This is a genomic window from Kaistella jeonii (assembly GCF_000812865.1).
Classification (GTDB): Bacteria; Bacteroidota; Bacteroidia; order Flavobacteriales; family Weeksellaceae; genus Kaistella; species Kaistella jeonii.
The window spans coordinates 114,208-171,878 of record NZ_JSYL01000003.1; the positions used below are offsets into that span (position 1 = coordinate 114,208).

Sequence of the window (57,671 nt, forward strand, 5' to 3'; positions counted from 1 at the left end):
AATATCGGTTTGGTATATTTCCCAGCAGCTCCAAGTACTGAAGATGATAAATCCACTGAAACAGAAATCAACAAATTATTTTCTCAAGGAAGTGATGTAAGTGGCGGAAAAGAAAATTTCCAAAATACTACGAATGATTCTATGTTTGTTGCATTAAATTCTGATATGCCTTTTAATCCACAGTATTTTTCTCAGGCACAATTACCGGTAGCAATTAAAGATAAAGTAGCTGCGTCAAGTGTCGGAACTACTTTTGGACCTTACAAGGAGCAGAACTTCTATGTGGTAACTAAATTATTAGATAAAAAACCTTCAGATTCTACACTTTCTCGTCATATCTTAGTTTCGTACAAAGGAAATCAAGCTGGTGCAAATGAAACAAGATCTAAAGAACAAGCGAAAAAATTAGCAGATTCAATCGAAGTTATTTTGAAAGCCGATCCTGCTAAATTTACAGAATTTTTAAAATATTCATCTGATCCAGGTTCTGCTGCTCAAGGTGGAAGCGTAGGTTGGACAACTCCTGCAACACCTTTCGTACCAGAATATTTAAACTTCCTGGCCAAAAACGGAAAAGGAGCAACTGCAGTAGTTGAAACGCAATTCGGATATCATATTATCAATATTGAGGATAAAAAATCTGGAGCAATGACTTATAAAGTGGCGAATTTGGTTAAAGCCGTGAAGCCTTCTGATAAAACCGAAAACGAGATTTACACGAAAGCAACCAAATTTATTCAGCAAGTTCAGGGAAAAACTTTCAATGATTTTTCTAACGTTGCGAAGAAGAACAGTTATATTTTTTCTAATCCAAAAGAAGTTGGCCGTTTCCAGGGACAATTACCTGGTTTAGGAACAGATAAAGATGAGGAAATTATTGCTTGGGCTTTTAACAAAAAAAGAAACAAAGGCGATACTGATATTTTTACCGTAGATGGGACAGGTGACAGAATTGTTGCTTTCTTAAACGGTGTTCAAGATGCAGGCACTGCAGATCCTGAAGCTGTAAGAGAACAATTGGAGCCACTTGTTAAAAATAAAATTTTAGCGAAACAGATTTCAGATAAAATTACTGCTGCAAAAGCAACAAGTTTAGATCAGATCGCTAAATTATTTGGTTCTACAAAACAATCTGCACAGGCAAACATGTTGAGTCCGCAAATTGCTGGAGCAATGGAACCGAGAGTTGCAGGTGCCGCATTTGGCGTAGCAAAAGGAAAACTTTCTAACCCTGTAGAAGGAATGACGGGAGTTTATGTTTTGGTGAAAAAATCTGAAACTATCAATAAACAACCAGGAGACATCAAACAGATTACGCAAGCGATTGCTGGACAGAATTCACAACAGTTCGGTCAGTCATTGTTGAAAAGTCTTCAAGACAATGCCAACATCAAAGATTACAGAATTGAGGTTTACAATAGAGCTGCACAACAGCAATAATTGAAACTTTATTTATATTTAAAGCGACTTTTTTAAGTCGCTTTTTTTGGATGTTGACTTAACATAATTAGATGGTGTTTATTTAAAATGTATTATATTTGTTGATTAAAAATTAAAGAAAAGTGAAATTCACAAAAGAAATAAAGGCAGGTTTAATCGCACTTCTGGCGATTATAGGATTTGTAATTCTATTCCAATTCATGAAGGGCAAAAGTCTCTTTACCACCGATAATATTTTTTACGCTAAGTTTGATAATGTTGAAGGTCTTTCAGCTTCTAATCCTGTTTCTATCAATGGGTTAAAAGTCGGACAGGTTGATAAAATTATTCCGCAGACAGAAGCAGATGGTAAGATTCATTTTGTTGTTAAAGTGACGGTTGATGAAAATTTTGAGTTTTCAAAACAGTCGACTTTAGAAATTTTCGAACCTGGATTGATGTCGGGAAAGCAGATGAGAATTAATCTTTCTTACGGAAATCCCATGGCGAAAGACGGTGATACTTTGAAAGGAGCGTTTACGCTTTCGATGTTGAACAATATTTCTTCACAAGTTGGTCCGGTTAAAGACCAGCTTCAAATTGTTTTGAGAAGAGTAGATTCACTGACGACGAACGCCAATCAAATTTTGAATGATCAAAACAAAGCTGAAATCAAATCTTTGTTGATTAATCTTAACAAAACTGTTGCTTCTTTTGAGGGAACTTCTAAGCAAACAAATGCCTTATTAGCGAACAGTGACCCCAAAATTCAAAAGGTTCTCGATAATGCAAATCAAGTTACAATAAGTGCCCGAAATGCCATTGATAAATACGGAAAAGTTGCTGAGGAAGTTGACGTGAAGTCACTGAATAATACCATTGAAAAATTAAGTGTAACTACAGACAAATTAAATAATGTGATTTCTGGCGTTCAAAATGGAGAAGGAAGTCTGGGGAAATTGACCAAAGATGACCAATTGTATAATAATTTAAATACTGCTTCCGACAATCTCAATAAATTAATTGAAGACTTAAAAGCCAATCCGAAACGTTACTTGAATTTTTCTGTATTTGGAAAAAATACTAAAGACTAAAACCTTTTCAATATGCAGTATATTGACAATATCATTTTTTTTCTCGCCCTTGTTATAGGGTTTGGACTTTTTTTTAAAAGTTTTAAAGAAATCTATCGAAACATAAAACTCGGTAAAAAAATTGACCGTTCAGATCAACCCGCTGTTCGCTGGAAAACGATGGGGAAAGTCGCTTTGGGTCAAAGTAAAATGGTGAAAAAGCCGATTGCAGGGTCTTTGCATATTTTAGTTTACGTAGGTTTTATAATCATCAATTTTGAATTACTCGAAATTGTAATTGATGGGATTTTCGGAACCCACCGATTTTTAGCCGGAATATTGGGCGCTGGTTTCTATAGTTTCTTTACTGCGACTTTAGAAATTTTAGCTATTTTAGTAGTAATCGCAGTGGTAGCTTTTTTTATCCGAAGAAATTTTTACGGGATCAAAAGGTTTCAAATGAAAGAACTATTCGGTTGGCCAAAAAATGATGCAAACTGGATTCTAATTATTGAGTTTGCTTTAATGGTAGCCTTTCTGACTATGAATGCTTCAGACTACTACATCGATCTACACAAGTTGCAAATGATCGAAATGGTTCCTGGAGTTGAGAATAATTTTTTATCTGGAGCTAATTTCCCTGTTTCAATTCATCTGCTTCCTTTTCTAGATAATTTCAGTGATTCATCGCTTCATATCATAGAAAAATCCGCTTGGTGGTTTCACTTTTTAGGAATTCTTTTCTTCATGAATTACCTTTACTATTCGAAACATTTGCATATTATTTTAGCTTTTCCAAATACTTGGTTTTCAAATTTAAAACCGAAAGGACAGTTCAATAATTTGGATTCAGTAACTAGAGAAATTAAGTTGATGATGGATCCAAATGCAGATCCTTATGCGCCACAACCGGCAGCTGATGCCAATGAGGTTCCGGAAAAATTTGGAGCAAGCGATATTTTTGATTTAGATCAAGTTCAATTACTCAATGCCTATTCTTGCACTGAATGTGGAAGATGTACCGCAGTTTGTCCTGCAAATATTACCGGTAAAAAATTATCTCCTCGAAAAATTATGATGGATACACGGGACAGAATCGAAGAAGTCGGTAGAAACATCAATAAAAACGGAAAGTTTGTTGATGATGGCAAAAAATTATTAGATGATCATATTCAAAGGGAAGAACTTTGGGCATGTACCACTTGTAACGCTTGTGTTGAAGCTTGTCCTGTTTTGATAGATCCACTTTCTATTATTTTTGAAATGCGCAGATTTTTGGTCATGGAACAATCTTCTGCACCACAGGAACTCAATTTGATGATGAGTAATATTGAAAATAATGCTGCACCGTGGCAATATAACCAAGCCGATCGATTGAATTGGGCAAAAGAAAATTAATATAAAAATTAGATAATGTGTTAATTTTCAAATCATCACATTAGCACATTAACTTATTTAAATAAATGGATTTCACTATAAAAACAATGGCAGAATATGCTGCCGAAGGAAAAGTACCCGAAGTTTTATTTTTCGTAGGCTGTATGGGAAGTTTTGATGACCGCGCAAAAAAGGTTACCAAAGCGTTCTGCAAAATTTTAAATAAAATTGGAATCGAATTTGCCGTTCTTGGTCAGGAAGAATCATGCAACGGTGATCCCGCAAAACGTGCCGGAAACGAATTTATTTTTCAGATGATGGCACATACGAATATCGAAATCATGAATGGTTACGGAGTAAAAAAAATCGTAACAACTTGTCCGCATTGTTTCAATATCATCAAAAATGAATATCCAGGTTTAGGTGGAAAATATGAAGTTCTTCACCATACCCAATTCCTCAGAAAATTGATGGAGGAAGGTCGTCTGAAAATTGAAGGCGGAAGTTTCAAAGGAAAGAAAATCATTTTCCATGACCCATGTTATCTCGGAAGAGGCAACGGAGAATATGAAGCACCACGACAACTTTTGCAAAAATTAGATGGTGAATTGGTGGAAATGAAACGCTGCAAATCAAACGGTTTATGTTGCGGTGCTGGTGGAGCACAAATGTTTAAAGAACCTGAAAAAGGGGATAAAGACATCAATGTAGAAAGAACTGAGGAAGCTTTGAGCGAGAATCCTAATATCATCGCAACAGGTTGTCCGTTCTGCAATACCATGATTACTGATGGCGTAAAACATTTTAACAATACCGAAGTTGCTGTGAAAGATATCGCAGAACTTTTAGCAGAAGCAGACGATTTGTAATGAGAAAGAATATGCTTTACTTTTTAATGATTGCGGGCGTTTTATTATTCGTTCTCAATCTTTGGTCTGCAGATTTCGATACCTCAAAAATAAATTTTTGGAGCGCAGGAGCAAGTTTGCTCATGGTCGTTCTCGGATTAATTGAACTGAAAAAATTACAGAAAAATGAAAATTGAAGAATCAACGATAGTAGAAACCAATGATTATCGGGTAATTATTTATCCCGCGTCAAGAAGTTTTACACCGAAAGAAAGCAAAGTAATTACTGAAAAATTATACGATTTCCTCGCGACTTGGGCCACACACGGAAAACCACTTTCTTCCTCCTTTAAAATAGAAAAAAATCAGTTTATAGTTGTTTGTGTAGATGAAGAAAAAGAAGCAGCTTCTGGCTGTTCTATCGATTCTTTAGGACAAGTTCTGCGGGAAATTGATCAGGAATTTCAACTCGGTTTATTTGATCGAATGAAAGCAACTTTTGTCGAAAATGGTGAAATTAAAACTTTAAAATTAAAAGATTTCAGAGATGGTTTAAAATCTGGCGAAATTGCAAAAGATATCGAAGTTTTCGATTTTTCTAAAAATTCTTATGTTGCTTTTTTAAGCGATTTCTTACTTCCATTAAGAAGAAGTTGGGCTGGAATTTATATAGACTAAATATAATTTAAAAACAGAAAACCCTTTAAACTTATTTGTTGAAGGGTTTTTTTTAATTTTTGCTTTTTGTTATATCGCACTTGATGGCCGTAAATAAACAGTTAAAGAAATAATTGCATTAGAAAGCTCCGTAGGAGCAGTTCACTTTGTATTTAAGAATTATTTATTACATAAAAGTTCCGTAGGAGCAACCTTTTGCAGATGTTTTGTGTTATTTTTTTTAAAATTCATTCTGTCTGATCGTCAGTTCAAAGATTTTCTTTGGGAATTCCATCTCATCAAAAACAGTTGTAGGCAATTGATCTTTGATAAAAACTGCACACATCGTATTTTTTGGATGATATAAATATTGATGGTTTTCTTCTCCAACCGAATCTAAAATTGCTGTAAAAACTTCATACCGAATTTTTTGAGCGCTGTATGCGTAATCATGCCAAACGACGATAGAATTTTCATGTAAAAGATCTTTGAAAACTTTCTTGGTATCATTGAGAACCATTTCGTAGCTATGATCACCATCGATAAAGATCAAATCATATTTTTTCTCAAGACCAGCAAAATCAAAAGTTTTGGTGTTTCCGGTAATGTGTAAAATTTTCGGATTTTTATTGGAAAGAACTCCGTGCTGTAAAGCATATTTCTCTGCCCAACCTAACTCATTCATTTCTTCCGCTGATAAATTAAGCGTCGTACAATCGTCAACGAATTTCGCAACATTATGTACACTTTCACCCCGCCAGGTTCCAATTTCAAAATAAGAATTTACCGGTTTTCTATTTGCTAAAGTAGAGAGAAGCTGTAAATCTGTGATCAAAGAACTGCCGTCTAACAGGAAACTTTCAACAGTGTCAATCACCTTTTGATCATTCAAATCTTTGATTTCAATCTGTGGTAAAGTGGTAAAATTAGAGTATTTTTGTTTGAATCTTTCCTCAAAAACAATATTGCTGTCATTAATAAGATTAATTAAGCTGGGTTTCCTGAGAATAATTTGAATAACTGAAAGTAATTTTTGAATTTTAGCGGTCATTTTCGAATAAAGATTTATTGGCAAATAGTCATCAAACAAAGATAATATTTAAATAGAGTTTTGGAGAAAAAAAATATCCTTTTTATTTCCTCGTGGTTTCCAAATAAACTGGAACCGACCAATGGTAATTTTGTTCAGCGTCATGCAGAAGCAGTTTCGTTAATTCACTCTGTAGAAATTTTGCATGCGATAAATGTTACCGATCAGAAAAAAAAATACCTATTTGATGATCAGTTAATCAACGGAATCAGAACATTAATTGTTTACTATAAAAATTCTCCTAATCCTCTCATTAACTTTGTCCGTAGGATGAAAGCATATTCTCTCGGATTCAAAATATTGCAAAAACCCGATTTGGTTCATGCAAATGTCCTTCACAACAATATGCTATTTGCAGTTTATCTAAAAAGGAGATTCTCGATTCCGTTCGTTGTAACAGAACATTGGACTGCTCTTCGAAAAATTAATGCAGAAACAACTTCCTCAAACATAAAAAGAATTGCAAAATTCATAGGAAATCAAGCTGAAGTAATTCTTCCCGTTTCTCATGATCTTTTGTCAGGATTGAAATATTTAGGAATAAAAACGCCCATGAAAGTTATTCCAAATGTGGTAAACACGAAGCTTTTTGAGCCGAAATCAAAAGCGAATGAAAGATTTACGTTTATTCATGTTTCAAATTTAATCGCTCGTAAAAATCCAGAGAAAATCTTGAAAAGCGCTTTGAAACTCAGGGAAAAAGGTTATGATTTGTTCTTGAAAATTGGTGGAGATGGAGATATTTCTGAACTTGAAAAAATCCGTGATACTTCTAATTTTAAAGATAGAATCGAAATTTTTGGAACGCAAACATTAGAAGAAATTGCACAAAAAATGAAATCCTCCGATTGTTTTATTTTGCTCAGCAATGATGAAAATCAACCTTGTGTTATCGCAGAATCATTTGCAAGTGGAATTAATGTGATCTCAACAAATGTTGGTGGGATCGCAGAATTTTTCCCTGAAAATGTCGGAATTTTATTAGATAAAGTCGATGAAGATTTACTCGAAAAAGCTATGATTCAAGTCATGTCATCAGATTTTAAAAAAGACCATCTATCTTTGGTAAAATATGCAAATGAAACCTTTTCTGTTGACGCAATTGGACGACAATTTTCAGAGGTTTATAATGAAATTTTAAAATGAAAAAAGGATTTTCACTGATCATTTCACCAAATAATATTGAGGTAAATTCTTTTATAGCAAAGGAATATGACAGTTTTTATTTACAGAATTCGCAATTTGAATTTCTCTTTGAAGGAGTATTATTGAATAAACACAAACTGTTGAAAGAGTTTGCCTTAAAAGATTTTGAAACCTTGATTCAGGAATTATATTTGGTCAAAAAAGAACAAATCATCAAATTATTTGAAGGAGAATATCGAGGTTTTATTTTAGATAAAATTCAAAATAAATTATTCGTTTTTACCAATATCACTTCTACGCAAAGAGTTTTCTACACCAATTTTGAAGAAAGAATTTTTATTGATACAAGTTTAATTCGGCTCAACGAAACTCTTAGAAATTTAGGAATTACAACGCAACCTGATTTTGAATCTATTTATCAGTTGTTGTGTTTCACCAATTTACCTGAGGATAAGACACCAATTCAGAACATCAAAAAACTACTCGATGGGAATTATCTCGAAATTGATTGTAAAACTCTTGAAAATAAAGAGATTGAATATTTTAATATTGCGGCAAAACCAATGTTTGAGGGAAGTAAAAATTCTGCAATCGACAATATTCACGATATTTTCACCGATTCGGTTTTGTCAGAATACGAAAAAGACAAAGAATTGGGTACAGATCATCTTGCGCTTTTGAGTGGTGGTTTAGACAGTCGTGTAGCCATGATGTACGCAATTAAAAATAATCAAAAACCAGGAAATGTTTTTTGCTTTTCACAATCTGGTTATTACGATCATACAATTTCAGAAAAAATTGCCGCAGACTTCAATATTCATTACGAGTTTATTCCGTTGAATGGTGGAAAATTTTTAAAAAAAATCGATGAGTTAACGGAGATCTCAGAAGGTATGGTTTTTTACACAGGCGGGATTCACGTTCAGCATGCGCTGGAAAATTTACACTATGAGAATTTTGCACTTTTTCACAGCGGACAAATTGGGGATGGTGTTTTGGGCGGTTTTAACAGCGAACCGAAGAAAAAAAAACCGACTTATTATAAAATTGTTAATAATCAAAAATTCCTGCCAAAAGTTCAAAATTCCTTAGATGAAATTCTAAAAAAGTACGAAAGCGAAGAATTATTTATGTTGCGAAATGTTGCCTACAATCGTACTGGTTTAGGCGCTCATGTTTTTCAGCAAAAGCGATATCAAACTTCGCCTTTTATGACGAAAGATTTTCTGAGATTCGCTATTTCACTTCCAGAAGAATGGAAATTTAATCACCGATTTTATATCGAATGGATCAATAAACATTGTAAAGAGGCGACGAAATATCGGTGGGAAAGAACTTTGATGAAACCAGATGCCAAATGGAAAACCTCTTTTGGAGATAAAGTGATGAAGCGTGGTTTTAATATTTTAAACAACAAAATATTAAAGACTCCCCAAAATTCCAGTATGTATCCCTATCAATATTATTTTGATAACGATTTGGAAATTCAGCAGTATTACCAAAAATATTTTGATGACAATATTCATCGGCTTGAAAATTATCCAGAGCTTTCTCAAGATGTTTTTTCCCTTTTTGAATCCGAAAGTTTTTCTTTAAAATCAAAGGCGATTAATATTTTATCAATCTTTAAATTGTATTTTCAAAGATGAAAAGTTTGCGCATTTTCATTGACGATTTTTTAAAGAATAAGGGACAACATGTTTTCTTTTCGTTGTTGATCGCTAAAATTTGTGCTTTTCTAGGTTCTCTTTTTATCATCAAAATTTTACCCGAAAATGAATTTGGAATCTTAAGTATTGTCGCTTCGGTTTTTGCAATTTTCGCTCCGTTTAGTGGATTTGGAAGTCAGCAAAGTTTGCTTCGATTCGGCTCTGTAACTTTTGATCATACTGAAAAGAAAAGCCTGGCAAAATATCTGTTGATGAAAGGATTTTTTTATCAGATTTTATTGAGCGCGATTTTTCTCTTGGTAAGTTTTTTCTATATTAAAAGGTATGAAGATATTTTTTATATTTTTCTTTTATTCACAATTCGCTTGATTGGTTTTTACTTTCTCAATCATATCCAGTCCGAATTTAGAATTTTTGGGAACAACCGTGGTTTTGCTAGAATTACGAATGTTGTCAATATTTTTGGAGTGATTCTCTTACTGCTCTTATCCTATTTTTTTGGTTTGAAAGGTTATTTGTTAGCGATCGCTATTACGCCGTTTTTGGCTTTATTTTGGTTTAATAAAGAACATTACAGATCCGTCGCCGAATCATTTAGTTTTAATAAAAAAGAAATATGGAGTTACGGACTTCATGCTTCCGGAACGGCTTTGCTTTCAGATGCTCTCTTTTCTGCAGATGTTTTGACGCTTAGTTTTTTGATGAATGAAACATCGGTTGCGAATTATAAAGTTACCATTTTGATTCCGGCGAATATCACCTTCTTGGCTTTAACTTTTATGCAAAGTGACTTTCCTGTTTTGGCGAAGAATTTTAAAAATAAAGTTTTTTTAACCGATTATATTGCTAATTATTATAAAATCTTTATCCCGATTTCTGTACTTATTTTTGCGGTGGGATTTGCCTTCAAAACGGAAATCCTTCATCTGTTCTTTAGCAATAAATATGCAGATAATTCCTGGATTTTTATCGTTCTCTTAGGAGGTTTTTGTATGAATATGTTGTTGCGAAACCTTTACGGAAACCTCCTTTCTGCGGTTGGTAAAATGAAGATCAATACCATCGTTTCTTTCCTGACCCTTTTTCTATTGTTGCTTTTTTCAGCTTTTCTGGTTTCAAGATTTGGAGTGATCGGCATGGCAATAAGTTTAAGTTTGAGCATGATCATTGGTGGGTTTTTACTGATGTATTCCTTTTTACTTTATCTGAAAGATTTAAAATAATTTATCTTTGTACCCATGAAAAATCTGTTTTTTATAGCGACGGTTGCTTTTTTCGCATTTCTTTCCTGCAGAAATGATGATCGAGCGGTACAACAAATTGATCAGATCCTGAATATTTATATTGATTCTGCAGGTCAGGATATGTTGAACAGCAAAATTAAAGGTTCGTACATAACTATTCGATGGAATGATATCAATGGATTAACTGATACTGCTCCGGTGAGTTTTAATAATAATAAAGATGCAGATACGCTTAATTATATGGAATATCTCGCAGGAGCAAAGCGGATTGCCATTGATTCTTCGGGTAGTTCCAAGACGTATGAATCAAAAATAAATCTCTTTTTAACAAAAAGAATTAATGACAGCACGACTTCTACCGGAAAAGATTTAATGGTCATCCATTACACTTCTACACCGGAATTGTTTCAGGTTTCAAGTATTTGGTATAATAATATTTTGAAATTTACTAAAGTTCAGGGGCAGCCCAACATCGTGAAAATCACGAAATAATCATTAAATTTACACATTCAAATCATAATTTAAAGTTTCAATTCGAGGAACTTTAACTATTAAATAGAACACTTTATATGTTACAGGTTAATTTTTTGCGCGAAAATAAAGAACGCGTTTTAGAAGGTTTAGGAAAAAGAGGTTTCAAACAAATAGATTTGGTTGATAAAGCCATCTCTTTTGATGATGATAGAAAAAAGTACCAGTTTGAACTGGATCAAAATTTATCGGAAATGAATAAAATTTCCAAAGAAATAGGTCTTTTGATGAGAGAAGGTAAGAATGAGGAAGCCGAATCTGCAAAATCGAAAACGGCCGAGTTTAAAGAAAATTCTCAGGATCTTCAGCAAAAATTAAAAGATGCAGAAGCAAAACTTTTAGACGTTTTGTATCAGATTCCAAATGTCCCCTACGAAAAGGTAAAAGCCGGAACAACTGCCGAAGAGAATGAAATTATTTATCAATCCCATGATGTTGAAGGTTTAGGCGAAGGTGCAATTCCACATTGGGAACTGGCTAAAAAATATAATTTAATTGATTTTGAACTTGGAGTAAAGATCGCAGGAGCAGGATTTCCTGTTTATTTTGGTAAAGGAGCCAAACTTCAGCGAGCTTTGGTTCAATATTTTTTAGATAAAAATGTCGATGCTGGTTATCTGGAAGTAAATCCGCCACATGTTGTGAATGAAGCTTCAGGTTATGGAACCGGTCAACTTCCCGATAAAGAGGGACAAATGTATTACATCAACGAAGATAAGCTGTTCCTGATCCCCACTGCGGAAGTCCCGGTAACCAATCTTTATCGCGATGTTTTACTAGATGAAAAAGATTTGCCAATAAAAAACACAGCTTTCTCCCAATGTTACCGTAGAGAAGCTGGAAGTTATGGCGCTCACGTAAGAGGTTTGAACAGATTACATCAATTTGAAAAAGTAGAGATCGTACGTTTGGAAAGACCGGAAAATTCTTACGCCGCTCTGGAAGGAATGGTAGAACATGTAAAATCTATTTTGGTAGATTTAGAATTGCCTTTCCGTATCTTAAGATTATGTGGCGGTGACACAGGTTTCGCCGCAGCAATGACCTACGATTTTGAAGTTTGGAGTGCTGCTCAGGAAAAATGGCTGGAAGTTTCTTCAGTTTCAAATTTCGAAACGTTTCAGGCAACGCGTCTGAAATGCAGATTCAAAAGTGAAGGGAAAACACAGTTGGTTCATACTTTAAACGGTTCTGCGATGGCGTTACCAAGAATTATGGCGGCTTTGTTAGAGAATAACCAAACCGCAGAAGGAATTAGAATTCCAGCAAAAATCGCAGAATATTCAAAGTTTGATTTGATCAATTAAAAAGCGACTTTTATAAATAGAAAAACCACCAAATTTTGGTGGTTTTTTGATTAATTATATTTCCATTTATTTTCCTCTTTCTGCTCTTTAATAGACTTCTCTACATCATCAAGAATTTTTGCCATGAAATCCATTTTGTTCTTTAGGAGAAGCTGATCATTTGTTTTCCAGTAATCGCCTTCATCTTCTACCCAGAAATTCTTGAAAAAACCTTCAATTGCATATAAAAACTCAATGACTTCAATATGAGCTTCAACGCCGCCAAATTGCGTTTTACAAAATGTTCCTAAAGTGAGAGAGTCATCAAAATAGATATTGATCGATTCGACGCCGGTGTTTGAATGCAAACTTATTCCTTTTTCCCAAGGTTCGAGTTTTGTCTGGTCGTCTTCTTTTGATTCAGAAAAAGGACAGTCATGTTCTTCAGCATAATAAGTAACCATGGATAATAATGCGTCCAGATCCTTCAGAGAGGCTAGTTGCCCGCCAAAATGAATAGTAATCGACATGTTTTTTGATTATTAGTTAATCAAAATTACTAAACTATTTTCAACTTATTAAACAAAGAGCTAAAAAATTTTTGATGGATTTTTTTATTCCGTGGTGATGATAATTTGTTTATCCTTATTCACCAGGTTTTTGCTGCCATCTAATAATTCGTTACTTCGAACATTGATCTGAATGGTTTTGTTGTCGATCTGTTTCACGAAATCATGTTTTCCAACGATGCTGACAATTGGTTTTTGAAATTTCATCGTGCTCGTGAAATTCATGTTGAACATTTTCATCATTCCGACCATTCCTTGCGCCATCTGTTTGCCGTAAACTTCCAGAGAATCACTTTTGGTACTTGGATTCGGGTTTTTTTCCTCACCAGAATTTTTCGCAATTTCTTTTAAAAATTCTGTACTGTTGAATTTATCGGTATCAATTGTCAGCGTTTTGCCATTCCAGCTTGCGACATTTTGCAGAGGCATATTTTTCAGCTGTTTACTCTGGGATAAAAGACTTGCGATTTCTGCGGGCATCAACTTATCATATTTCAAAGAAAGGCCATAAATTTCACCTTTATCTTTATTCAGCTTCATGAACATTTTTTTCAGCACTTTTGCGGAGTCTTGATTGAGGGTGACTTTTTCATCTTTCTGAAGATCAAATAAACTTTTATAATCCGTAGTAAGATTTCCAAATTCTTTTGATTTCGAGAGAACATCAGTTTTATCTCCCATCATGCTCATCATACCGAGCATACTTTTATCGAGAAGAATATTGGATTCCATACTCGTAGCAGAATCTTTGAAATAGGTAGTTTCTGTATTGACAGAACAGGATTGCAAAGCGAAAGAAGCCAATATAATCCAAAGTCCAAATTTTTTGATCATTACTTAATTTATTTAAGCGTTTCATTCAAATTGGAGACCAAAGTTAATGATGATGTTTTTAGGGGAAATAGACGGCTTTAAATAGTTTTATTACATCACCTTTTGAGGCTAATTTTCGGGTACGTAATCAACATCTATTTTCAAGGATGAACTAAGCAGCTCTTTATCTTTCTGCCATTTTTTATCGAAAAAATAAAGATTCGGCTTTTCAATTTGAATTCCGGAAATTGCGGGATTGTAAGGTTTTGCACCAGCATTTTGTGCTCCGTTAATGATGTTTTCTTTGGAAAGAATCCATTCAAAACCAATAAAATATGCATTCGTTGGAACTTTAATTTTTAATGAAGACAGATTTGCAATAACTGTGGTTTTCTTGGACGGAGTTTCGATAAGAATTTTTGCTTGATTGAGAATTTTTCCAGGTAAACCATTTTCGTCTTCATAAATACACAGAAAAATTGTGGATTTCTTTCCGTCGAAATTCATGCTTTCAAATTGAACTTTATTAAAAATTTCTGGAGAATGATCTTTTGAATTTTGATCGATAAAAATCGCAAATGCTTTTTTCGTTTGCATTCCCAAAACGCCGGTTCCTAAAGATGGTTCTGTAATTTTATGAAATTCGAAAGTTGCTTTTCCTTTTTCTAAATTTGAAGATTCAGCCTTTTGAGCAGAATAGGAAAGAGATAAAAGTAATAAGAGTAAAAATTGATATTTCATCATTTAAATTTACTCAAATATAGAAATTTAATGGCAAGTTGCGTGATCACCCATTTGATGCTCTTTTGAGTTATTGTGAATGACCTGAAGAGAATCATGTGGTGGAGAAATATAAGGTATCCCAAGTTCGAGTCCGCGCAGGATAAAAAGTCCGCCCAAAACGATCATCATGACCGGAACAAATTTTAAAATTTTAATTCTGAATGCCGTCGTCATTAAATTTCCTAAAAGAACAATTGCGAACATAAATGGTAAAGTTCCTAATCCGAAAAGTGCCATGAAAGTCGCACTTTGCCAAATTCCACCTGAAGCTAAACTTGCTGTTAAAGCCATGTAAACCATTCCACAGGGTAAAAAACCATTTAGAATTCCAGTTGTGAAACGTGAGCGATAATCTGCTTTTTGTAAAAGTTTCCCCAAATTCATTTTTACCTTTAGTAATGATTTAGATAAAAAAGGAATTTTGGAGGCGAAATCTTTTCCACCAAAAGAAAATACCGCCATGAAGATTAAAAGAATTCCAACGGCGATTGTTAAATATTGCTGAAAACCAGCCATTTGAAAACCTTTCCCTACAATTCCTAAAATGGCTCCTAAAAATGAATAAGTTGCAATTCTACCAAATTGATAGGTTAAGTTCTGAAGGTAATAGTTGGTTGCCTGTTTCTTAGTTAATCCCAATGAAAGCGCAATAGGACCACACATTCCTATACAGTGAAAACCGGAAGCAAATCCTAAAGCGAGTGCCGAGAAAATGAGTGCTATTTCCATTGAACGTCGTAGTCGAGTTGATAAGGTTTTTTATCGGATTTCCATTTAAGTTTTAAAGTATAACCTCCTTTAGAAATTACTTTCGCAGGAATGAAAAATGATTTTTGTGCATCAAGTGTAACTTCTTTTTTTACATCAAGATTAGCGTCATTAGTTCTGAAAAGTTCGAAGTTTAATTTGGACTGATCGAGAATGATGCTTGCAGGAAATGTAATTTTAATTCCTTCAGTATTTTGTAAATAAACAGGTTTTTCGGTAAGAAGATCTCCGTTTTTCTTGGCATTGATCACGTCCTGATACTGCAACTCTTCGCTGTAATAATGATCAGTAACTAATTCAGCTCCCTGTTGACCGTTTGGGAAAATTAAAATCATAAATAATATGAAAGCGATAAATGAGCCAAGAGCAAGGGCAATTCCATGTCCCCAATTAAATTTTTTGAACATTTTTTATTAAAATTGAAGTTTGAAAGGACCTTCGAAATAGGTTTTGAAAGTATCTAAAAGTTCACCTTGATCATCATAAACACCAATACTGATATTCTGTTTTGAAAGTTTGATTTCTTTTTCTGGGAAACTTATGTTTACGGTACCTTTTGTGATTTCACCTTTCTTAATTTTTATTTTATTTGTTTCGCTTAATGTAACTTCTGCATTTTGTGGTTCCAATACTTTAATCGTGATAATTTTGTCTTTATTGCTTTTGTTTAAAAAAGTATAGCTGTAAGTGTTGGTTATTTTTGCATCGCGAACAAAGAATGAAGAACCTGCAGGTTTAATAAATTTCGCTTCAACATCGGCTCTGTTGTACATTAAAAATCCTAGAAATGCAATCATTAAAGTTAAAACTAAAGAATACGCTTTCATTCTGTTTGTAAATCGGAACGGAATCTCTTTTTCAATTTCGTCTTCAGTTGCATATCTTATCAATCCTGGAGGAAGTCCGGTTTTAATCATGACTTCATCACAAGCATCAATACATGCGGTACAATTCACACATTCCAGTTGTTGCCCGTCACGAATATCAATTCCGGTGGGACATACGACTACGCATTGGTTACAGTCGATGCAATCACCTTTTCCTGCTTCTTTTCTATCTTCACCTTTTCTCCATTTAAATCGGTTTTCACCTCTTTTGAAATCGTAATAAACGTTGATGGTTTGTTTATCAATCAAAACTCCCTGTAATCTACCATAAGGGCAGACTAAAGTACAAACCTGCTCTCTGAACCACGCAAAAGTGAAATAAAAGGCAGATGTGAAAATAATCATCACCAAGAAACTCGTGAAGTTGATAAAAGGACCTTCTTTAATCATCTCAAAAACTTCCTGATAACCTACAATATACATAAACATCCAATGCGTAATTACCAAAGAAATTGTAATATAAATCGACCATTTCAAACCTCTTTTCCAGATTTTTTCTGCGTTCCATTCTTGGCGGTCTAGTTTCATCTGCTTATTTCTGTCACCTTCTACCGCATAGTCTATTTTGCGAAAAACCATTTCGAGGAAAATTGTTTGAGGACAAATCCAACCGCAAAAAATTCTACCAAAAACTACCGTAAATAAAATAACGAATACAATGGAAGTAATTGCACCTAACGCAAGAATAAAAAAGTCTTGAGGATAAAACGGCTGCCCGAAAATATAGAAATGTCTTTCAACAACATTAATTAAAAGAAAAGGATTTCCATTAATTTTTATAAAGGGCATGATGAAGAATAATGCTAACAGAAAATAGGCGACTAAGGATCTGTAATTTGTAAATTTTCCGTGCGGTTTTCGGGGAAAGATCCAAACTCGTTTCCCGGATCGATCCATGGTTTGAACAGAATCTCTGAAGTTTTCTGCAGCGATTACCTGTCCTTGTCCACCTTGAAAAGTTTTATCTTGTGTATCCATTTAACTTAACTATAAAAAAAAACATAATTCGTATTCTTGAATTTTCTAGAATAGCGAATTATGTTCTCAAAGTAATATTTGTTTTAAATTTTATTTCTCCCAATGTGCAGGTGTACCTTGTTGAGGCGCACCGCCCTGTGCTGGAGTAATAGGATTTTGTTCCTGATTGATATGATAAACATAAGCAGCTACATTTTGGATGTCGAAACCTGTTAGTACACCATTTTTTCCCCATGCTTGCATCGCAGGATTATTCGGTGAACCATTTTCAACCATATGGAAAACATTTTTAAATAATGTTTTTTCAGGTTGATTTACCCATGAGTTATCAGTAAGGTTTGGTCCAATACCACCTTTACCACCATCACCGTGACAAGAAACGCAGTTGGTTTTAAATACTTCCTGACCAGCAGCGATATTATCTGGAGAATACGCAGCGTTTTCGATCGTGGGTGGAGGAGTATTTTTAATGTATTCTGCAATACTTGCGGTTTGAGCTTTGTATTCGTCGTCGTATTCCTTGATTGGGTGAGCAAAATCTGTCAACCAATAAGAAATCATATACACTACGCAATAGGCAATTCCGAACCAGAAAAGTCCAAGCCACCATTTTGGTAACTGGTTATCAAGTTCCATAATTCCATCGAAACCATGGTCGATCAGCAAATCTTTTTCTGTACTTGCTGGTTGTTTTTTAAATGCACCTTCGTATAGTGCTTTAAAATATGGCGTGTTTTTCGATTCAATATAAGAAGCCTTTTCAGCGTCGCTTAAACTTTTGAATTTTTCATTTTCAATCAAGTCACCAATTGCATTTTGAATAAGTGCAAGAATTGAACTGATAACTACCGTTCCCCAAAAGTAAGGTGAAGATAGGAAAGAAGCATTCTGCACAAACATGAAATACATGATGAAAAGAATGACCAGTATGATTGCGATCGTTACGTAAACGGGGGATCTTTGTTTCATTTTATTTAGTTTTATATAAAATTACAAGTTTTTATCGTCGATATCATCATCTAAAGGAGCATTTGCTTCTTCGTCATAATGTTTTTTAGACCGTGAAAAAACCCAAATTACAATACCTAAGAAGAAAATAAGAAAAAATATCATTGATAACGTTTGGTAGAAACCAACATTTTCGCCATTTGCTAGAATATCTTTTATATTTTGAGGTATCATCAGTATCGTTTTTTAAGTTTATTTCGTACTTGCCGTTTTAATTTCGGTTGTTTTAATATCAGTTCCTAATCTTTGTAAATAGGAGATCAATGCTACGATCTCTTTTTTCTCAAGTGGAACAAAGTCAGCACCCTGTTGTGCTTTTCTTTCAGCATAAGCCTGTTTTACGTCGGCTGCTTCAGAGTAAATTTGTTTTACGATGAACTTCGCCTGATTATCTGCCCAACTGTCAGCTGAATCAATTTGCGCCTGAGTGTAAGGAACATCAAACGTGTTTTTCATCAGTTTGATCTTATCTACCATTTGGCTTCTGTCTAAGTCTCTTGCAATTAACCAGGGATATCTTGGCATAATTGATCCGGCGGAAGTAACTCTAGGGTTCAGCATGTGTTTATAATGCCATGAACTTGGGTTTTTACCACCTTCTCTATGCAAATCTGGTCCAGTTCTTTTCGATCCCCAAAGGAATGGTCTGTCGTAGATAAATTCGCCAGCTTTTGAATACTGTCCGTTTTTACCGTTAAATCTTACTACTTCGTCTCGGAAAGGTCGGATCATCTGACTGTGACAAGCATTACAACCTTCACGGATGTATAAATCTCTACCTTCTAATTCAAGTGGTGAGTAAGGTTTTACCGCCGCAATTGTGGGTACATTTTCTTTGATAGTTAATGTAGGAACAATTTCGACAAAGCCACCAATCGCAACTGCGATAAATGATAGTACTGTTAAAAGAACCGGTGTTCTCTCTAACCAAAGGTGGAATCCCTCTCCTTCTTTTCTTTTTTTCGTAGTCGCTGCCAAAGCTGGTGCTTCTGCAGGAACATTTTTTTGGAAAGATCCGCTTCTTACTGTTGCTACTATGTTTACACACATCAAGATGGCTCCTGAAATATAAAGTAAACCTCCAACAAATCTCATTTCATAGTAAGGAATAATTGCTGTAACGGTATCTAACCAGTTTTTGTAAAGCAATGTTCCGTCTGGATTAAATTGTTTCCACATTAATCCTTGTGTAAATCCGGCAATATATAAAGGAACCGCGTAGAAAATAATTCCTAAAGTTCCCAGCCAGAAATGCCAGTTTGCTAATTTCACAGACCAAAGTTTGGTTCTCCACATGATCGGAAGAAGGTAATAGATCATACCAAAAGTCATAAAACCATTCCAACCCAATGCACCAATATGAACGTGACCTATAACCCAATCGGTATAGTGACCAATTTTATTTAAAGTTTTTGTTGCTAATAATGGACCCTCGAAAGTTGCCATACCGTAACAGGTTACTGCTACAACGAAGAATTTTAGTACCGGATTTTCCCGAACTTTATCCCAAGCTCCTCTCAAGGTAAGAAGTCCGTTCAACATTCCTCCCCAAGATGGTGCGATCAACATAATAGAGAAACCTGTTGCTAAAGCTTGAGCCCAACCAGGAATTGCGGTGTATTGCAAATGGTGAGGTCCTGCCCAGATGTAAACAAAAATCAAAGACCAAAAGTGAATAATTGATAATTTGTAGGAAAAGACAGGTCGGTCTGCAGCTTTAGGTAAGAAATAATACATCAGTCCTAAAACCGGAGTAGTCAATACGAAAGCTACTGCATTGTGACCATACCACCATTGTACCAAAGCGTCTTTTACCCCTGCATAAGCAGAATAAGATTTCCAGCCTGTGAAAGTTAAAGGTACTTCTAAGTTATTGATGATGTGAAGCATTGCAATTGCAACCCAGGTTCCAAGATAGAACCAAATGGCTACATAAAGATGCCGTACTCTTCTGATCAGAATAGTACCGATCATATTAATCCCAAAAATAACCCATATAACAGTGATTAAAATATCAATTGGCCATTCGTGTTCTGCGTATTCTTTTGAAGTGTTAATCCCCATCAAGAAAGTAATAACTACTGCAACGATCATTAATTGCCATCCCCAGAAGTGAATCCAGGAAAGGGTGTCGCTGTACATTCTTGTTTTAAGAAGTCTCTGCAAGGAGTAATATGCTCCCGCAAAGAAACCATTACAAACAAATGCAAAAATTACCGCACTGGTATGCAGCATTCTGATCCGGCCAAAACCGAAAGCACCGTGAGTGTTAATAAGTCCCTGTAAATTTCCGCTTCTTAAACTAACGATGGTTGCATCATCGGTCCCAAAGAAATATTCGGGGAGTTCGGGATAAAATAACATCAAAGCGGCGGTAAGTCCTAGCAAAAATCCGACAAGTCCGAAGACTACGGTTGCATAGAGAAACGCTCGCACAATGCTGTTGTCATAACTAAATTTTTGAGTTTCCATATAAATTAATCACTTTTTTCTTCTGTAGGTATATCTAATTTCTTTTCTGTCTCTGGTTTTTCTTTTATGATTTCCGACTCTAGCAATATTCGAACTGCAGGAGATTCATCATCTTCAAATTGTCCATTTCTTGCACTTACTATAAAAATAATCAGAAAAACGACAGCTAATAATACGCTGCAGAGAATCATTAAGTATAGTATGTCCATGTCCGTGCAAATTTATTATAAAATTGACTCAAATTTACTTAAAAAATATGATTTTCATCATTTAATGTTAAATTACGTTAATTTAAAATATTTCTAAATTAGGACAATTCAACCTTAATTGCTGATTTTGAAATATTTAGTGCTTCTCCACCAAGTTACGACCGAAGTAAATGCTACCACACTTATCGAACTGATCGGCATCAAAATCGCGGCAAAAAGTGGCGACATGTGTCCCGTCACCGCAAAGCCAAGTCCAATTATATTGTACATAAAGCTAATTGCAAACGTGATTTTCACAATTTTCATTGCATCTTTACAAAATCTCAGATATTTTACAAAATCTACCAATTTTTTCCCTGACATAATAACATCTGATGAAGGTGTAAAAGAATTGGTGTCATCTGCAACTGCAATTCCGACATTGCTTTGTTTCAACGCTCCTGCATCGTTTAATCCATCGCCAAACATAGCAACTTTTTGATGTTGATCTTGCAGATGTTTGATATAGTTCAGTTTATCTTCCGGACTTTGATTAAAAGCCATTCCTGCAACATTTGGAATCATACTTTTTAACTTGATTTCTTCTGAGGAATTGTCACCACTTAAAATATGAATTTTGTATTCATAAAGCGTTTTGAATAAAGATTTTAAATCATCGCGATATTCATTTTTAAAAATATATTTTCCTAAAAATTCATCGTTTCTACTAATATAAACCGCGGTTTCGAGATTTTTAGATTCTTGTCCAACTAATTTTGCGGAACCAATTTTATAGGAGTTTCCTCTCACTTCCGCTTCATAACCTTTCCCTGGAATTTCCTTGAAATGTTCGATCGGGAAATATTCATCATTCACCTCTACAAATTCGTACAGTGATTTCGAAAGAGGATGATTAGAGTTCTTTAGCAAACTTTTTATATTTTTCAGATCAAAGTCCGAAATTTCTGTACCGTCAAAATTGATGTTTGATTTTTTATTGTGCGTAATGGTGCCAGTTTTATCAAAAACCAGCGTGTCAATTTTCGATATTTTTTCGATGGTCAAAGTATCTTTTACGTAAAACTTATTTCGACCCAAAATTCTCATAACATGTCCGAAAGTAAATGGCGCCGATAATGCTAAAGCACATGGACAGGCAATAATTAAGATCGCTGCAACCACCTGAAACATTTTTTCAAAATCGATTCTTCCCCAATAAATCCCGGCGATTAAAGTTATTCCTAATATAATGAAGGTAAAATATTTTGAAATTTCGTTGGTTAGATTATCGAGTCCGGTTTCGTATTTTTTAAAAGCTTCTTTATTCCAAAGTTGAGTAAGATAACTTTGATTCACCGTTTTGATGACTTCTAATTCCAGTGCAGAACCAATTTGTTTTCCGCCTGCGAAAATTTTATCGCCCGCTTTTTTCGGTATTGAAGCACTTTCACCTGTGATAAAACTGTTGTCGATATTTCCTTCCCCATTAATCAAAACTGCGTCAACAGGAATAATTTCCTGATTTCGAACCATAATTCGGTCGCCAATCTTTAAATCTGAAAGTAAAATGTTATCCTGTTTTCCGTTGAAATCAACTTTGGTAACCGCAATTGGATAAAATGATTTGTAATCTCTATCGTATGAAAGTGCGCTGTACGTTCTTTTCTGGAACAATTTCCCTAAAAGCATAAAGAATAACAGGCCACACAAAGTATCAAAATATCCAGCTCCGTAATTGGTCAAAGTTTCATAAATACTTCTTCCATAAAGCATTAAGATTCCTAATACGATCGGAACGTCGATATTGACTATTTTATTTTTTAATCCAAACCAGGCTGATTTAAAATAATCGGAAGCAGAATAAAAAACGACAGGAGTAGCCAGTAAGAACATTAAAAACCGGAAAAGAGGTTTGTATTTATCCATCCAGAAATCGGTCGTTCCCATCAATTCTCCCGCATATTCCGGATAAGAAAAGAACATTCCGTTACCAAACGCAAATCCTGCAATTGCCAGTTTAATGACCAAAGTTTTATCTAAGAATTCTTCTTTTTTCTCCGCAGTTTCCAGATTAATTACTGGTTTGTATCCTAAATTGCTCAGGAATTTCGCCAGTTCACTTAATTTCAGTTCATTATGATTGAATGAAATCTGGACATTTTTTCGGGTGAAATTGACTTGAGAATAATTGATATTTGGGTTTAAAGTATGTAAGCTCTCCAAAAGCCAAATACAGGAAGAACAATGAATGACAGGAATTTTAAAAGTAACAAGACTCGTATTTCCTTCAGAAAAATCGGTGACTTTATCGAAGATTTCTTTCGTGTCGAGATAATCAAACTGCGAAATATTATCATCATTTGGTCGAATTCCTGAACGTTTATTCAGTTCATAAAAATTACCTAAATCATTAATATTCAGTATTTCATAAACTGATTTACATCCGTTGCAACAAAATATTTTCTCGTCAAACGAAATTCGCTCTTTTTCTATATCCTGACCGCAATGAAAACAATTTTCTGACACTTTTGATTAATTTCAACCTGCAAAATTATAACAAATAAATTTGTGTTAAGGTTTTAAAAGCTCTATTTTTGCTGATAAATGTCATAAATAATGTCTTTAGAAAAACAAAACCTTATTGAAGAAAATTTGCAGAAAGTTTTTAATGAAGACTCCTTCAAAGAAATGCTTTCTGAAGAGGATTTTCAAAAATATCTTTCCGCTAAGCAAGTCCTCAAATTCCATAAAGGCGACACCATCTTCGAGGATGGTGATACTTCAAAAGGAGTATATTTTATAAAAATGGGAACGGCGAAGCTTTCTAAACAAGGAGTTTACGGGAAAGAGCAAATTTTGCGATTTATAAAGGAAGGGGATTTAATTGGTTACCGTTCTTTACTTTGTGGAGAGAACTTTCAGGCAAAAGGAGAGGCGATGACCGAAGTTGAAACCTTATTTTTACCTTCAGAATTTTTTCTTCATCTATTAGAAGTGTATCCGAAACTGTCTTTTGCCATGATGCAAAAGATTGCTTTTGAATTAGGGGAATCATCGAATACCGTTACTTTTTTAGCTCAAAAAACTGTGCGCGAAAGATTAGCAGAAATTTTACTTTTACTGGAACAGAAATTAGGAACCGATCCTGAAGGATTTATCAAGATATCTTTGACCAGAGAAGAAATCGCAAACATCATTGGAACTGCGACAGAAAGTGCAATCCGATTAATTTCTGAATTTAAACAGGATGAACTGATCGAAGTTGAAGGACGGAACATCAAAATTATTCATCACGATAAACTGAGAAAACTGGGTCATATAATAAGTTAATTAGAAAATTTGATGACTTACTAATTTGAAAATACATTTGATATGATCATTTAATTTTTAAACCTTCATCAATCAATTATCAACCATCAATTATCAACTAAAACATGTCTGTACATTCTGAAATAAAAAAGATCACCACCGAAACTTTGCGAAAAATGAAATTCGATAAAGAAAAAATAACCATGCTTACTGCTTATGATTTCACTACCGCCAAAATGGTAGATGCAGGTGGAGTTGATGCTATTTTGGTGGGAGATTCAGCCTCAAATGTGATGGCAGGTTTTGAAACTACTTTACCGATCACGCTTGATCATATGATTTATCACGCGCAATGCGTTGTTCGCGGTGTTGACCGAGCTTTGGTCGTAGTAGATCTACCTTTCGGAAGTTACCAGTCGAATCCGGAAAAAGCTTTGGAATCTTCGGTAAGAATCATGAAAGAATCTCAAGCGCACGCAATAAAATTAGAAGGTGGAAGTGAAGTTGAAGAATCAATTCGAAAAATCGTGAACGCCGGAATTCCTGTCATGGGACATCTGGGTTTAACGCCGCAATCTATTTTCCAGTTTGGAACTTATAAAGTTCGTGCAAAAGAAGATGAAGAAGCAGAAAAATTATTAAAAGATGCCAAATTACTGGAGGAATTAGGATGTTTCGCTTTGGTTTTAGAAAAAATTCCGGCCGCATTAGCAAAAAAAGTTTCAGAAAGTATTTCTATTCCAACGATCGGAATTGGAGCGGGACCAGATTGCGACGGGCAAGTTTTGGTTTACCACGATATGGTAGGAATGAATCAAGGTTTTTCGCCAAAATTTCTTAGAAGATATCTTGATCTGTACACCGAAATTACCGGCGCTGTTTCTCAATTTGTAAAAGATGTGAAAGCTGTAGATTTTCCAAATGAAAAAGAAAGTTATTAAATTTTTCCTTTTTCTTTTAGTTTTCTGTTTTTTTCAATCCTGCGTTTCTCAAAAAATGCAGTTTGGTACAAAGACAGAAATGCCCGATTCGAAAGATTCAACTCAAAGTCTGGCCAGAATTTCCTTCATTAAAAGTTTAGATTATTCTGAATTCAAAGAAGGTCAATTCAAAGACGAAAAAAAATCATTAAAGTATCGGATTTTAAGTCCGGAAAAAATAAATCCAGACGAGAAATATCCGCTCATCGTGGTTTTTCATGGTTCCGGCGCAATTGGTTTGGATAATAGATCACAAATGGGCGTTTTGTCTAAAATGTGGCTAATTCCGGAAAACAGAAAGAATTATCCTGCATTTGTCATCGCTCCGCAATTCCCGGTTCGTTCTTCAAATTATCATCTTGATGAGACGCGTGGAGTTCAGGTTTCCGAATCAAATGAATATCTTGATCTGTTTTTAAAGTCGGTTGATTCAATGGCAAATTCAAAAAATATTGATCGTTCCAGAATTTATGTTATCGGATTTTCGATGGGTGGCGCAACAACTTCAAACGCTATTTCTACAAGACCTGATTTATTTGCTGCGGCAATTAATGTTTCAGGAATTTCACAATTCAATAATAATAAAAATCTTCTGAAAACTCCGATCTGGATTGTTCATGGAAGTTTAGATACCGATAATTTTCCTCAAAGTAATATTAGATTTTACGAGGAAATGAAAGAGGAAGGACAAGTTCTCTTTTGGGAATTTAAAGACAAATATCACAACAACATTTTATCTGCGCAACTAGTAGATGCAATACCAAAATGGCTTTTTAATCAAAAAAAATAAACAATGAAAACCAATACTCAAGCAATTCAGGGAATATTATCAATCGCAGCAATTCTGTGTCTGGTAGTAGGATTTTTTAACCTCTTTACGCCCACAGTCAACGATTTACTTTACAACAAATTATTTTACATTTTAATAGGAGTCAGCTTCTTTTTTCAGGCACCAACTTTATCAAATAAAAACCTGTTGTACCCAATGTATGCTGCAGCAGCTTTATGTATAATCGGAGCGTTTTTACCAAAAGAGTCGCAGTTTGGAATGCTTAAAACGATCGGCCTTTTTGCAGGTGTGATTCTATCTATTTTTAACAGACCCAGAGTTACACGTCAATAAAATTTTAAAGAACTTTTCTTTTAGAATTAGTTGTCTTTAGGGTTTTTAACTGAACCTAATAATTCCCTGATTTTAAGATCCCATCAAAATAATCGCTCAATAATACCCTTTCTGCTTTCGTTAGGTTGGCTTTCGGATGTTTATTAATATACGCTCCAAGTGGCATTGAGTAGTCCTTTATGGATTTCGCAGAATTTTCGAGCATGTTTTTCTTCAGATCTTTGTTAAAAGTTCCCCACTCAGAAAAGTTGAGATGCTCTCGACCTTTAGTAATATGATTTTTGATAGACCACGAAATTGGCGCAACATAAGCATAATCGGGATAGATGGTTTCGTTGCTGTGGCAGTCGTAGCAAGCTTTTTTTAAAATTGCCTGCACATTCCCCGGAGTTGCGAGAACATTCACGAAATTCACTTTTTGATCCACCGGTTTATTCACCCTGTTTACCGGAATAAATTGAATTAAAGCAATTGCAATTAGAAACCAGTAGAGAATATTTTTAAAAGTTTTCATTACTATTTTTTAGGCAAGTCGGTTTTTGCAGGAATTGCTGTTTTCTCCTCAATGGTGCTTTTCACAGGCGGAATTTCCTCTTTCGCCTGAAGATCCCAAGTTTCGCGAATTTCCCAAAGTGGTCTGACTTCAATTTTTTTCGCGTAAACAAAAACATCTTCTGCAAAAATTCCATCTTTAAAATCAGCAGAATCCCAAATGCCATTCTCATTGTTATCAACCAGAATTCTAATTTGATATTTTCCGGGTTTTAAAGATTTGAAAGTCAGTGTTTCTTCTTTTCCATATCTGGAATAAGCTACAATTCCACTTTCATTGAGCAGTTGAAACCAGAATTTTTCGGCAGGTGCATTTTGAAGCGTTACTATTAAAGAGCCGTATTTTTCCGACTTATCGGCTTCAAAATCAAAACGTTTTGAGACAGTTGTATTTTCGAAAAAGGAGGAAACAGTTCCTTTTGGTACCGTCAGCGAATATTTTTTACCTTCTTTAAAGTTGGATTTAATTTTAATTTCATAAGGATTTTTGTCACTAATTTTTGCTGAAAATTCCTGAGCAATACTGTCTGAAACCAAAGACCATTTTTCGGGCTGGATTTTATCTACGAAATAATTCGATGTGATCACGAAATCCTCATTGGGTGCTAGTAAATTGCCGCTGTTATTTGTCACGGACATTTCATTTTTCTTGTTGTAGCGGTAAAAAACGGAGACGGTATCTTTTTTTATACCATCATCATAACTGAATTTTAGATTTTCACTCGTATCAATTCCGAGATTTTGTTTTTTAGCATCGAACCAAATATTGATCGAATCTGATTTTGGTGAATGCGTCACCTTGTAATCCTGAAGTTTTTCGCTGACCGAAAGAACTTTTACTGCATCAGGATTTCCTTCAAAAGTCATCAAAATTCCGCCCGGAACTTCTTTCATCTCCTGATATTTCAAGGGTTTTTTGGAAGGGTATAAATTAACCTTTAAACCGGAAATACTTTTATCCAGAACAATTTCATCTTTCAAAAAACCCACTTTTTCTTTTCCGGCGTCATAAACAGAATTTGAATTGGTGTCTTCAAAAGCTAAAAGTCGATATTTTCCTGGCGATAAATAATTGAGTTCAAAATACCCATCGGGATCTGCTTTGTTAATATAATAAGGTTTCTGCCGGTAATCCATGGAATCTTTGACCTGGTATAGTCCCACTACCAAATTGGTTTCTTCTGTTTTATTCTTGGTGTCGGCAATTGGACTTTTCAGTTCACCACTAACGTAAAGATCATCTATTTTATCACCCGTAGAAAAAGCGAAATTGTAATATTTCAGGGCATTATTCTCGTTGTTATCAACGATAGAATTTCCGAAATTAAAATTGTAAGTGGTATTTGCCTGCAAAGTATCGTCCCATTTGATAAGGAGATATTTATTGGCCATTCCTGAGGGAAGAATTTTTTTCATCTTCTTCAGCGGTGGCGAAATGATAAGCTGTTTATTAATGTCTTTTAGAGTGATATATTCATCAAAATCAATGCGAAGTTCTTTGATATTTCTCGGAACGTTAACTCTGGAAGAATCGATATTGGTAGAAACAACCTTCGGAGGAATCGTATCTTTTGCGCCTCCCACAGGTGAACCAACACGGGCACAGGAAAATATTAAAAAACTGAGAATTAAAAGAAAGAAAATTTTCTTCATTGATGAATTTTAAACAAAATTAAGAAAATTATTCACTGTACGAATCATTACTTTCTTTCTGCGCAGCTTTTCCGGAGGAGTTTTTTACACTGTCATTTTCACTCATGTCTTTTTGCAGTTTCGCCGTTTCATAAGGGAAATCCTCAAAAAGTCCGGAAAGTGCCAAAGCAGTATAAACTCTGCTGGAATATTTATTTCCGATCGCGATAATGGTAACATTTGATTTTAATAAATGAGCAAACACTGAATTTGTTCCGTGCCACCATCCATTGTGATAGGTGAGTTTTTCGCCATTATCAAATATTTTCATACGGAAGCCAATTCCATAATTATTGATTCCAGCCTTTTCGTTGCTGTAAGGTTCAAAGATTTTTTCCTGGATGTCGCTTCGAAGGAAATTTTTTGCAAACATAGCTTTTGAAAAATTGAGCAGATCTCGTGGTGTCGTATAAACATTTTTATCGCCATAAATTAAATCCAACCGATCGTAAGGATAAACTTTCGGTCCGCGCTGAAAAAATGATTTGGCAGCGGTTAAAGTATCTTTTTCTTGAAAAATATAGGTGTTTTTCATCTTCAAAGGTCGAAAGACGATCTGTTGCATGGCTTCTGGAAAAGAGGTTTTCGTAATTTTTTCAATCAACAAAGCCAGAAGTGCATAATTTGTATTGCAATACATAAAACCAGTGTTGGTTTCGCGGGCAAGTTCTGGTTTGTAACTGATGAGCAGATTTAAGATGTCCTGATTGGTCAGATATTTCTTGTGATATTCAGCAGGTTCGGGTTTTATTTTTTCAATGACATATTCATATTTTGGCAATCCACTTCTCTGTGACAAAAGCGTAAAAACGGTCACTTTCGGGTAGGGAAATTTGGGGAAATATTTTGTTAATGGATCATCCAGCTTTATTTTTCCGGCTTCAATTAATTTCATTGTTGCCATTGCCGTCAATGTTTTAGAAATAGATGCAACATGCAGTGCGACGGTATCATTGATCGGCTCCTGCTTATTATCCTGCGCAAAACCTCTATAATGTTCGTAGAGAATTTTATCGCCTTTCGCAACTAAAAATCCGCCCCACAAATCGCCTTTCTCCCAAACGTTTTTATAATATTGATCAATGGTTGCAACAATGGAATCCTGGTTATCAAGATGGTTGTCTTTCCGTTTGAAAATATCATCAAGATTGATGTTGCTGTAATTGGGTAAGGTAGTTTTGGCATCTTCATTCTTTTTGTTGTCTTTTTTGCAGGAAAACAATATGAAGCCAAAAAATAAGATAAAAAAGAAGAGCTGTAAAAATTTCATTTAAAGGTTTTTGAACTAAAAATCTCCGCAATATAAGAGATTCTGCGAAGATTTTATAAGACCGCAATCATAAAGATTTGTTAAGACTGCGAAAAGTCAGATAAAAATTTATCTACAATAACCTGTGCCAATTTTTCCTTGCTTTGAATGGTCCAGCCTCCGATATGAGGTGTTAAGATTGCTTTTTCAGATTGTAAAAGATATTCTAAGTCTTCGTTCTCCGATTCTATATTTTCAAATGATGATTTTTCATATTCCAAAACATCAAGTGCGGCACCTTTTATTTTACCAGATCTTATTGCTTTAACTAAATCACTCGTTTTTACATTTTTTCCTCTCGCCGTATTCACAAAATAAAAATCTTTTGCCATTTTTGAAATGAAATCTTCATCAATTATATAATGAGTCTCAGGAGTTATTGGAAGATGTAAACTCAAAATGTCAGCTTCTTTTTGTAAAGTTTCCAAGGAAACCTGAGTGCCAAATTCATCTGAGAGATCCGGAATAATATCATAGAAAATTACTTTTACGCCAAAACCTGAAAGTCTTTTTGCGACCGCTTTTCCCATGTTTCCGTAGCCAATAATGCCAAAAGTTTTTCCCAAAAGTTCGTCTCCCCGATTTTCTTCGCGTTTCCAGATCCCGTTTTTAACTTCAGTGAAAGCGATAAAAAGTCGGTTCATTAAAATGAGAAGCATTCCCAAAACATGTTCCGCCACAGAATCGCGGTTTCCTTCCGGAGAACTGATCAATTTTATTCCAGAACTTTTTGCAAATTCAACATCGATGTTTTCCATTCCGGCTCCAACTCGAGCGATAAATTTTAAATTTTTGGCGTGTTCAATGAAATTTTTATCAATGGGAATTCGACTTCTGATAATTATACCATCATAGGTCGCGATCTTTTTTAAAACTTCATCGTAAGTTGAAGTGAAATCTTCTTCCAGCAAAAAACCTTTACCGGAAAGTTGTTCAGTAATTAAAGGATGGTTTTTATCGAGAAGGAGGATTTTCATTTTTTATTTTTAAAAATATCAACTGCCGAATAATTTCTTCAATTCTACAGAATCTGCAGCTTTCATTCTGCCTGAAAGAATTAATGAAAGTTCTTTTCTACGCAATGCTGCTTCAAACCTCGTTTTTTCATCATCGGTTTCAGGTTCCATTTTAGGGATTGGAATGGGTCGGTTAAATTCGTCCACTGCAACAAAAGTATAAATTCCAGAGTTCGTGTGAATTCTCTTCTGATTGATGGGATCATCTAACCAGACATCTACATAAATCTCCATGGAGGTTGAGAATGCACGCGAAACTTTACTTTCTAATACAACAATCCCACCTTCGGGAATAGGACGATCGAAGGAAACATGATTTACAGAAGCAGTCACAACACGTCTTTCGCAGTGTCTTGCCGCAGAAATTGAAGCGCAACGATCCATTTTTGCCAGAAGTTCACCACCGAAAAGGTTTCGTAAAGAATTGGTTTCGTTTGGCAAAACGATATTCGTCATAATTGTTAACGATTCTGAGGCTTTTTTGCTTTTTTCCATTTAGAATTTGAATATTTTTTAGAACTCCATTTTTTGACCGGAGTTTTTTGAGAATTGATGACTGATTTAATAGAATCATTTCGTACTGAATCTATTTTTGCATTTATAACAGCGGAATCCTTTTTTAAGGAATCTTTTTTCAGATTGATTTTATCAATTTTTCCAACAGGTTTTTTCTTGAAATCATCATTTAAAGATTTTCTGCCAAAAATTTTCTCCGGTTGCGTAATTCCAAAATAAGTCAGTGCTAAAACTCCTATTACCAAAGGAAGAACCCAATAAATCGACTTGCTGATCATGTAGGGTTTTTTATCGGTATTATTTGCAGTTCTAGTCTTTGTATTTTTAATTTCTGAAATATTAATTTCTTCCAGACCATAGAAATCAGGGGAGAGATTTTCGGTTCTATTTCCGGTAAAATGAATTTTACTATCGTCAAGAAAAAAGGTCCCAAGGTTTTCCAAAGAAAGTTTTCCCTCTTTTTCCAACGTGGAGTTCCAAAAGGAAACCTGTTTTCTGATTTCGATTTCGGCTTCTAATTCAGAAATATTTTTTTGAGTAGAAATAAACTGAATAAAATCTTGTCCTTTATCACCAGAATCATTCCTGAAAGCGACTTCTTTTCCGGGCGGTAAAATACTTTTGCCCAATTGATCTACAATCGCATTGGTGTTTTTCAGATAAAATATGCCGAAACCTGGAACGGAAACGCTACCATGTTTTTTTAAAAATTCCAGAAGAAGTTGAGAAAAATTCATATTGCCACAAATTTATGGTTTTTGAGCGATGTAATCAAAAAAAAGACCGCTCAGAAAGCAGTCTTTAAAATCAATTTTTAATAATCATTGGTAATGAAATTACTGAAATTTAAAACTTACGCCGAAAAGAAAGTTGGTTCCAGCCTGCGAAAAATAGAATGGAGTGCTTTCATAAACAAAACCATTATTCACATATTTCCTGTTGAAAAGATTATTCACCAAAAGTTTAAAATCAACTTCCGTTCTTTTTAAATTTAAAGTGTATTTCGCATTAATATCGGTTAAGAAATATTCCTTTAGTTTTAAGTCTTCAGTATTGGTGTTATCTAAATATTGATTTCCAACATATTGATTTTGAATTCCTAAACTGAAGTTTTTAGCAGGTGAATAATTAACCAGTGCATTTGCAATAATACTAGGAGAAAACGAAATTGGGGTATTTCCTAGATTTTCAATTCCCGTCGGTGTCTCATTTTTGAAATCTTGATTTTCATTTTTACTTAAAGTCAAGTTCCCGGAAACATTCCATTTTTCAGAAAGTTTTGCCAAAGCACCAATTTCGATTCCCATGCGATAACTTTTCCCAGAATTTACTCTTATGAATTCCCCGATATCATTAATTTGACCATTCAAAACCAATTGATTTACATAATTCATATAATATAGATTGGTGGTGAGAGAAACGACTCCGAAAGTTTTTTCCAGACCAGCTTCAAAATCGTGCAACTTTTCAGGTTTTGTTTCCGGATTTGCAAAAAGGTCATCCCGGTTCGGTTCGCGATGTGCATGAGCGTAAGAAATGAATAGTTTCCCGGAATTTATTTTATAATTGAATCCAACTTTAGGATTGAAGAAAAGCCAGTTTTTATTCAGATTTGCGCCTTCATTATCACCTTGTTGTACAATTTTAGTGTCGTAATTGATATTTCGTAATTGTAGATCGCCATAAAATTCAAATTGATTTACCTTAATGATCGCTTTTGCAAAACCGGCAAATTCTGTTTTTACAGATTGGTTCCTGTAGTATTCATGTTCGAAAATATCGGGGAAATAAACTCCCGAAACATTTCCGTAATGTTTTCCTCTATACTGATTTCCGACAATGCCAAAATTCACATCAAGATTGGAAAATTTTCCATAAAGTGTGGAAACTCCACCATAGAAATCGTTATCTAACCATTTTTTACGGATAAAATCTGTTCTTTTAATGGTTTGATTATCAACTAATAAATTAGGTAAATTGTATTTTGAAAATTTTGCGTCCTGTTTATAATTTTCATAATATCCTTTTCCTTTGGTGTAATGGAAGGTTGTTTCTAAGTTCCAATGCTCATTAAAGTTTTGCTCCCAAAGTAATTGATAATGATTTTGTCGGTAATTATCGGTTTCTTTATCGTAAAACCCGATGATATTTTCAAAATTTGCGTCGTAAATCGCCCCAGAAAAATTATATTTCGGATTGGTTTCCCAGGTTGTTTTATCAATAGCATTCCAGGCTTGATAGGTTTTTTCTTTCCCACCAAAAGCCAGTAAACGTATTTTAGTTTTATTTTCTTCGAAGAGTGCGGAAAAATTGTAAGAATCCAAATCTGATGAAGCACGGTCAATATATCCATCAGAATGAATTTTCGTGTAGCGTCCCATTAATGATAATCGGTTTTTCCAAAACTTACCACTACCAATTTCTGCGGAATATTTATACGTATTAAAAAAACCATACGTATCATCGGACTTTAAATAGAATTTTTCTTCAGGATTTTTTGATATAACGTTTACGCTGGCTCCGAAAGCTGAAACGCCATTTGAAGAAGTTCCGACGCCACGCTGAATGATGATCTGAGAAGCAGAACTTGCTAAATCGGGAACATCGACAAAAAAAGTTCCCTGACTTTCAGAATCGTTGTACGGAACACCGTTCATCATGACATTAATTCCAGTTCCACCCACGCCACGAATTCTAAAACCCGTGTAACCAACTCCATTTCCGGCGTCAGAAGTAGAAATTACAGAAGTCTGATTTTTTAATAAAATCGGCAGATCCTGCCCGAGATTCTTTTGGTTGAGATCTTTTTCAACGTTGATAATTTCTTTGGAAACAGGCAATCGTCTTGTGAAATTAACACTTTCGATCTCATGAGTTTTCAATGTATCCTGCACCGACTGCGCAAAATAGAATGGACCTGCGATAAGTCCAAAAAAAATAAATCCTTTCATTCTTTTAATTTTTAATATTAATTGAATAAAAGGGGTTCGAATTTAATTATACAATAAATTGATCCGAAGACCGCTCCCTAAACAGCATTACCTGTTCCAGGTTCATTGGGTATAATCTCAGCTTTTCACAGCACCCCTTAAATTTCTGACTGCAATATTACAAAATATTTTCTAATATTTTTTGTTCGCAATGTCGATGTAAAAATAGTTGGTGCCGTCTTCTGTCACTTCGAAAAGGCGTGCTAATTTCCAGCTGTAATTTCTTTTAATGTCGCTGTATTGAAAAGGAATAATAATTTTATTATGAATGTCGATTACGCCAAACTTGTCGTCCCGCACTGCGATGATCATTGGGTTTTTCAAGTCGTCTCCTTCCAAAATGTGAAGATAATCATACTGCGGATAAATCGTGAATTGCTTGTAATCTGCGGGATTTTCGAATTTCGAATCCTCGATAATTCCGTAATATTTTCCTAAGATATATCCATGAAAAAGTTGAGCTTTAATTTCTGTCTTACACTTTCCTAAATCACTGTCTTTGAATTGATAAACTCTCTTTCCGGATTCATTAATTCTATAATCAACGTCATTCAAACGTACCGAAGCAAATTTGTTTGAACCATAAATCTTAACTTTTGCATCGTTGGAATTTTGAAGATTACAGTCTTCCGTAAAAAAGCCGACATTGCTGTATTCAGGTTTGATGATTACTTTTCCTTTTTGATTGATGAAGCCGAATTTACCATCTTCCTTCTGTGGGATCAAAGCAGGAATAGAATCATTAATTTTAATTAAATCCGGATTAATTTTAGGAATATGTTTTGAAACGAGGTTTTTTTTAGCCGGCGATTTTTTAGTAATTTTCTTTTTCTGAGCAGATAAAATAACGGAGAAACATAATATTAATAGAACCAGAGCATTTTTCATAAATTTCTTTTTAAAAAATTTTGACCAAAAATACCATTTTAAATATTTCTCAAAATAAAGAAGCTAATTATGATGATAGCAATAATATAGATAGCGGTTTGACCATATAAAACTTTTCGAATTTTTGGATAGGAGTATTTCAAACCAAACCACTCAAATAATATCCCTAAAATAACGTAAGGAATCGCTATTATAAATAACGGATTATAAGAAAAAGCCTGTCTAAACTCACCGTGGAGCGCAGCATGAAGCGCACGTTGACCACCACAACCCGGACAATCATATCCTGTGAAAAATTTAAAGGGACATTTAAGGAGAAAGCTGTTCGATTGTGGATTGAAAAAGTAATAAAAAATCAGTCCGCATCCTATGAAGGCGACAAAAAGCAATGCGGAATAATTTTTTTTATTAATGATCACTAGCTGTTATAAAATCCTGCAAAAACTCCTAACGCTGCCATAATAGCAACTGCGATAACCGTTAAAACACCAAATGCAGCACTTACAATTACCAGTGTTTTCGCAGTTCGCGATGAACTTTCTGCGCCTACTATATCACCTCTGTAAAATTTTGATTCGACGCCTGCTGAGTAGATAATACTGATAATTCCCAATATTTGACAACAGAAAATAGTAACCAAAATAGATTCTACCAACCATGTTTTTGGAGGTATCCCGTTTGAATTTGTGCTGAAATCTTGATTTGTCATTTTAATTAATTTTTTGATAAATGTAATTAAAAATAGATGACGAACATCATATTTATTTTAATTCTAAATCACTTTAGTCAATTTTACACTTAAAAATTTTGTAATTTTGAGTTCATTAAATTTTCATTAAAAATATACAGATATGACTTTTGACCTTGACATGATTAAAAAAGTGTATGAGCTTTACCCTGAGAGAGTTGCGAAAGCACGTGAAGTATTAGGAAAACCTCTTACCTTATCAGAAAAAATTCTTTATACCCATCTTTGGGAAGGTGCTGCGTCTCAAACTTATGAAAGAGGGAGTTCTTATGTAGATTTCGCTCCAGATAGAGTAGCAATGCAGGATGCGACTGCGCAAATGGCTCTTTTGCAGTTTATGCAAGCAGGAAAATCAAAAGTTGCTGTTCCTTCTACCGCTCATGCTGATCACCTGATTCAGGCAAGAGTTGGTGCAGAATCAGATCTTCAGGAAGGTATTAATAAAAACTCTGAAGTTTTTAATTTCTTAAGTTCTGTTTGCGACAAATATGGAATTGGTTTCTGGAAACCAGGAGCTGGAATTATTCACCAGGTTGTTCTGGAAAATTATGCTTTTCCAGGCGGAATGATGATCGGAACAGATTCTCACACCGTGAATGCAGGTGGTTTAGGAATGGTTGCCATCGGTGTTGGTGGTGCAGATGCAGTTGACGTAATGGCAGGAATGGCTTGGGAACTCAAAATGCCGAAATTGATCGGTATTAAATTAACAGGAAAATTAAACGGCTGGACTGCCGCGAAAGATATTATTTTGAAAGTTGCTGGAATTCTTACTGTAAAAGGTGGAACGGGCTGTATCGTAGAATATTTCGGTGAAGGTGCAAAATCTCTTTCTGCTACAGGAAAAGGAACCATTTGTAATATGGGTGCTGAAGTTGGAGCTACGACGTCAACTTTCGGATATGATGATTCTATGAGAAGATATCTATCGGCAACTGGAAGACAGGATGTTGTTGATGCAGCTGATAAAATCGCAGACCATTTAACCGGAGATGACGAAGTTTACGCTAATCCAGAACTTTATTTCGATCAGGTCATTGAAATTAATTTAGATGAGCTTACTCCACATTTAAATGGACCTTTTACTCCAGATTTGGCAACGCCGGTTTCAGAATTTCATGAGAAAGCTGTTGCAAACGGATGGCCAATTGAAGTTGAATGGGCATTGATCGGATCTTGTACCAACTCTTCCTATGAAGATTTATCAAGAGCTGCTTCTATTGTTGAAGATGCTTTTGCAAAAGGAGTAAAACCAAAAGCAATTTTAGGAATTAACCCAGGTTCTGAGCAGGTTAAATTTACTGCAGAAAGAGATGGTTTCTTAGATTCATTCAGAAAATTTCCAACAACAAGAATTTTTACAAATGCTTGTGGACCTTGTATTGGACAATGGGATAGAGAAGGTTCTGACAAAGGAGAGAAAAACTCCATCATTCATTCCTTCAACAGAAACTTTGCGAAAAGAGCCGATGGAAATCCAAACACCCACGCTTTTGTCGCTTCACCAGAAATGGTTGCTGCAGTTGCAATTTCCGGTAGATTAGATTTCAATCCAATTACAGATACTTTGACTAACGAAGCGGGAGAACAGGTGAGATTGAACGAACCGCAAGGTTTAGAATTGCCTCCAAAAGGTTTCGCAGTTGATGATAATGGTTATCAAGCACCGTCTCACGATGGTTCTACAGTTCAGGTAAATGTGAGTCCAACTTCAGATCGACTTCAGTTGTTGACTCCTTTCCAACCTTGGGACGGAAAAAATATTTTGGGCATGAAAGTTCTAATTAAAGCTTTCGGAAAATGTACAACCGACCATATTTCTATGGCAGGACCTTGGTTAAAATACCGTGGACATTTAGATAACATCTCCAACAACATGTTGATCGGTGCAATCAATTCTTACAACATGGAAACAAACACCGTGAAAAATCTTCTAACAGGAGAATACGGTGAAGTTCCTGCAGTAGCGAGAGCTTACAAAGCAGCTGGAATTCCAACAATTGTTGTGGGCGATGAAAATTACGGTGAAGGTTCATCGAGAGAACACGCAGCAATGGAACCAAGACATCTTGGTGTAAAAGCTGTATTGGTAAAATCTTTCGCGAGAATTCACGAAACGAATTTGAAGAAACAAGGAATGCTTGGTTTAACATTCGATGATAAAGCAGACTATGACAAATTTAGAGAAGATGACACTGTTAATTTCTTAGATTTAGATCAGTTCGCACCAGGAAGACAATTAAATTTAGAATTGGTTCATTCCGACGGAGCGAAAGATGTCATCTTGACAAATCATACTTACAATGCTCAGCAAATCGATTGGTTTAAAGCAGGTTCTGCTCTAAACTTGATCGCAGCGGAAGCAGCAAGACACGCTTAAGATTTTTTAAAATTAAGATTAAAACCGCTCAATCAATTGGGCGGTTTTTTATTTACAGTTTTAAAAAAGTGGCGTCGTGTAACTTTTTTGAAATATTGTTGTCTAATACAACAGAAATTAATCTATGACCAAAAAATTATCCTCTGCAATTATTGCTTTATTATTCTCTCAACTTTATTTTTCACAGGAAAAACCAAATTCCACAACAAAAGAAAAAGAAATAGAAGGCGTAGTGATAACCAAAATTAAAAAAGCTGTCGAACAAAAAGCCGATCGTACAATTTTTGATTTTTCCGAGCAACCAAGCCTGAATTCAGGAACCGTGATGGAAGGAATGAAGAAGTTGCCGGGTCTGATTGTTTCCGATGTTGCAGGAATGCTTTACCAAGGAAAACAACTGGCTGTTTATATGGACGGACGACCACTTAATATTTCAAGTAACGAGTTAAATTCTTTTTTAGAAGGAATGCCCGCAAATTCTGTAGAGAGAATTGAGATCATCACGCAACCAGGTGCAGAGTTTCCCGCAACTTCAGGTGGTGCAATTATGAATATCATTACCAATAAAAATTCTCAAAAATATTTAACTGCAACTTATTCTGGAAACTATAGTTTCACCAATGACGATAAATTTCGCAGTAGAACCGGGAATTCTATTAATTTAAATGCCAGAAATAAATATTTTGGATGGCAAATTAACGCCGGACAAAACTATAGGGAAAGTATGATGAATTCTAATCAAGACGATTTAGCCTTCATTAATTCTGACCGAATTAATAGAGGTATTTTTGCAAAAACGGCTGTAACTATTGATTTAGGAATGGACCGTTTGCTTTTAAATTATGATTTTTATAAAAATGGCGGCGATACCAATAATCTCAGTTCCGGGATCTTTCAAGGAAATCCTTACACCCAAAATTCCTATTTAGATTCAGAGAATTATAGAAATGAAGCAGTCGTTACTTTTCAGAAAAAATTTGCAAACAAAGGGCAAAAATTAGATTTCAAAGCCTCTTATTCCCAAGCAGATTCGCAGTTTAATCAAGAAGACGCTCAACAATCTCAGAACGTTTTGGACAATTCATCGGTGATGAAGGTTTCAAATTTTAAAGTTGATTATGCGCAACCTCTGAAAATTTTGGATGAAGGAAAAGTTAGTTTTGGTGGACTTTACGAAAAGCAAAATTATAAAACCGCCAGTTTTCATGAGATCAATTTAGATTATCAAAAATTAAATGCTGCGGCTTATCTGGAATTTCAAGCGACTTTGAAAAAGATCGACATCATTTTGGGAACACGTGCAGAAGATTATGATATCTCAGGAACCGCCTATAATTACACTAAAAATCGTTACGAAGATCTGACTAATTTTAAGAAATTTAAATTTTTTCCGAATGCGAGTTTGCAGTATAACTTTGCAAAACAGGTTTATTTTGCTTTAAATTATAACAGGAAAATTTCTTTACCGAGTATTTCAGTTTTAAATCCGAACAATACGACTTTTGCTGGACCGAACTCTGAGTCTTCAGGAAATCCCAATTTGCAGCCTACAATTTTCGATAATTTCGAAGCCAAGTTAAGTGCGGTCGATTATGTTTTTATAGGATATAATGTGAGTGTTGCCAAGAATCAGGTGGTGCAAAAAATCAGCAGAGTAGGAGATGTTGTGGTTAATTCGCAAGACAATGTTTCTGAATTGAAAATTCATAATTTTAATGTTGGTTTTCCGATTCCGTTCGCCATTTTTAATACGCCATTAAAAGAGTTGATGAAATTTAATATGAATCCTGATAAACTCAATTTTGTATATATTTATTCTGCCTATCAATTGCATCAATTACCCGATGTCACAGCAAAAGGTTTTTGGGTTTTCAATTTTATGGCACAAATTATTTTACCTAAAGACATTAAGTTCGTAGCGAATTATAGCTATTTGACTGCAAAAGGAAATTACTATTATTTTATTGCAGATAAGCCTTTCAGCAATTCTCTTAATTTAAATATTTCCAAAAAATTCATGAATGAAAGATTAAATGTTTCGCTTTTTGCAGATGACATTTTCAATACGCAGGAAACTGCGCTTCAATCAATTTCAAGTGTTCCAAATGTCTATTTATCAAGTAAAAATGATACGCGGAAGTTTGGTATTTCTGTGAATTTTAAAATTCCAACCAAAAATAAGAACGCTAAAGTAGATTCCAATTTGTTGGATAAAGATAAAAAAGATGATTCTAATGCAATTCCAGTAATTCAATAATAAAAAAAGGTTTCTAAATTTTAGAAACCTTTTTTTATCTTTATTATTCACACGCTTTCCAAACGGGATCATTCTGAGGAACTTCGGCGGTAATGGTCACATTTTCATTCGTTACGGGATGAAGGAATTCTAGTTTTCTGGCATGAAGATGAATTCCACCATCAGGATTTGAGCGGGCTGCACCATATTTTAAATCGCCTTTGATCGGAGCTCCAATTTTTGATAATTGTGCACGGATCTGGTGATGACGACCCGTTTCAAGATCTATTTCCAGTAGTTGAAAATTATCTAAAGTTTTAATGATCTCGTAATTAAGAATCGCTTCCTTCGCGCCTTCCGTTACTTTTGGGAAAACGGTGGTCTTGTTATTTTTTTCATTTTTCTGCAGATAATGAACCAACCTTTGAGTCTGAGGAATTTCTACTTTCGGAACAACTGCCCAATAAGTTTTTTTAATTTCACGATTTTTCACCATTTGTGTTAAACGTGAAAGTGCTTTTGAAGTTTTCGCGTAAATCACCAATCCAGAAGTTGGCCGATCGATGCGGTGAACCAAACCAAGGAAAACATTTCCGGGTTTATGATCCCTTACTTTAATGAAATTCTTTAGCAAATCAAGCAATGACAAATCACCAGTTTTGTCGCCCTGAACGAGTTGTCCGGCTTTTTTATTGATCACTAAAAGATGATTGTCTTCGAAAACGATTTGTTCCTTCATGTTTGAAATTTACGAACTGCAAATTTAAGGTAAAAAGAGGATTGTTTTTGATAAAGAATATTTAAAACTGGGAAAGCGTTATATTTAAATTTTATATATCTTTCTTTCATGAAAAATATTGTTTTTCTTGTTTTATTTATTCTTTTACCTACATCAATTCCTGCTCAGAGAGAAAAATCACTTGAGCAGTGCAATGCACTTGTAAAAAAAGGGATTGATGAATTATACAAAAATAACTTCACAGCTTCTTTGGAAATATTTGCCAAAGCTCAGAAAATTGCGGAGCAAAACCAATTTTACAAGCAACAATTTATCACTGTGAATTGCACTGGTCTCAATTACTATCAAATGTCTGATTACAGCGTGGCATTAGATTATTACCTGAAAGCTTATTCTATTGCCGTAAAAAATTTAAAAGATGATGAAGAAATGACAGTGCTTAATAATATTGCACTGGTTTATTTACAACAGGGAAAATTTAAAGATTCGGAAAAACATCAAAAAAAAGCTTATGATCTTGCATATTCTAATAATAAATTTACCGTGGTAGCAATGTATGCCTGCAATCTTGCAGATCTTTATAACATGACAGGTGAATTTGAAAAAGCACTGTCCTATATAAAGATCGCCCGCGAATTCCTCCTTAAAAAACCTAATGCACGATACGATATTGATGTTGATCTGGTGGAAGCAAAAAACGACATTGAAAGAAATAAGGCCGACGAGGCTCAAAAAATTTTAATAGCTGTTTTAGAAAAAGCGAATAAAGAGGAATTTAATGAGCAAAGAGTCTCCGCATTGGTAATGCTTTCTACGATTTCTGTTTTAAAAGGAAATTCGACTAAAGCACTGGATTACGTGAGACTTGCGAAAGCTGAAAATGTGAGTTTTGGTACTTTAAAAGATATTTATAATCAGTTTTCAAAGGTTTATTTTAGTTTGGGCAACGCGCAAGATGCATTAAAATATAAAGATTCTATCATAATTGTTAAAGATTCCTTGAGTGCAATGAGAAATCAAGCCATGTATCACAATAGCGAAATTAAATTAAAGTTACAGGATTCTGAAAAAAAATTAAAAAATGAGCAAAAACTAAAACAATATGTAATTGCCTTTAGTATAACTCTTTTCGTTTTACTAAGTTCCTTATTCATCACTCTTTTCTACCGACATAAGCAAAAAAAGACTATCGCCGAAAGAAATGTAAAAATTGCCATTTTGGAATTGAAAAACATGGAGAAAGATAAACTTTTGATCGAAAAGCAAAGTCAGGAAAAAGAAACAACTGCTCTTCTCGAAAAGGAAAAAATTAAAAATGATCTGGAAAGCAGAAACAGAAAATTAGCGGTAAACGCTATTGAACTGGCACAAAGAAATGATAAAGTAGAACAATTTATTTTGAAGTTAAAAAATACCCCAGAAATTATTACAAATCCGTCTCTTTCCAGAAAACTTGATCAACTGATACTGGTTTTTAACAGAGAGGATAAAAAGAATGATTTTTTAAGTCATTTCGAAGAGGTCAATAACAAATTTGTTACAAATTTAAAAAATGCTCATCCTCTTCTCACTTCAAATGATCTGCGGTTTATCAGTTATATTTACATGAATTTAACGGTGAAAGAAATATCATCTATTTTTAACATTACTATTGAAGCGTGTCGAAAGCGAAAAGAGAGGATCGCAGTTAAACTAGATTTGGAAAGTTCTGCAGATTTATATGACTATTTATCCAGTATATAATTATCATGTCACATTTTTTCCCGCCTAAGTCGCATTATTTCTGATTCTTTTTTTCATTCAGGATCGATTATAAAAATAGATTTGTTCTCAACAAACAAATAAATTTTATCACAATGAAAAAAACAGTATTTTCTTTATTTTTAACGGGTTCTTTATTACTTGGCATGCACACCGTAGATGCGCAAGTATATAAAATTGGAGAAGGCGTTTATTTTCCGGGTGGTGTGTCTAATAATTCGGTCGTTTCTATAATGCAGGGGAAAGATATGTATAAATGGGATACAACCAGCGGCTTAGTCAATATTGGGACATTAGCAGTTGGGACTTCGCTTTCGGGTAATATATGCATCACTAATGATGGTTCAAAGATTGCCGGCAGCTTTACAAATCCGGTAAACAGTTTAAATGAAATGTCAATTTATGATGTTGGCAGCCAAACCTGGCAAAATTTAGGCAGCATTGCAGCAACTGGTTCTGGTACTGATCTGAGTTCAAGTTGGGGGATGTCTGGAGACGGGAGTATCATCGTTGGTCTCGGCTGGATCAATGCAGGTAAGGCGCATGCAGTGAAATGGGATGCTGCTAACGGAATGGTTGATTTGGGAGCAGTATTAGCGACCAGAAGTTCACGTGCAAATGCGATAAGCAATAATAAAGAGATTATTGTAGGATGGCAAGATCAGGCCGATGGATTCAGATCGGGAGTAAAATGGGTAAATGGTATTGTACAATATATTAAAGATAACGACAATAATCTGGTTGGTGAAGCAGTAGGAGTTTCGGACGACGGAAAAATAATTGCTGGTGGGAATCAAGGTTTGCCATATGTGTGGAATGAAACCACAGGATTTCAAAAGATTACCCATCCCAATGCAAGTCCATTCTTTAAAGGAGCAGCAACTGGAATTTCTGGAGATGGAAAAACAGTGGTTGGATATTTCAGACCTAACGGTCCTCCATTTGGTGGTGAAGGTTATATCTGGACAGAAGCGACGGGAAGAATAAACCTTAATGATTATGTTACTTCATTAGGATTAAGTACTGAGGGATTAACTTTTAGTTTGCCTCTTGCTATTTCGCAGGATGGGAAAAAAATAGTTGGTACTGGCGTAAAGACCGGTACATTTCAAGCTGTTGCCTTTTTGATTGATCTTACTTCAACTCTTGCAACTCAAAATTGGAGTAAAACTCAAATTACGATCGCACCAAATCCAGTAAAAGAATCCTTGACGATATTTGGTGGAAAAATTGACAGTGTAGAAATATACAGCTTAACTGGGCAGAAAATGAAGGATTTGAAAATTGTAAATGGAAAAGCTGATGTTTCTTATTTATCCAAAGGAGTCTACATTTTAAAGGTAGTTGCTGAAGGTAAAAAACAAAATATCAAGTTTATTAAAGAATAATTATCGTTTGTGTTTTTATATGAAAAGGGATGTCTCATTATTGGGATGTCCTTTTTCTCTACTATCACTTGCAAGAATAAAATTCGGTCATTGATTATGAAATGTTCTTTCTCTGATATTATTCGATAAATAGAAGTTCTGCTCCGAAGGAAATATTAGTTTTTACTGTGAAAATTGTAAAAAAACTCTTTTACATTACATCGAATGTATGTAAAACAGAAATTTAGGGGTCGATTTCTTTTCGATGATCATTTCTCACAATCACTTTCTTTGGGGTTTCATTTTAATATACATTAAATGAATTTAAATGCTATTTTTTGATTGCAAACAGCTATTTTAAAATAAAAGCTGAGTTTAAAAATCAAAAAATACCTCTTGGATATAATATATATAAAATTGATTTTCAGTTTGTTATAGAAATGTCACGTTTTTTCCTGTTAAAGTCTTGCTTTTTCTGATAGATTTTTATTTCCGAGAAAATTATTGAAATAAATTTGTACGCAACAAACAATATAATTTACATCATGAAAAAAACATTACTTACTTTAATTTTTCTATTGTTTCTGCAATTTGCTTTTGGACAGGTGAGCTTCGTAGGAAATCCAACCTATGGGCAACTTCGAAATTTTGTCTATGATCAAAATGTACCCAATAGGGTGTATGCAACCACATATATCGATAAAAATATAATGGTTTCAAATGATAATGGGGTAACCTGGAGCGTGTTTTATACTTTACCTTATCCCGCCTATTCACCTTCCATCAGCAAAATGCATCTTACAAAAAATAATACCGCATTAAGTTTTATACAGTACTTTGGAATTGGTAGTCCTGCTAATAAAGTTGTGGTACTTGATCTGCAATCCCGAACCACATTGAAAGAATATAGTGTACCACCGAATTTAAATATTTCAGGTATCGCGAATTACAATATAAAAGATGACGGAACATTTAATGTAGCAACAATGTTTGCTAACGGTGATAGTGATCAATTTTTCTACACAACGAATGGCGGCGCAACATGGACTAAAGTTTATGATGGTGCAAACGATGCAAATGTTAAAATTAATGATGCAGTGATGGATCCTACAAATGACCAGAAATTATTTGTTGTAAGAAACGGTGGTCCAGGAAATATTGATGGAGGTTTATTGATCAGTAATGATCGCGGTGCAACCTGGACCGAAAAACTGAATGGGCTTATTCTTCAGTCTATTGCAATTAATCCTCAGAACTCTGACATTATTTATGTAGGTACTGGTGTAAGATTTATCAATCCAGAGCAGCATCAAGCAGTGTATAAATCTATAGATGGCGGAGTAACCTGGGCAGAAGTAACAGGAATTACCTGGTCAACAGGTCAAGGAGCATTATTAAACGTTCCCAATATTGAAATTAATCCGAATAATCCGAATCATATTATCGTTTTAGGCGATGAAAGGGTTGCAGTCTCGGTTAATGCTGGAGCAACCTGGACCACGACGATGGCAAATGGTTCTGTAGATGGCGACAGTTATTTTTATGGATTTAATGCTGCGTTCAATCCATTTGACAGCAATCAGGTTTTTCTTGGTAACAACAGTTTTCCGAAGTTTTCTAGTGATAAAGGAGTAACACTGGTATCGGTCGCAAATCCTTATTTTAATGCACAGGGGAAAGTAACGGTCATTAATGACGGCGGTACAGATCAACTTTTATATGGTGTTCAATACGGCTACTCCAAAAAAAACTTATCAGATAATACGGACACGCCGATCTCCGTTTTGCCACGCAATGAAACTCCGGGCAATGTTCAGATTCCGATCACTTACTTTGACAAAAATCTTCCGGGTAGAACTTATTTTCAAGCTTCAGGATTCGGTGGTGGAAATATCAATGTCAGCAATGACTACGGTGCAACCTCATTTTCCATTTACAGTACTTTTGACATTGGCTTTACCGTGGCAGAAACCGACCCCTCCAATAGTAACATTGTTTGGTTCTCTACTACAAATGGAGAAACGGCAACTTTATTTAGGTCAAATTTCGCAGATCCAGACAACCCGATCAATGACGAAATTTCGCTGCCTACTGGTTCCGGGTCTCTTGTTTCGGGTTTAAAAATAAATCCTGATAACTCAAATGAGATTTTGTTAGCAGTAGAAAATAGACTATTTAAAACTATAAATGGCGGAACAAGCTGGTCAGAAATTACTGCAGGTCTGCAAGATTTAGCAGGAAACAATTATATTTTTGACATGGTCCGAAATCCATTGAACGTTAATCAATATGCTTTAAGTACCAATTTGGGGATTTTTTCTTCTCAAGATGCGGGTAATACATGGACTAAAATTTATAGTGGATTTATCACTAAAGTAGATTTTTCTACAAAACAAAATGGACAGATCGTAGCATTTACCAATACTTATTTTGATGCGCCACCGCAAGTAATTTATTCCAGTAACGGAGGAACAACCTGGAACCAAAAAACGACATCTGATTATTTTAACAGCATTATAATAGATGGTACTGCTAGATTTATAAATGACACAACCGCAGAGGTATATTTAGCCACCTATTCTTTGGGTATCATAAAAGATGTTTTGAATTTTACGACATTAGGAACAGAATCGAACAACGTTAAAAACGATATATTTATTTATCCAAATCCTGTTCAGGACGTACTAAACTTTAAGTTTAAAACCGATAAAACTCAATTCAAAGTTTCTGTTTATTCTGTTGCTGGACAATTGGTTGCAAGTGATCAGAATAAGACAAGCATCAATCTTTCCAAATTGACGCCGGGAGTTTATATGGTGAAGATTGATTCGGAAAATGAATCATCAATCATCAAAAAAATAATTAAAAAGTAAAAAATAGATCTTAAATCAGATGATCGTTTCAGCGAGACGGTTATTTTGATTTTATGGTTTTTACAAAAAAATAAGAATATCGCATGTTTTCGTATATAATATTAGTATTTTCATTATTTTTGTTAAAATAAAACAAAGATTATTCAATTTTTGTTTTGTTAAAAAAATTGGATTAAATAAACAGAATTGAAATTAAATTGCCTAACCAATAATTTTTAAATATTATGCTTCATAAATCACTTTTTCTAAAAACGTTATTTCTACTTTCATTTTTAAGTTTTAGTAATGTAATCGCGCAACGACCTTCCACGCAACCTGTGAGGAACACATTTACCGGAAATTACAGCAGTGAAGGCGACATCAACCAGAAAGGAATTCTAACTTTTGAATTAACCAATACGGGTAAAAAAATTGAAGGGGTAGCCACTTACAAGACATTCGATGGACAAATTAGTACCGGCGTACTTTCTGTAAATGGATATACAGCTCTGGGCAAAGCTTTCATCAGGTTTAGAGATCAGCGAGGAAATATAGTAGCAGACGGTGTTTTAAGTTTTAATTCTAACCAAATGATGATCTTTAAACAAACCACAAGATCTTCGCGTGTGCCTAAAACCAGTGTTCTAAAAAAATCTTTCGGAGACAATTCCCCGCAGCCACCAACTGCCCCGAAAAAATTCAGTGGTAAATATTCAACCACAGGTGATGCAAACGGTTCAAATTTTACAATTGAAATGACTGAAAATTTAGGTAAAATTTCAGGAACTGCTAATTATAATGCGGGATACGGTCAGAATAATTCCGGCGTGTTATCCGTCCTGGGAAATGTAGAAGGAACTAGAGCGTATGTGAAGTTTTTGGATCAAAGAGGAAATATGGTTGCGGAAGGATCTCTTTTCTTCAATTCTTCTAATGAAATTAGCTTTACGCAAAATTCAAATTCGGTTTTATTACCAATGACGGCGAAATTAAACAAGCGGCAATATTAATATTTTTTTAAAGATTGTATTCGTTTAAATTTTTGATGTTTCCTATGAGCAAATCTGTCAGTGCAAAAAAAATCTTTGAAATCACTGGATTTTTTCTGGGATGGATAAGTGTTGGTTCGCAATTTATATTGATGATACAAAACAGGCAGGCTGATATTTCCGAAACCATTATTCGTTTTTTTAGTTTTTTCACCATCCTTACAAATATTTTAGTTGCATTGTTTTTCACTGCAAAGATTGATAATTTAAAAGGATTTTTCTTTAATTTATTTCGCTCTAAAGGTTCGCTAACTGCCGTTACTACATTCATACTCATCGTTGGTTTGGTATATCAGTTTATCTTAAGAAAAACATGGCATCCAACAGGACTTCAAATGATCGTGGATGAATTATTACATACTCTTATTCCTCTTTTTATGTTGGGATACTGGTTGCTGAACGTTCAAAAAGAAAATCTGCAAATGAAATCCATTTTTAAATGGCTATTATATCCCGTTGTTTATCTAATTTTGGTAATGACAAGAGGCTATTTTTCCCATTATTATCCGTATCCATTTATAAACAGAGATCAAATTGGAGTCGAGAAAGTTTTAGTTAACAGTTTATTTATTTTAATTTTTACAATTTTTGTATTCTTAATTCTTAAATTTATAGGCAACTATATTATTAACCTTAAAACCAAAAAATTATGAAAAAGTTTAGTCTTTTACTTGTAGCTGCAGTAACATTTGTACTTGTTTCCTGCATGTCGTCCATTAAGCCCGTGAAAAACCAACTGGCTACTACTCCGTGGGAACTGGAGTATATCACAGGACCAAGAATTGCTTTTGAAGGATTATATCCGGATAAAAAACCGATAATCACCTTTAATCCAGCGGCGATGAATGTTTCTGGAAACAGTGGTTGTAACGGATATTCTGCAGATTATAAAATGGCGGGAAATTCCATTTCTTTTGGCGAACCGGGAATGTCGACTATGATGTTTTGCGGCGAAGGAGAACAGGTTTTCCGAAATACGATGAAAAAAATCAATAAGTACAGTATTGACGCCAATGGAAAGTTAAATTTAATGATGAATGGTGTTCCCATGATGAGGTTTAAAAGAGCAATCGCCCGATGAAAATATTAACTAGTTTCAGCTTCTTCATTGTAATGGTTTCCAGTATTTCTTGTAGTGTCATTACAAAAAGTCCTGCTGAAAATGTAGGAATATCTGAATCAAATTCTTCTGAAACTTCCGCAAATACTTCTCAAAATATTTACTTTAAAGGATCAGGAAATGAACCTTTCTGGAATGTGGAAATCTCTGAAGGACAGATTAAATTGAAAACAATTACTGAGTCTATTGTAGCTCCTTCTGTAGAAGCAATTATTGCGGCAGATCATAATGTGAAACTATATAGGACACAGACTGCAAATAATGATATTATCAATATCCAGATCGTTCAGAATAAATGTACCAATGCAATGTCTGGGGAAGTTTCTTCGTATTCAGTATCTGTAGAATATCAAAAATATGGCGATAGTAAAATGAGTAAACTTGAAGGTTGTGGCAATTATATTACAGATTATCGGTTAAACGATATTTGGGTTTTAGAAACACTTGATGGAAATAAAGTGGAATTAAAGAACTTCCAAAACAAGTTGCCTTCTATGGAAATAAATTCAGCAACTAATTCATTTTCTGGATTTTCCGGTTGCAACAGAATGAATGGGCAACTTTTTTTTGAAAAAGGTTTACTGCGATTTACAGATATTACAACTACAAAAATGATGTGCGACCCGAATAACCAAGAAAATGCTTTTCTAAAAGCCATGAAAAGTACAACAACTTACAAAATAGAAAATAACCGACTTTGGCTTTCTAATCCTTCAGGATTAATGTTAATATTTAAAAAAATAGATTAATAAAAAACAATTTAAAAAACAATAATTATGAAAAAATTAATGATCTTATCACTGTTTGTGCTTACTATGATCGCATGTAAGAATGATAAAAAAACAGAAGTTGCAACACAAACTGCAACAGAAAACCCCGTAAGAGCCGAAACTTCGACTGCAGTTTTGGAGCTAGGTTGTTATGAATACAACAAAGACGGAAATAATGTGAAAATGGAAATTACCAAAGTTGCCGATGAGGTAACGGGAAATTTGAATACGGCATACTCCGGAAAAGATTCTAACAAAGGGACTTTCGTAGGGAAACTAAATGGGGACAAACTTATAGGGACCTACACTTTTAATTCTGAAGGAAAATCAAGTTCCAGAGAAATTGCTTATCAATTAAAAGATGATCAACTGATCGAAGGTTACGGAGATTTAGACGACACCGGAACCAAATTTAAAGATGTAAATACGATTAAATATACTTCTACAACACCTTTGGTAAAAGTAGATTGTGCAAAATGAGCAGCAGATTGTTTGTTTAAAAATGGACAAAGTTTTTCCAATTTAAAACAAACATGTTTAGAACTATCTACTCTAAACATTAAATTGAATCCTTTAAAAGATGGTGCATTAACTAAAGGAAATGTTTCTTATGTCTTATTTGACGATAAAAGAAATGAAGCAGAAATCTTTTTGCCTTTTCAAGACAAAGGGATAGTTTTAAAAAAGACCGCCGAGGGAAATTGGAGCAACGGAGAATATAAATTAATCGCCTGGAAAGGATATGTTCTTCAAAAATCCGGCAAAGCAATTTTTGGAGGATGAAGTTGATGCCAATGGTCATCAATAATAACGGTTTTTTATTTCTGTTGGCGAGCATCATATGCAAAACTTAATACTGTCATAAACTAAATTTGAAGGCTAAAAACCTCGATAAAAAATTCATTTCACTTTTAGAAATGCTACATTAGGTGCTAGCTTTTTTACGTTTACTCGATGAAAAAAGATATGCGTATACATTAAAGTCTTTATGATTAAAGTTAAAATTGCCTACTTTTTTAATCCCCATTTTTTCGTGAGCTCTTAACGAAGCTTTATTGTCATTTTGAATGAAGAGAATTCCTTCCCGATTTGGTTCTTGAAGCAAAAGTTCTTGAAACATAAGTTGCGCTAAACCTTTACCCCGTTGTGTTTTACTGACACAAACGGGACCATAAATGTATGAATCCATATTCCCTGCGTACGATGTTAACATAGCATCAACAATGGGAACATTCCTTTTTTTATGAACCGCTTGCGATGTTGCCAAAAGAAAACCTACAATTTCATCATTTACAAGAGCGACAATTTGAGGCATATCTGTCATCATTTCTTCAATTTCATTTACATCCAATTCTCCTGACAATGTTCCTCCTTGTGATTTTTGATTTTCAGCTTGAAGTTTAGCGATTCCTTTTAAATCATTTGAGTTTGCTATTTTTATGATAATATTTTCGGTTGTAACCATAATTTATTAAGTTAACAGAAATATCTTTTTTAGGTTTTCATTTTACAATGTTTAGATGATTAAATCTCTAATGGTGCGGCAAGGTTTAGTATTAGTTAGGTATTTCAGTTGGAGGGCACTTTTTATAAAAGGTATTGGTAAATAATCAAAATGAGATATTAGCAAAAATCTTTAAGATAGGAACTGACGTAGAAGGTGAAAATCTGCTACTTTATTTATGCGTTAATTTTCACTAAAAATTTTCCATGTAATTCTAAGTCTTATTAATAGGATTTCAGTTAAAAATTTAAATATTTTTTCAAGAATGATCTTTGCGAATCAAAAGCAATTTCTTTTAAATTAATCGCATCTTTTTTAAGCCAAACTGTTTCAGAAATCTCCGAAATTTCTATTTCTACCCCAAACTTTTCTTCAACTTCGTACTCATAAAAGAGATCAATCGTGTTGTAAAGAATATTTTTGTATTCGTAAGTATTCGGTAAACTGGCAAGATACTTTAATCGAGAAATGTCAACTTTCATTTTCATCTCCTCAAAAAGCTCGCGAACACAGGTTTCTTCTGCACTTTCTTTAGGATCAACAAATCCTCCCGCTAAATCTAATTTACCTTTTTTCGGTTCCTCATTTCTTTTGGTAAAAAGAATTTCATCTTTAAATTTAATTAAAACCGCCACTGCTCCTGCAACATTATGAAACAAAACATAATTGCAATTGGAACAGCTCCATTTTTTTTCGCCATCCCAGATTAAGGTTTCATGTCCACATTTTGGGCAGAATTTTAAATCGCTCATTCTACTTTATTCCTTGGATGATAGTTTAAGATCACATCGCGCAATTCTTCGTTTTTCAAATGCGTATAAATTTCGGTTGTCGTAATGCTGGAATGCCCCAACATTTCCTGAATATACCGTAGATCTGCACCATTCTGTAAAAGATGCGTGGCAAAAGAATGTCTGAAAGTGTGTGGAGAAATTTTCTTGTTGATACCCGCTTTTTCCGTCAATTCTTTGATAATAATAAAGACGATAACGCGGGACATCGCAGAACCACGGCTGTTTAAAAATAGTATATCCTCACATCTTTTGTTGATTTTGTACTTTGATCTGATCTCTCGAATATAATCTTTGATCAATGTTGAGGTGAAAGTGGCCATCGGAACGAACCGAGATTTGTCACCTTTTCCTTCAACCTTTAAATAAGATTCTTTAAAATTAATGTTAGAAATCTTTAGATCGATCAATTCGGAGACGCGCAAACCGCAACCGTACAGAACTTCTATCATACAATGATTTCTGCGTCCCAGATCGGTATCCGTATTAATTACCTTAATGATGCGGTTAACATCCTCAAAACTTAAGGTATCGGGAAGGTACAGTCCAAGTTTTGGTCCCTCCAGAAGAGTTGTCGGATTATCGGCGCGAACTTCGTCTTCTACCAAATATTTAAAAAAAGATTTAATGGAAGAAATCCATCTTGCCTGTGATCGCTCACTGAATTTTTTCTTTGAAAGCTGAAAAAGATATTCCTGAATATTTTCGTACGTTATTTCAAACGGTCCGGTATTTTCAAGTTCAAATTCGGCATAGTCTCTCAGTTTTCTGATGTCTCTTAAATAGGCATCCAGTGTGTTGTCGGAAAAATTTCTTTCAAATTTTAAGAAATTTTCAAAGTCGCTAATTTTTTCATTCCAAGTCATCATTGTGTGTGTTTGTGTTGTGTTTGTGTGTGTTATTTTAAGTCATCATGTGGTACTTGTAAAATTTCAATTCCGTGATTTTTTAGAAATTCAATTCCTTCGCTGTCCGAATAATGATCTACATAAACTAATTTCTTAATTCCCGCCTGTAAAATAAGTTTGCTGCATTCTTTACATGGCGACAAAGTGAGATATAATGTCGCATCTTTGGCCGATTGTGTAGATCCGGCTAATTTCAAAATAGCGTTGGCTTCTGCGTGTAAGACAAACCACTGGGTTTTTCCGGCGTCATCTTCGCAGCAATTTTCGAATCCTGAAGGGGTGCCGTTGTAACCATCGGAAATGATCATGCGGTCTTTTACGATTAAGGCACCAACTTTTTTTCTTTTGCAATACGATAAGTTCGACCATTCTATGGCCATTTTCAAATACGCTTTATCAAATTTAGTTGGTTCCAAAAATATTTTTTTTATGAGTCTATAATTAAATCTAAATAATTCTATACTTAGAAAGAGGGTTTTCTTTTTTCTAAAAACGCCTGAACGCCTTCTTTTTTATCATCCATTTCAAACAATTCGCCAAAAGCTTTCATCTCGGTTTCGAAACCGGTTTCTTTGTCCGATTGGTTTACAGCGATAATTGCTTTTGAAATTCCCATGGGTGAGTTTCTGGAAATTGTCGTGGCCAATTCTTTTGTTTTTGGCAAAAGTTCTTCTAAACTAAAAACCTCATTGACCAAACCAATTTCTTTCGCTCTTTGTGCTGAAATCATTTTTGCTGAGAAAATCATTTCGTTTGCTAAACCTTTTCCAACCAATTTTGGTAATCTTTGAGTTCCGCCGTAACCAGGAATTAATCCTAAGGTAACTTCCGGAAGACCCAATTTTGCGTTTTCAGAAGCATACCGAATATGGCATGCCATTGCTAATTCTAAACCGCCACCAAGAGAAAATCCGTTTACCGCAGCGATTACTGGTTTACTAAGATTCTCTATTTTATCAAATAAAATCTTTTGTCCGTTTCTGGATAATTCTTCTGCAGCTTTGGCTCCAAAATCTGAGAATTCTTTGATATCAGCTCCTGCAACAAAAGATTTCTCGCCACTTCCAGTTAAGATAATGACTCTGATTTCTTTATTTTGATCTAATTCTCCGAAAGCGGTGCTTAATTCCTGAATTGTTTTAGAATTTAAGGCGTTCAAACTTTCAGGCCGATTAATCGTAATGACAGCCGTTTTATCTTCAATCTCGAGAATGATATTATCGTAATTCATTTATGTTGTAGAATTGTTATTAATAAGGTGCAAATTAAGAAATTTTTCTAAAGAAAAGGGCGTGTTAACACCCTAAATAATAATTTTGACATTTTTTAATCATTGCTTTTGGAATGGGTGATCATATCAGCATCAATATTTACCTGTAATCCTAAGGCGATCTTCATTCCCAAATCTATATTTGCACGAAAGAAATGACAAAGTTGGCGGTTGATAATTTCATCTTTTTTCGGACCTGAAATATCATTCATGGAGTCGATAATATTTTTCACCAAATGCTCGCGAGCTTCTTTGGTCATCGCTTTGGTATAAAGTAAACCCGGTTGGGTATAATGATCATCATCATTTTCATTGCGGTTAAAATGAGCGACACTTGTGCTGTCTAAATCGTATTCTAAATTTTTGTAGTCAGAATCAGGTTCTATTCCATCAAAACTATTGGGATAATAATTAGGCGCATCTTTATAATTTGATGAATCTGCCATTGTGCCATCTCTTTGATAACTATTAAAACCGAAAGGACAGCGATTTACCTCCAACAGATGTGAATTGGCTCCAACTCTATATCGGTGTGCATCTGGATACGAAAATAGTCTTCCCTGTAACATTTTATCAGGAGAAAAACTGATACCCGAAACTAAATTGCTGGGTGAAAATGTAGATTGTTCTACGTGTGCGAAGAAATTGTTCGGAATTTCGTTCAGTTCCATTTCTCCTACTTCAATTAAAGGAAATTCGTCATGAAACCAAACTTTTGTCACATCAAAAGGATTCCATCGGAATTCCTGTGCCTGTTCTTCGGTCATTACTTGAATAAAAAGCGTCCATTTGGGAAAATCTCCGTTTTCTATGGCATCGACCAAATCTTCTTGTGCGAAGTCGGGATTTTCACCTTTCATTTGTTGCGCATCTTCCGTTGTAAAATTTTTGATTCCCTGCTGTGATTTAAAATGAAATTTAACCCAAACTCTTTCGTTTGCATCATTTATCATAGAGAAAGTATGAGAACCAAATCCGTGCATGTGTCGGTGACCGTAAGGTGTTCCGCGATCAGACATCAAAATTAAAACCTGATGAAGCGATTCTGGATTGAAACTCCAAAAATCCCACTTCATGGTTGCGCTTTTCAGATTTGTTTTTGGAACTCTTTTTTGAGTATGTATAAAATCTGGAAATTTCTTGGCGTCTTTAATAAAGAAAACGGGTGTATTATTTCCGACCAAATCCCAGTTTCCGTCTTCGGTATAAAACTTTAAAGCAAATCCTCGAGGATCTCTTTCTGTATCTGCACTACCTTTTTCTCCGCCTACTGTAGAAAATCTTGCAAACATTCTGCACTCATTACCAACTTTCGAAAACAATTTTGCTTTCGTATAATTTGAAATATCATGAGTCACCGTAAATTTCCCATAAGCGCCACTGCCTTTTGCGTGAACGATTCTTTCCGGGATTCTCTCTCTCACAAAATGTGCTAAATTTTCCTGTAAAATAAAATCCTGTAACAAAACGGGACCTCTTGGACCAACAGTTTGAGAATCCTGATGTTCAAAATAAGGTGCTCCGGAACCGGAAGTGAGTTTCTTAGTAGCCATTGATGTATATTTCAAAGACAAATTTAAGAATTTCGATTCTGAAATCGCTGTATTTATTTAATAAATCAGGATAACGTCGTATATTTGTAATAGATAAAATTAATTATATGAACATTCAGCAACTAGAGTATCTTATCGCGGTTGATAAATATAAACATTTTGGTAAGGCAGCTCAAGCGTGTTTTATTACGCAACCAACTTTGAGCGCGATGATACAAAAATTTGAGGATGAGCTCGATGTGAAAATTTTTGATCGAACTACACATCCGATTCGTACGACTGATGTTGGTATTCAAATTATTACGGAAGCGAAAAGAGTTATAGATTCTGTAAATGAACTTCGCAATAAAGCGAGTCTGCTGAACAATGTTTTGGCAGGGAAAGTTAATTTAGGAATTATTCCAACCGTTTCCAGTTTTATTTTGCCTTCCGAAATTTTCGATTTCCTACGCAAAAATCCTAAGATTGAGTTCAACGTAAAGGAAATGACGACCGAAAACATTATAAAAGCTCTGAAAGCGGGTGAATTAGATGCGGGAATTATTTCTACTCCTTATGATGCGGCGAACGAATTTTATCATGATCATCTTTTCAATGAAGAATTGATGTTGTATTCTAGTGAAACCTCTTTGAATAAGAAGGAAGATACTTTTGTGATTCCGGAAGAAATTAATGTTGATAAAGTTTGGCTTTTAGAGGAAGGGAACTGTTTGAGAACACAGTTTGAAAACATTTGCCATTTGAAAGAGAATTCTATGAAACCGAGTAATCTGGAATTTTCGGCTTCAAATATTAATACTTTAATTCAAATGGTTGATCAAGTGGGTGGAATCAGCATTCTACCTGAATTAGGCATGATTCAATTATCTGAAGAGCAGAAGAACAAAGTCGCCAGATTTAGAAAACCATTTCCTTACCGGGAAATAAGCATCATTTATTATAAGCCAACCTATAAACAGAAAATCATTGATGAATTTGTACTTTTTGTAAAACAGGCTCTTCAAGAAAAACTGAATTTTAATAAGGATCCGGAATCGTTTGCCAACGTTAAGCCTCAAATCGTTAAGTAAAATTAAAATTGGATTAAAATTTTTTAAAAACTCAGAATGGGAGTAAAGAATTAATTTACATTTGCATTCTTGATTTTTAAAAAATCATGAGAAAGTACACTGTACTTATTTTATTATTCTGTTTAAATTTATTCAATTCCCAAAAGATTTTATTTGATAACACTAAGGCTGAAATGATCGAAAATGCAGACTGGATCATTGATTCCGATGGTGGGGAACTGCACAAAAAAATCCAACTCCGGCACAAAGCAATATCACTTCTTCAACGCCTGAAACTTATTAGAAAGGTGCGTTAAGTGCATGGGGATTGATCTTGTTAAGACCAATGCAAATTCTATTTTAGAAACGTTTCCTACAACTGGGAAAATCAC

Annotated in this window: 56 protein-coding genes (1 of these 56 running past the window's edge); 27 read left to right on the forward strand and 29 right to left on the reverse strand. The window is 34.6% G+C overall.

Features of this window, described 5'->3' with window-relative positions:
- The 6 genes from OA86_RS07005 to OA86_RS07025 all read left to right on the forward strand — a co-directional run.
- Window positions 1-1,440, forward strand: the 3' portion of a protein-coding gene (locus tag OA86_RS07005) for a peptidylprolyl isomerase (RefSeq protein WP_039350937.1). It extends 714 nt beyond the left edge of the window; only the last 1,440 of its 2,154 coding nucleotides appear in the window; its start codon lies beyond the left edge, outside the window; its stop codon occupies window positions 1,438-1,440.
- 122 nt (window positions 1,441-1,562) lie between these two features.
- Window positions 1,563-2,513: an MlaD family protein gene (locus OA86_RS07010; protein ID WP_039350941.1), complete on the forward strand. Its 951-nt coding sequence runs from the start codon at window positions 1,563-1,565 to the stop codon at window positions 2,511-2,513.
- 12 nt (window positions 2,514-2,525) lie between these two features.
- Window positions 2,526-3,890, forward strand: coding sequence for a 4Fe-4S dicluster domain-containing protein (locus OA86_RS07015; protein ID WP_039350944.1), 1,365 nt, complete (start codon window positions 2,526-2,528; stop codon window positions 3,888-3,890).
- Between the two features lie 65 nt (window positions 3,891-3,955).
- Entirely contained in the window at window positions 3,956-4,738 is a 783-nt protein-coding gene (locus OA86_RS07020) for a (Fe-S)-binding protein (protein WP_039350947.1), read from the forward strand.
- An 11-nt stretch (window positions 4,739-4,749) separates the two neighbouring features.
- Complete coding sequence (locus tag OA86_RS15660; RefSeq protein WP_156127374.1) at window positions 4,750-4,914, forward strand: hypothetical protein; 165 nt, start codon at window positions 4,750-4,752, stop codon at window positions 4,912-4,914.
- Window positions 4,904-5,395 (forward strand): hypothetical protein, encoded by a 492-nt coding sequence (locus OA86_RS07025; RefSeq protein ID WP_039350950.1) that lies wholly within the window; start codon window positions 4,904-4,906, stop codon window positions 5,393-5,395. The genes OA86_RS15660 and OA86_RS07025 overlap by 11 nt, the downstream gene beginning before the upstream one ends.
- Before the next feature lie 220 nt (window positions 5,396-5,615).
- On the opposite strand, the gene OA86_RS07030 is transcribed toward OA86_RS07025, so the two are convergent.
- Window positions 5,616-6,425 (reverse strand): class I SAM-dependent methyltransferase, encoded by an 810-nt coding sequence (locus OA86_RS07030; protein WP_039350953.1) that lies wholly within the window; start codon window positions 6,423-6,425, stop codon window positions 5,616-5,618.
- 60 nt (window positions 6,426-6,485) lie between these two features.
- On the opposite strand from OA86_RS07030, the gene OA86_RS07035 reads away from it, so the two are divergent.
- The 5 genes from OA86_RS07035 (at window position 6,486) to serS (ending at window position 12,362) form a co-directional block, all read left to right on the forward strand.
- Window positions 6,486-7,610 carry a glycosyltransferase gene (locus OA86_RS07035; protein ID WP_039350956.1) on the forward strand — a complete coding sequence of 375 codons (1,125 nt, stop codon included), beginning with the start codon at window positions 6,486-6,488 and terminating at the stop codon, window positions 7,608-7,610.
- The gene (locus OA86_RS07040; RefSeq protein WP_039350958.1) at window positions 7,607-9,259 is read left to right on the forward strand and encodes an asparagine synthase-related protein; all 1,653 of its coding nucleotides are present in this window, start codon (window positions 7,607-7,609) and stop codon (window positions 9,257-9,259) included. Before OA86_RS07035 ends, OA86_RS07040 begins: the two co-directional genes overlap by 4 nt.
- Window positions 9,256-10,503, forward strand: coding sequence for an oligosaccharide flippase family protein (locus OA86_RS07045; protein ID WP_052257428.1), 1,248 nt, complete (start codon window positions 9,256-9,258; stop codon window positions 10,501-10,503). Before OA86_RS07040 ends, OA86_RS07045 begins: the two co-directional genes overlap by 4 nt.
- Before the next feature lie 15 nt (window positions 10,504-10,518).
- Window positions 10,519-11,016, forward strand: a complete 498-nt coding sequence (locus tag OA86_RS07050; RefSeq protein ID WP_039350961.1) for a hypothetical protein — start codon at window positions 10,519-10,521, stop codon at window positions 11,014-11,016.
- A gap of 77 nt (window positions 11,017-11,093) precedes the next feature.
- Window positions 11,094-12,362 carry a serine--tRNA ligase gene (gene serS, locus OA86_RS07055; RefSeq protein ID WP_039350965.1) on the forward strand — a complete coding sequence of 423 codons (1,269 nt, stop codon included), beginning with the start codon at window positions 11,094-11,096 and terminating at the stop codon, window positions 12,360-12,362.
- A 50-nt stretch (window positions 12,363-12,412) separates the two neighbouring features.
- Here serS and OA86_RS07060 read toward each other — a convergent pair whose 3' ends face one another.
- The 11 genes from OA86_RS07060 to OA86_RS07110 form a co-directional block, all read right to left on the reverse strand.
- Entirely contained in the window at window positions 12,413-12,871 is a 459-nt protein-coding gene (locus OA86_RS07060) for a hypothetical protein (RefSeq protein ID WP_039350968.1), read from the reverse strand.
- A gap of 84 nt (window positions 12,872-12,955) precedes the next feature.
- On the reverse strand, window positions 12,956-13,744 hold the full coding sequence (locus OA86_RS07065) for a hypothetical protein (RefSeq protein WP_039350970.1): 789 nt from the start codon (window positions 13,742-13,744) through the stop codon (window positions 12,956-12,958).
- Window positions 13,745-13,852: 108 nt separating this feature from the next.
- Window positions 13,853-14,467: a hypothetical protein gene (locus OA86_RS07070; protein WP_039350973.1), complete on the reverse strand. Its 615-nt coding sequence runs from the start codon at window positions 14,465-14,467 to the stop codon at window positions 13,853-13,855.
- 24 nt (window positions 14,468-14,491) lie between these two features.
- Window positions 14,492-15,235, reverse strand: coding sequence for a sulfite exporter TauE/SafE family protein (locus tag OA86_RS07075; protein WP_039350977.1), 744 nt, complete (start codon window positions 15,233-15,235; stop codon window positions 14,492-14,494).
- Complete coding sequence (locus OA86_RS07080) at window positions 15,226-15,681, reverse strand: FixH family protein (protein WP_039350980.1); 456 nt, start codon at window positions 15,679-15,681, stop codon at window positions 15,226-15,228. The genes OA86_RS07075 and OA86_RS07080 overlap by 10 nt, the downstream gene beginning before the upstream one ends.
- A gap of 6 nt (window positions 15,682-15,687) precedes the next feature.
- The gene (gene ccoG, locus OA86_RS07085; protein WP_039350983.1) at window positions 15,688-17,139 is read right to left on the reverse strand and encodes a cytochrome c oxidase accessory protein CcoG; all 1,452 of its coding nucleotides are present in this window, start codon (window positions 17,137-17,139) and stop codon (window positions 15,688-15,690) included.
- 90 nt (window positions 17,140-17,229) lie between these two features.
- Window positions 17,230-18,108, reverse strand: coding sequence for a c-type cytochrome (locus OA86_RS07090; RefSeq protein ID WP_039350986.1), 879 nt, complete (start codon window positions 18,106-18,108; stop codon window positions 17,230-17,232).
- 21 nt (window positions 18,109-18,129) lie between these two features.
- Window positions 18,130-18,321 carry a cbb3-type cytochrome oxidase subunit 3 gene (locus OA86_RS07095; RefSeq protein ID WP_039350990.1) on the reverse strand — a complete coding sequence of 64 codons (192 nt, stop codon included), beginning with the start codon at window positions 18,319-18,321 and terminating at the stop codon, window positions 18,130-18,132.
- An 18-nt stretch (window positions 18,322-18,339) separates the two neighbouring features.
- The gene (gene ccoN, locus OA86_RS07100) at window positions 18,340-20,619 is read right to left on the reverse strand and encodes a cytochrome-c oxidase, cbb3-type subunit I (RefSeq protein WP_039350994.1); all 2,280 of its coding nucleotides are present in this window, start codon (window positions 20,617-20,619) and stop codon (window positions 18,340-18,342) included.
- A 5-nt stretch (window positions 20,620-20,624) separates the two neighbouring features.
- The gene (gene ccoS, locus OA86_RS07105; RefSeq protein ID WP_039350997.1) at window positions 20,625-20,828 is read right to left on the reverse strand and encodes a cbb3-type cytochrome oxidase assembly protein CcoS; all 204 of its coding nucleotides are present in this window, start codon (window positions 20,826-20,828) and stop codon (window positions 20,625-20,627) included.
- A gap of 114 nt (window positions 20,829-20,942) precedes the next feature.
- Window positions 20,943-23,333 (reverse strand): heavy metal translocating P-type ATPase, encoded by a 2,391-nt coding sequence (locus OA86_RS07110; RefSeq protein ID WP_039351000.1) that lies wholly within the window; start codon window positions 23,331-23,333, stop codon window positions 20,943-20,945.
- Between the two features lie 90 nt (window positions 23,334-23,423).
- Here OA86_RS07110 and OA86_RS07115 point away from each other — a divergent pair, with 90 nt between their 5' ends.
- The 4 genes from OA86_RS07115 to OA86_RS07130 all read left to right on the forward strand — a co-directional run bounded on the left by OA86_RS07115 (window position 23,424) and on the right by OA86_RS07130 (window position 26,219).
- Window positions 23,424-24,137, forward strand: coding sequence for a Crp/Fnr family transcriptional regulator (locus tag OA86_RS07115; protein ID WP_039351003.1), 714 nt, complete (start codon window positions 23,424-23,426; stop codon window positions 24,135-24,137).
- Between the two features lie 104 nt (window positions 24,138-24,241).
- A complete protein-coding gene (gene panB / locus OA86_RS07120) occupies window positions 24,242-25,057 on the forward strand; it encodes a 3-methyl-2-oxobutanoate hydroxymethyltransferase (RefSeq protein ID WP_039351005.1) in 816 nt (271 codons plus the stop codon).
- Window positions 25,058-25,112: 55 nt separating this feature from the next.
- Window positions 25,113-25,886, forward strand: a complete 774-nt coding sequence (locus tag OA86_RS07125) for a carboxylesterase family protein (RefSeq protein ID WP_169743947.1) — start codon at window positions 25,113-25,115, stop codon at window positions 25,884-25,886.
- A 3-nt stretch (window positions 25,887-25,889) separates the two neighbouring features.
- Window positions 25,890-26,219 (forward strand): hypothetical protein, encoded by a 330-nt coding sequence (locus tag OA86_RS07130; protein WP_039351010.1) that lies wholly within the window; start codon window positions 25,890-25,892, stop codon window positions 26,217-26,219.
- Between the two features lie 55 nt (window positions 26,220-26,274).
- Here the strand turns inward: OA86_RS07130 and OA86_RS07135 are convergent, their stop codons facing one another.
- The 10 genes from OA86_RS07135 to OA86_RS07180 all read right to left on the reverse strand — a co-directional run bounded on the left by OA86_RS07135 (window position 26,275) and on the right by OA86_RS07180 (window position 35,891).
- The gene (locus tag OA86_RS07135; RefSeq protein WP_052257429.1) at window positions 26,275-26,733 is read right to left on the reverse strand and encodes a heme-binding domain-containing protein; all 459 of its coding nucleotides are present in this window, start codon (window positions 26,731-26,733) and stop codon (window positions 26,275-26,277) included.
- Between the two features lie 2 nt (window positions 26,734-26,735).
- On the reverse strand, window positions 26,736-28,424 hold the full coding sequence (locus OA86_RS07140; RefSeq protein ID WP_039351013.1) for an Ig-like domain-containing domain: 1,689 nt from the start codon (window positions 28,422-28,424) through the stop codon (window positions 26,736-26,738).
- Window positions 28,425-28,452: 28 nt separating this feature from the next.
- Window positions 28,453-29,733: a serine hydrolase domain-containing protein gene (locus OA86_RS07145; RefSeq protein WP_039351016.1), complete on the reverse strand. Its 1,281-nt coding sequence runs from the start codon at window positions 29,731-29,733 to the stop codon at window positions 28,453-28,455.
- Between the two features lie 80 nt (window positions 29,734-29,813).
- Window positions 29,814-30,749, reverse strand: coding sequence for a 2-hydroxyacid dehydrogenase (locus OA86_RS07150; RefSeq protein WP_039351020.1), 936 nt, complete (start codon window positions 30,747-30,749; stop codon window positions 29,814-29,816).
- Between the two features lie 18 nt (window positions 30,750-30,767).
- On the reverse strand, window positions 30,768-31,283 hold the full coding sequence (locus OA86_RS07155; RefSeq protein WP_039351023.1) for an acyl-CoA thioesterase: 516 nt from the start codon (window positions 31,281-31,283) through the stop codon (window positions 30,768-30,770).
- Entirely contained in the window at window positions 31,250-32,041 is a 792-nt protein-coding gene (locus OA86_RS07160; protein WP_052257430.1) for a hypothetical protein, read from the reverse strand. Before OA86_RS07160 ends, OA86_RS07155 begins: the two co-directional genes overlap by 34 nt.
- A gap of 99 nt (window positions 32,042-32,140) precedes the next feature.
- Window positions 32,141-34,255 (reverse strand): TonB-dependent receptor, encoded by a 2,115-nt coding sequence (locus OA86_RS07165; RefSeq protein WP_039351026.1) that lies wholly within the window; start codon window positions 34,253-34,255, stop codon window positions 32,141-32,143.
- 171 nt (window positions 34,256-34,426) lie between these two features.
- A complete protein-coding gene (locus tag OA86_RS07170; protein ID WP_039351029.1) occupies window positions 34,427-35,182 on the reverse strand; it encodes a WG repeat-containing protein in 756 nt (251 codons plus the stop codon).
- Window positions 35,183-35,220: 38 nt separating this feature from the next.
- Window positions 35,221-35,601, reverse strand: a complete 381-nt coding sequence (locus tag OA86_RS07175; RefSeq protein ID WP_246008032.1) for a DUF2752 domain-containing protein — start codon at window positions 35,599-35,601, stop codon at window positions 35,221-35,223.
- A complete protein-coding gene (locus OA86_RS07180) occupies window positions 35,601-35,891 on the reverse strand; it encodes a CD225/dispanin family protein (protein WP_052257431.1) in 291 nt (96 codons plus the stop codon). Before OA86_RS07180 ends, OA86_RS07175 begins: the two co-directional genes overlap by 1 nt.
- 142 nt (window positions 35,892-36,033) lie before the next feature.
- On the opposite strand from OA86_RS07180, the gene OA86_RS07185 reads away from it, so the two are divergent.
- Both OA86_RS07185 and OA86_RS07190 read left to right on the forward strand, forming a co-directional pair.
- Window positions 36,034-38,310, forward strand: coding sequence for an aconitate hydratase (locus OA86_RS07185; protein WP_039351034.1), 2,277 nt, complete (start codon window positions 36,034-36,036; stop codon window positions 38,308-38,310).
- A 124-nt stretch (window positions 38,311-38,434) separates the two neighbouring features.
- Entirely contained in the window at window positions 38,435-40,567 is a 2,133-nt protein-coding gene (locus OA86_RS07190; protein WP_039351036.1) for an outer membrane beta-barrel protein, read from the forward strand.
- A gap of 43 nt (window positions 40,568-40,610) precedes the next feature.
- On the opposite strand, the gene OA86_RS07195 is transcribed toward OA86_RS07190, so the two are convergent.
- Complete coding sequence (locus tag OA86_RS07195; RefSeq protein WP_039351039.1) at window positions 40,611-41,285, reverse strand: RluA family pseudouridine synthase; 675 nt, start codon at window positions 41,283-41,285, stop codon at window positions 40,611-40,613.
- A 108-nt stretch (window positions 41,286-41,393) separates the two neighbouring features.
- On the opposite strand from OA86_RS07195, the gene OA86_RS07200 reads away from it, so the two are divergent.
- The 9 genes from OA86_RS07200 (at window position 41,394) to OA86_RS07240 (ending at window position 50,987) form a co-directional block, all read left to right on the forward strand.
- Window positions 41,394-43,028, forward strand: coding sequence for a tetratricopeptide repeat protein (locus OA86_RS07200; RefSeq protein WP_039351042.1), 1,635 nt, complete (start codon window positions 41,394-41,396; stop codon window positions 43,026-43,028).
- 113 nt (window positions 43,029-43,141) lie between these two features.
- Window positions 43,142-44,434: a T9SS type A sorting domain-containing protein gene (locus tag OA86_RS07205; RefSeq protein ID WP_039351046.1), complete on the forward strand. Its 1,293-nt coding sequence runs from the start codon at window positions 43,142-43,144 to the stop codon at window positions 44,432-44,434.
- A 524-nt stretch (window positions 44,435-44,958) separates the two neighbouring features.
- A complete protein-coding gene (locus OA86_RS07210) occupies window positions 44,959-47,286 on the forward strand; it encodes a T9SS type A sorting domain-containing protein (RefSeq protein WP_039351049.1) in 2,328 nt (775 codons plus the stop codon).
- 224 nt (window positions 47,287-47,510) lie between these two features.
- Window positions 47,511-48,275 carry a hypothetical protein gene (locus OA86_RS07215; protein WP_039351052.1) on the forward strand — a complete coding sequence of 255 codons (765 nt, stop codon included), beginning with the start codon at window positions 47,511-47,513 and terminating at the stop codon, window positions 48,273-48,275.
- A gap of 44 nt (window positions 48,276-48,319) precedes the next feature.
- The gene (locus tag OA86_RS07220) at window positions 48,320-48,967 is read left to right on the forward strand and encodes a Pr6Pr family membrane protein (protein ID WP_052257441.1); all 648 of its coding nucleotides are present in this window, start codon (window positions 48,320-48,322) and stop codon (window positions 48,965-48,967) included.
- The gene (locus OA86_RS07225) at window positions 48,964-49,395 is read left to right on the forward strand and encodes an META domain-containing protein (RefSeq protein WP_039351055.1); all 432 of its coding nucleotides are present in this window, start codon (window positions 48,964-48,966) and stop codon (window positions 49,393-49,395) included. Before OA86_RS07220 ends, OA86_RS07225 begins: the two co-directional genes overlap by 4 nt.
- Entirely contained in the window at window positions 49,392-50,183 is a 792-nt protein-coding gene (locus tag OA86_RS07230; RefSeq protein WP_039351058.1) for an META domain-containing protein, read from the forward strand. Before OA86_RS07225 ends, OA86_RS07230 begins: the two co-directional genes overlap by 4 nt.
- Window positions 50,184-50,210: 27 nt before the next feature.
- Window positions 50,211-50,684, forward strand: a complete 474-nt coding sequence (locus OA86_RS07235; protein ID WP_126340476.1) for a hypothetical protein — start codon at window positions 50,211-50,213, stop codon at window positions 50,682-50,684.
- A gap of 84 nt (window positions 50,685-50,768) precedes the next feature.
- Window positions 50,769-50,987, forward strand: coding sequence for a hypothetical protein (locus tag OA86_RS07240; protein WP_126340477.1), 219 nt, complete (start codon window positions 50,769-50,771; stop codon window positions 50,985-50,987).
- Window positions 50,988-51,129: 142 nt separating this feature from the next.
- Here the strand turns inward: OA86_RS07240 and OA86_RS07245 are convergent, their stop codons facing one another.
- The 6 genes from OA86_RS07245 to OA86_RS07270 form a co-directional block, all read right to left on the reverse strand.
- Window positions 51,130-51,669, reverse strand: coding sequence for a GNAT family N-acetyltransferase (locus OA86_RS07245; RefSeq protein WP_082017299.1), 540 nt, complete (start codon window positions 51,667-51,669; stop codon window positions 51,130-51,132).
- 278 nt (window positions 51,670-51,947) lie between these two features.
- Window positions 51,948-52,460 (reverse strand): NUDIX domain-containing protein, encoded by a 513-nt coding sequence (locus tag OA86_RS07250; RefSeq protein WP_039351066.1) that lies wholly within the window; start codon window positions 52,458-52,460, stop codon window positions 51,948-51,950.
- Complete coding sequence (xerD, locus tag OA86_RS07255; protein WP_039351283.1) at window positions 52,457-53,365, reverse strand: site-specific tyrosine recombinase XerD; 909 nt, start codon at window positions 53,363-53,365, stop codon at window positions 52,457-52,459. The genes OA86_RS07250 and xerD overlap by 4 nt, the downstream gene beginning before the upstream one ends.
- Before the next feature lie 32 nt (window positions 53,366-53,397).
- Window positions 53,398-53,823, reverse strand: a complete 426-nt coding sequence (locus OA86_RS07260) for a deoxycytidylate deaminase (protein WP_074781404.1) — start codon at window positions 53,821-53,823, stop codon at window positions 53,398-53,400.
- A gap of 47 nt (window positions 53,824-53,870) precedes the next feature.
- Entirely contained in the window at window positions 53,871-54,638 is a 768-nt protein-coding gene (locus OA86_RS07265; protein ID WP_039351071.1) for an enoyl-CoA hydratase/isomerase family protein, read from the reverse strand.
- A 95-nt stretch (window positions 54,639-54,733) separates the two neighbouring features.
- Window positions 54,734-56,230: a catalase gene (locus OA86_RS07270; protein WP_039351074.1), complete on the reverse strand. Its 1,497-nt coding sequence runs from the start codon at window positions 56,228-56,230 to the stop codon at window positions 54,734-54,736.
- Window positions 56,231-56,337: 107 nt separating this feature from the next.
- Between OA86_RS07270 and OA86_RS07275 the strand changes: the two genes are divergently transcribed.
- Entirely contained in the window at window positions 56,338-57,300 is a 963-nt protein-coding gene (locus OA86_RS07275; RefSeq protein ID WP_039351077.1) for a LysR substrate-binding domain-containing protein, read from the forward strand.
- Window positions 57,301-57,671: the final 371 nt, after the last annotated feature.

What these genes read in the sequence shown, in the direction of transcription:
- OA86_RS07015 (WP_039350944.1), top strand. Translation starts at nt 2,526, where the DNA reads ATGCAGTATATTGACAATATCATTTTTTTTCTCGCCCTTGTTATAGGG.
- OA86_RS07020 (WP_039350947.1), top strand. Translation starts at nt 3,956, where the DNA reads ATGGATTTCACTATAAAAACAATGGCAGAATATGCTGCCGAAGGAAAA.
- OA86_RS15660 (WP_156127374.1), top strand. Translation starts at nt 4,750, where the DNA reads ATGCTTTACTTTTTAATGATTGCGGGCGTTTTATTATTCGTTCTCAAT.
- OA86_RS07025 (WP_039350950.1), top strand. Translation starts at nt 4,904, where the DNA reads ATGAAAATTGAAGAATCAACGATAGTAGAAACCAATGATTATCGGGTA.
- OA86_RS07030 (WP_039350953.1), bottom strand. Translation starts at nt 6,425, where the DNA reads ATGACCGCTAAAATTCAAAAATTACTTTCAGTTATTCAAATTATTCTC.
- OA86_RS07040 (WP_039350958.1), top strand. Translation starts at nt 7,607, where the DNA reads ATGAAAAAAGGATTTTCACTGATCATTTCACCAAATAATATTGAGGTA.
- OA86_RS07045 (WP_052257428.1), top strand. Translation starts at nt 9,256, where the DNA reads ATGAAAAGTTTGCGCATTTTCATTGACGATTTTTTAAAGAATAAGGGA.
- OA86_RS07050 (WP_039350961.1), top strand. Translation starts at nt 10,519, where the DNA reads ATGAAAAATCTGTTTTTTATAGCGACGGTTGCTTTTTTCGCATTTCTT.
- serS (WP_039350965.1), top strand. Translation starts at nt 11,094, where the DNA reads ATGTTACAGGTTAATTTTTTGCGCGAAAATAAAGAACGCGTTTTAGAA.
- OA86_RS07060 (WP_039350968.1), bottom strand. Translation starts at nt 12,871, where the DNA reads ATGTCGATTACTATTCATTTTGGCGGGCAACTAGCCTCTCTGAAGGAT.
- OA86_RS07065 (WP_039350970.1), bottom strand. Translation starts at nt 13,744, where the DNA reads ATGATCAAAAAATTTGGACTTTGGATTATATTGGCTTCTTTCGCTTTG.
- OA86_RS07070 (WP_039350973.1), bottom strand. Translation starts at nt 14,467, where the DNA reads ATGATGAAATATCAATTTTTACTCTTATTACTTTTATCTCTTTCCTAT.
- OA86_RS07075 (WP_039350977.1), bottom strand. Translation starts at nt 15,235, where the DNA reads ATGGAAATAGCACTCATTTTCTCGGCACTCGCTTTAGGATTTGCTTCC.
- OA86_RS07080 (WP_039350980.1), bottom strand. Translation starts at nt 15,681, where the DNA reads ATGTTCAAAAAATTTAATTGGGGACATGGAATTGCCCTTGCTCTTGGC.
- ccoG (WP_039350983.1), bottom strand. Translation starts at nt 17,139, where the DNA reads ATGGATACACAAGATAAAACTTTTCAAGGTGGACAAGGACAGGTAATC.
- OA86_RS07090 (WP_039350986.1), bottom strand. Translation starts at nt 18,108, where the DNA reads ATGAAACAAAGATCCCCCGTTTACGTAACGATCGCAATCATACTGGTC.
- OA86_RS07095 (WP_039350990.1), bottom strand. Translation starts at nt 18,321, where the DNA reads ATGATACCTCAAAATATAAAAGATATTCTAGCAAATGGCGAAAATGTT.
- ccoN (WP_039350994.1), bottom strand. Translation starts at nt 20,619, where the DNA reads ATGGAAACTCAAAAATTTAGTTATGACAACAGCATTGTGCGAGCGTTT.
- ccoS (WP_039350997.1), bottom strand. Translation starts at nt 20,828, where the DNA reads ATGGACATACTATACTTAATGATTCTCTGCAGCGTATTATTAGCTGTC.
- OA86_RS07115 (WP_039351003.1), top strand. Translation starts at nt 23,424, where the DNA reads ATGTCTTTAGAAAAACAAAACCTTATTGAAGAAAATTTGCAGAAAGTT.
- panB (WP_039351005.1), top strand. Translation starts at nt 24,242, where the DNA reads ATGTCTGTACATTCTGAAATAAAAAAGATCACCACCGAAACTTTGCGA.
- OA86_RS07125 (WP_169743947.1), top strand. Translation starts at nt 25,113, where the DNA reads ATGCAGTTTGGTACAAAGACAGAAATGCCCGATTCGAAAGATTCAACT.
- OA86_RS07130 (WP_039351010.1), top strand. Translation starts at nt 25,890, where the DNA reads ATGAAAACCAATACTCAAGCAATTCAGGGAATATTATCAATCGCAGCA.
- OA86_RS07135 (WP_052257429.1), bottom strand. Translation starts at nt 26,733, where the DNA reads ATGAAAACTTTTAAAAATATTCTCTACTGGTTTCTAATTGCAATTGCT.
- OA86_RS07140 (WP_039351013.1), bottom strand. Translation starts at nt 28,424, where the DNA reads ATGAAGAAAATTTTCTTTCTTTTAATTCTCAGTTTTTTAATATTTTCC.
- OA86_RS07145 (WP_039351016.1), bottom strand. Translation starts at nt 29,733, where the DNA reads ATGAAATTTTTACAGCTCTTCTTTTTTATCTTATTTTTTGGCTTCATA.
- OA86_RS07150 (WP_039351020.1), bottom strand. Translation starts at nt 30,749, where the DNA reads ATGAAAATCCTCCTTCTCGATAAAAACCATCCTTTAATTACTGAACAA.
- OA86_RS07155 (WP_039351023.1), bottom strand. Translation starts at nt 31,283, where the DNA reads ATGGAAAAAAGCAAAAAAGCCTCAGAATCGTTAACAATTATGACGAAT.
- OA86_RS07160 (WP_052257430.1), bottom strand. Translation starts at nt 32,041, where the DNA reads ATGAATTTTTCTCAACTTCTTCTGGAATTTTTAAAAAAACATGGTAGC.
- OA86_RS07165 (WP_039351026.1), bottom strand. Translation starts at nt 34,255, where the DNA reads ATGAAAGGATTTATTTTTTTTGGACTTATCGCAGGTCCATTCTATTTT.
- OA86_RS07170 (WP_039351029.1), bottom strand. Translation starts at nt 35,182, where the DNA reads ATGAAAAATGCTCTGGTTCTATTAATATTATGTTTCTCCGTTATTTTA.
- OA86_RS07180 (WP_052257431.1), bottom strand. Translation starts at nt 35,891, where the DNA reads ATGACAAATCAAGATTTCAGCACAAATTCAAACGGGATACCTCCAAAA.
- OA86_RS07185 (WP_039351034.1), top strand. Translation starts at nt 36,034, where the DNA reads ATGACTTTTGACCTTGACATGATTAAAAAAGTGTATGAGCTTTACCCT.
- OA86_RS07190 (WP_039351036.1), top strand. Translation starts at nt 38,435, where the DNA reads ATGACCAAAAAATTATCCTCTGCAATTATTGCTTTATTATTCTCTCAA.
- OA86_RS07195 (WP_039351039.1), bottom strand. Translation starts at nt 41,285, where the DNA reads ATGAAGGAACAAATCGTTTTCGAAGACAATCATCTTTTAGTGATCAAT.
- OA86_RS07200 (WP_039351042.1), top strand. Translation starts at nt 41,394, where the DNA reads ATGAAAAATATTGTTTTTCTTGTTTTATTTATTCTTTTACCTACATCA.
- OA86_RS07205 (WP_039351046.1), top strand. Translation starts at nt 43,142, where the DNA reads ATGAAAAAAACAGTATTTTCTTTATTTTTAACGGGTTCTTTATTACTT.
- OA86_RS07210 (WP_039351049.1), top strand. Translation starts at nt 44,959, where the DNA reads ATGAAAAAAACATTACTTACTTTAATTTTTCTATTGTTTCTGCAATTT.
- OA86_RS07215 (WP_039351052.1), top strand. Translation starts at nt 47,511, where the DNA reads ATGCTTCATAAATCACTTTTTCTAAAAACGTTATTTCTACTTTCATTT.
- OA86_RS07220 (WP_052257441.1), top strand. Translation starts at nt 48,320, where the DNA reads ATGAGCAAATCTGTCAGTGCAAAAAAAATCTTTGAAATCACTGGATTT.
- OA86_RS07225 (WP_039351055.1), top strand. Translation starts at nt 48,964, where the DNA reads ATGAAAAAGTTTAGTCTTTTACTTGTAGCTGCAGTAACATTTGTACTT.
- OA86_RS07230 (WP_039351058.1), top strand. Translation starts at nt 49,392, where the DNA reads ATGAAAATATTAACTAGTTTCAGCTTCTTCATTGTAATGGTTTCCAGT.
- OA86_RS07235 (WP_126340476.1), top strand. Translation starts at nt 50,211, where the DNA reads ATGAAAAAATTAATGATCTTATCACTGTTTGTGCTTACTATGATCGCA.
- OA86_RS07245 (WP_082017299.1), bottom strand. Translation starts at nt 51,669, where the DNA reads ATGGTTACAACCGAAAATATTATCATAAAAATAGCAAACTCAAATGAT.
- OA86_RS07250 (WP_039351066.1), bottom strand. Translation starts at nt 52,460, where the DNA reads ATGAGCGATTTAAAATTCTGCCCAAAATGTGGACATGAAACCTTAATC.
- xerD (WP_039351283.1), bottom strand. Translation starts at nt 53,365, where the DNA reads ATGACTTGGAATGAAAAAATTAGCGACTTTGAAAATTTCTTAAAATTT.
- OA86_RS07265 (WP_039351071.1), bottom strand. Translation starts at nt 54,638, where the DNA reads ATGAATTACGATAATATCATTCTCGAGATTGAAGATAAAACGGCTGTC.
- OA86_RS07270 (WP_039351074.1), bottom strand. Translation starts at nt 56,230, where the DNA reads ATGGCTACTAAGAAACTCACTTCCGGTTCCGGAGCACCTTATTTTGAA.
- OA86_RS07275 (WP_039351077.1), top strand. Translation starts at nt 56,338, where the DNA reads ATGAACATTCAGCAACTAGAGTATCTTATCGCGGTTGATAAATATAAA.